Source organism: Deinococcus sp. YIM 77859, from assembly GCF_000745175.1.
GTDB lineage: Bacteria > Deinococcota > Deinococci > Deinococcales > Deinococcaceae > Deinococcus.
Genome location: NZ_JQNI01000002.1, coordinates 760,264 through 817,456, shown reverse-complemented (window position 1 = coordinate 817,456; position 57,193 = coordinate 760,264). Strand labels below are relative to the sequence as shown.

49 protein-coding genes (1 of these 49 cut by a window edge) are annotated in these 57,193 nt (G+C 66.7%); 17 read left to right on the top strand and 32 right to left on the bottom strand.

Annotated elements, in window-relative coordinates:
- A protein-coding gene (gene tsaD, locus EI73_RS04090; protein ID WP_034384510.1) for a tRNA (adenosine(37)-N6)-threonylcarbamoyltransferase complex transferase subunit TsaD crosses the window boundary here: on the top strand, positions 1–981 show its 3' portion. It extends 21 nt beyond the left edge of the window; the window shows 981 of its 1,002 coding nt (coding positions 22–1,002); its start codon lies off the left edge, out of view; the stop codon is at positions 979–981.
- Between the two features lie 121 nt (positions 982–1,102).
- On the top strand, positions 1,103–3,712 hold the full coding sequence (gene secA, locus EI73_RS04085) for a preprotein translocase subunit SecA (protein WP_034384508.1): 2,610 nt from the start codon (positions 1,103–1,105) through the stop codon (positions 3,710–3,712).
- Here secA and EI73_RS04080 read toward each other — a convergent pair.
- On the bottom strand, positions 3,709–4,221 hold the full coding sequence (locus tag EI73_RS04080) for a Na+/H+ antiporter subunit E (RefSeq protein ID WP_034387699.1): 513 nt from the start codon (positions 4,219–4,221) through the stop codon (positions 3,709–3,711). The genes secA and EI73_RS04080 overlap by 4 nt on opposite strands.
- Before the next feature lie 186 nt (positions 4,222–4,407).
- Here EI73_RS04080 and EI73_RS04075 point away from each other — a divergent pair, with 186 nt between their 5' ends.
- From EI73_RS04075 to EI73_RS04065, 3 genes are all read left to right on the top strand, one after another.
- Complete coding sequence (locus EI73_RS04075) at positions 4,408–5,640, top strand: ABC transporter ATP-binding protein (RefSeq protein WP_034384506.1); 1,233 nt, start codon at positions 4,408–4,410, stop codon at positions 5,638–5,640.
- Positions 5,641–5,814: 174 nt separating this feature from the next.
- On the top strand, positions 5,815–6,573 hold the full coding sequence (locus EI73_RS04070) for an ABC transporter substrate-binding protein (protein WP_034384504.1): 759 nt from the start codon (positions 5,815–5,817) through the stop codon (positions 6,571–6,573).
- Positions 6,574–6,692: 119 nt separating this feature from the next.
- Positions 6,693–7,484 carry an amino acid ABC transporter permease gene (locus EI73_RS04065; protein WP_034384503.1) on the top strand — a complete coding sequence of 264 codons (792 nt, stop codon included), beginning with the start codon at positions 6,693–6,695 and terminating at the stop codon, positions 7,482–7,484.
- Positions 7,485–7,551: 67 nt separating this feature from the next.
- Here the strand turns inward: EI73_RS04065 and EI73_RS04060 are convergent, their stop codons facing one another.
- Together EI73_RS04060 and EI73_RS04055 are read right to left on the bottom strand one after the other, a co-directional pair.
- On the bottom strand, positions 7,552–9,723 hold the full coding sequence (locus tag EI73_RS04060) for a TRAP transporter permease (protein WP_197050739.1): 2,172 nt from the start codon (positions 9,721–9,723) through the stop codon (positions 7,552–7,554).
- 84 nt (positions 9,724–9,807) lie between these two features.
- Entirely contained in the window at positions 9,808–10,761 is a 954-nt protein-coding gene (locus tag EI73_RS04055) for a TAXI family TRAP transporter solute-binding subunit (RefSeq protein ID WP_034384499.1), read from the bottom strand.
- A gap of 130 nt (positions 10,762–10,891) precedes the next feature.
- Between EI73_RS04055 and EI73_RS04050 the strand changes: the two genes are divergently transcribed.
- A complete protein-coding gene (locus EI73_RS04050) occupies positions 10,892–11,629 on the top strand; it encodes an amino acid ABC transporter ATP-binding protein (RefSeq protein WP_034384497.1) in 738 nt (245 codons plus the stop codon).
- Positions 11,630–12,059: 430 nt separating this feature from the next.
- Here the strand turns inward: EI73_RS04050 and EI73_RS04045 are convergent, their stop codons facing one another.
- The 5 genes from EI73_RS04045 to EI73_RS04025 all read right to left on the bottom strand — a co-directional run bounded on the left by EI73_RS04045 (position 12,060) and on the right by EI73_RS04025 (position 19,932).
- Entirely contained in the window at positions 12,060–13,298 is a 1,239-nt protein-coding gene (locus EI73_RS04045; protein ID WP_034384496.1) for an MFS transporter, read from the bottom strand.
- A gap of 55 nt (positions 13,299–13,353) precedes the next feature.
- Positions 13,354–14,985, bottom strand: coding sequence for a chloride channel protein (locus EI73_RS04040; protein WP_034384495.1), 1,632 nt, complete (start codon positions 14,983–14,985; stop codon positions 13,354–13,356).
- 96 nt (positions 14,986–15,081) lie between these two features.
- Positions 15,082–16,536 (bottom strand): alpha-amylase family glycosyl hydrolase, encoded by a 1,455-nt coding sequence (locus EI73_RS04035; RefSeq protein WP_034384494.1) that lies wholly within the window; start codon positions 16,534–16,536, stop codon positions 15,082–15,084.
- Positions 16,537–16,563: 27 nt separating this feature from the next.
- The gene (locus tag EI73_RS04030; RefSeq protein WP_034384493.1) at positions 16,564–19,044 is read right to left on the bottom strand and encodes a phosphoenolpyruvate carboxylase; all 2,481 of its coding nucleotides are present in this window, start codon (positions 19,042–19,044) and stop codon (positions 16,564–16,566) included.
- 90 nt (positions 19,045–19,134) lie between these two features.
- The gene (locus EI73_RS04025; RefSeq protein ID WP_034384491.1) at positions 19,135–19,932 is read right to left on the bottom strand and encodes a TIGR00282 family metallophosphoesterase; all 798 of its coding nucleotides are present in this window, start codon (positions 19,930–19,932) and stop codon (positions 19,135–19,137) included.
- A gap of 140 nt (positions 19,933–20,072) precedes the next feature.
- On the opposite strand from EI73_RS04025, the gene EI73_RS04020 reads away from it, so the two are divergent.
- The gene (locus EI73_RS04020; RefSeq protein WP_051935406.1) at positions 20,073–20,741 is read left to right on the top strand and encodes an HD-GYP domain-containing protein; all 669 of its coding nucleotides are present in this window, start codon (positions 20,073–20,075) and stop codon (positions 20,739–20,741) included.
- A gap of 22 nt (positions 20,742–20,763) precedes the next feature.
- Here the strand turns inward: EI73_RS04020 and EI73_RS04015 are convergent, their stop codons facing one another.
- A complete protein-coding gene (locus tag EI73_RS04015; RefSeq protein WP_034384490.1) occupies positions 20,764–21,381 on the bottom strand; it encodes a hypothetical protein in 618 nt (205 codons plus the stop codon).
- A 123-nt stretch (positions 21,382–21,504) separates the two neighbouring features.
- Between EI73_RS04015 and EI73_RS04010 the strand changes: the two genes are divergently transcribed.
- Positions 21,505–22,599, top strand: coding sequence for an N-acetylmuramoyl-L-alanine amidase (locus EI73_RS04010; RefSeq protein ID WP_034384489.1), 1,095 nt, complete (start codon positions 21,505–21,507; stop codon positions 22,597–22,599).
- Between the two features lie 29 nt (positions 22,600–22,628).
- On the opposite strand, the gene EI73_RS04005 is transcribed toward EI73_RS04010, so the two are convergent.
- From EI73_RS04005 to EI73_RS03975, 7 genes are all read right to left on the bottom strand, one after another.
- Entirely contained in the window at positions 22,629–23,201 is a 573-nt protein-coding gene (locus EI73_RS04005; protein ID WP_034384487.1) for a cob(I)yrinic acid a,c-diamide adenosyltransferase, read from the bottom strand.
- Positions 23,202–23,251: 50 nt separating this feature from the next.
- The gene (gene malQ, locus EI73_RS04000; RefSeq protein WP_034384485.1) at positions 23,252–24,784 is read right to left on the bottom strand and encodes a 4-alpha-glucanotransferase; all 1,533 of its coding nucleotides are present in this window, start codon (positions 24,782–24,784) and stop codon (positions 23,252–23,254) included.
- Between the two features lie 137 nt (positions 24,785–24,921).
- Positions 24,922–25,392 carry a transcription elongation factor GreA gene (greA, locus tag EI73_RS03995; RefSeq protein ID WP_034384483.1) on the bottom strand — a complete coding sequence of 157 codons (471 nt, stop codon included), beginning with the start codon at positions 25,390–25,392 and terminating at the stop codon, positions 24,922–24,924.
- A gap of 9 nt (positions 25,393–25,401) precedes the next feature.
- Positions 25,402–26,289 carry a pantoate--beta-alanine ligase gene (gene panC / locus EI73_RS03990; RefSeq protein ID WP_231557345.1) on the bottom strand — a complete coding sequence of 296 codons (888 nt, stop codon included), beginning with the start codon at positions 26,287–26,289 and terminating at the stop codon, positions 25,402–25,404.
- A 5-nt stretch (positions 26,290–26,294) separates the two neighbouring features.
- Positions 26,295–26,663, bottom strand: a complete 369-nt coding sequence (locus EI73_RS03985) for a phage holin family protein (RefSeq protein WP_034384481.1) — start codon at positions 26,661–26,663, stop codon at positions 26,295–26,297.
- Between the two features lie 60 nt (positions 26,664–26,723).
- Positions 26,724–28,328, bottom strand: coding sequence for an alpha-amylase family glycosyl hydrolase (locus EI73_RS03980; protein ID WP_034387693.1), 1,605 nt, complete (start codon positions 28,326–28,328; stop codon positions 26,724–26,726).
- Between the two features lie 144 nt (positions 28,329–28,472).
- Positions 28,473–29,078: a septum site-determining protein MinC gene (locus EI73_RS03975; protein WP_034384479.1), complete on the bottom strand. Its 606-nt coding sequence runs from the start codon at positions 29,076–29,078 to the stop codon at positions 28,473–28,475.
- 95 nt (positions 29,079–29,173) lie between these two features.
- On the opposite strand from EI73_RS03975, the gene EI73_RS03970 reads away from it, so the two are divergent.
- The 4 genes from EI73_RS03970 to EI73_RS03955 all read left to right on the top strand — a co-directional run bounded on the left by EI73_RS03970 (position 29,174) and on the right by EI73_RS03955 (position 34,667).
- Positions 29,174–29,560 (top strand): S1 RNA-binding domain-containing protein, encoded by a 387-nt coding sequence (locus EI73_RS03970; RefSeq protein WP_034384478.1) that lies wholly within the window; start codon positions 29,174–29,176, stop codon positions 29,558–29,560.
- 139 nt (positions 29,561–29,699) lie between these two features.
- A complete protein-coding gene (locus EI73_RS03965; protein ID WP_034384476.1) occupies positions 29,700–31,373 on the top strand; it encodes an FAD-binding dehydrogenase in 1,674 nt (557 codons plus the stop codon).
- 43 nt (positions 31,374–31,416) lie between these two features.
- Complete coding sequence (locus tag EI73_RS03960; protein WP_034387691.1) at positions 31,417–32,658, top strand: S1C family serine protease; 1,242 nt, start codon at positions 31,417–31,419, stop codon at positions 32,656–32,658.
- A gap of 212 nt (positions 32,659–32,870) precedes the next feature.
- A complete protein-coding gene (locus EI73_RS03955) occupies positions 32,871–34,667 on the top strand; it encodes a carbon starvation protein A (RefSeq protein ID WP_034384474.1) in 1,797 nt (598 codons plus the stop codon).
- A 68-nt stretch (positions 34,668–34,735) separates the two neighbouring features.
- Here the strand turns inward: EI73_RS03955 and EI73_RS03950 are convergent, their stop codons facing one another.
- The 4 genes from EI73_RS03950 to EI73_RS03935 all read right to left on the bottom strand — a co-directional run bounded on the left by EI73_RS03950 (position 34,736) and on the right by EI73_RS03935 (position 36,819).
- Entirely contained in the window at positions 34,736–34,993 is a 258-nt protein-coding gene (locus tag EI73_RS03950; RefSeq protein WP_034387688.1) for a hypothetical protein, read from the bottom strand.
- Between the two features lie 49 nt (positions 34,994–35,042).
- The gene (locus EI73_RS03945; protein ID WP_034384472.1) at positions 35,043–35,846 is read right to left on the bottom strand and encodes a [LysW]-aminoadipate kinase; all 804 of its coding nucleotides are present in this window, start codon (positions 35,844–35,846) and stop codon (positions 35,043–35,045) included.
- Between the two features lie 90 nt (positions 35,847–35,936).
- Positions 35,937–36,236, bottom strand: coding sequence for a GNAT family N-acetyltransferase (locus tag EI73_RS03940; RefSeq protein WP_034384471.1), 300 nt, complete (start codon positions 36,234–36,236; stop codon positions 35,937–35,939).
- A 172-nt stretch (positions 36,237–36,408) separates the two neighbouring features.
- The gene (locus EI73_RS03935; protein WP_034384469.1) at positions 36,409–36,819 is read right to left on the bottom strand and encodes a DinB family protein; all 411 of its coding nucleotides are present in this window, start codon (positions 36,817–36,819) and stop codon (positions 36,409–36,411) included.
- A gap of 134 nt (positions 36,820–36,953) precedes the next feature.
- On the opposite strand from EI73_RS03935, the gene EI73_RS03930 reads away from it, so the two are divergent.
- Positions 36,954–37,397 (top strand): response regulator, encoded by a 444-nt coding sequence (locus EI73_RS03930; RefSeq protein ID WP_034384468.1) that lies wholly within the window; start codon positions 36,954–36,956, stop codon positions 37,395–37,397.
- A gap of 7 nt (positions 37,398–37,404) precedes the next feature.
- Here EI73_RS03930 and argC read toward each other — a convergent pair whose 3' ends face one another.
- The 4 genes from argC to purB form a co-directional block, all read right to left on the bottom strand.
- Complete coding sequence (gene argC, locus EI73_RS03925; protein WP_081908953.1) at positions 37,405–38,454, bottom strand: N-acetyl-gamma-glutamyl-phosphate reductase; 1,050 nt, start codon at positions 38,452–38,454, stop codon at positions 37,405–37,407.
- Between the two features lie 129 nt (positions 38,455–38,583).
- A complete protein-coding gene (locus EI73_RS03920) occupies positions 38,584–40,614 on the bottom strand; it encodes a beta-N-acetylhexosaminidase (RefSeq protein WP_034384466.1) in 2,031 nt (676 codons plus the stop codon).
- Between the two features lie 36 nt (positions 40,615–40,650).
- Positions 40,651–41,874 (bottom strand): ABC transporter substrate-binding protein, encoded by a 1,224-nt coding sequence (locus EI73_RS03915; RefSeq protein WP_034384465.1) that lies wholly within the window; start codon positions 41,872–41,874, stop codon positions 40,651–40,653.
- Between the two features lie 81 nt (positions 41,875–41,955).
- The gene (purB, locus tag EI73_RS03910; RefSeq protein ID WP_034387682.1) at positions 41,956–43,263 is read right to left on the bottom strand and encodes an adenylosuccinate lyase; all 1,308 of its coding nucleotides are present in this window, start codon (positions 43,261–43,263) and stop codon (positions 41,956–41,958) included.
- Between the two features lie 157 nt (positions 43,264–43,420).
- Between purB and EI73_RS03905 the strand changes: the two genes are divergently transcribed.
- Positions 43,421–44,212, top strand: coding sequence for an inositol monophosphatase family protein (locus EI73_RS03905; RefSeq protein WP_034384464.1), 792 nt, complete (start codon positions 43,421–43,423; stop codon positions 44,210–44,212).
- 107 nt (positions 44,213–44,319) lie between these two features.
- Here EI73_RS03905 and EI73_RS03900 read toward each other — a convergent pair whose 3' ends face one another.
- Complete coding sequence (locus tag EI73_RS03900) at positions 44,320–44,991, bottom strand: HAD family hydrolase (protein ID WP_034384462.1); 672 nt, start codon at positions 44,989–44,991, stop codon at positions 44,320–44,322.
- Between the two features lie 100 nt (positions 44,992–45,091).
- Between EI73_RS03900 and EI73_RS03895 the strand changes: the two genes are divergently transcribed.
- Positions 45,092–45,892 carry an SDR family NAD(P)-dependent oxidoreductase gene (locus EI73_RS03895; protein WP_034384461.1) on the top strand — a complete coding sequence of 267 codons (801 nt, stop codon included), beginning with the start codon at positions 45,092–45,094 and terminating at the stop codon, positions 45,890–45,892.
- A gap of 63 nt (positions 45,893–45,955) precedes the next feature.
- Here EI73_RS03895 and EI73_RS03890 read toward each other — a convergent pair whose 3' ends face one another.
- The 7 genes from EI73_RS03890 to EI73_RS03860 form a co-directional block, all read right to left on the bottom strand.
- Positions 45,956–46,393, bottom strand: a complete 438-nt coding sequence (locus tag EI73_RS03890; protein WP_034384458.1) for a disulfide bond formation protein B — start codon at positions 46,391–46,393, stop codon at positions 45,956–45,958.
- Complete coding sequence (locus EI73_RS03885; RefSeq protein ID WP_034384456.1) at positions 46,380–47,111, bottom strand: thioredoxin domain-containing protein; 732 nt, start codon at positions 47,109–47,111, stop codon at positions 46,380–46,382. Before EI73_RS03885 ends, EI73_RS03890 begins: the two co-directional genes overlap by 14 nt.
- A gap of 63 nt (positions 47,112–47,174) precedes the next feature.
- Entirely contained in the window at positions 47,175–47,801 is a 627-nt protein-coding gene (locus tag EI73_RS03880; protein ID WP_231557280.1) for a hypothetical protein, read from the bottom strand.
- On the bottom strand, positions 47,798–50,788 hold the full coding sequence (gene uvrA, locus EI73_RS03875; RefSeq protein WP_034384454.1) for an excinuclease ABC subunit UvrA: 2,991 nt from the start codon (positions 50,786–50,788) through the stop codon (positions 47,798–47,800). Before uvrA ends, EI73_RS03880 begins: the two co-directional genes overlap by 4 nt.
- Before the next feature lie 156 nt (positions 50,789–50,944).
- Complete coding sequence (gene galK / locus EI73_RS03870) at positions 50,945–52,003, bottom strand: galactokinase (RefSeq protein WP_034384453.1); 1,059 nt, start codon at positions 52,001–52,003, stop codon at positions 50,945–50,947.
- Entirely contained in the window at positions 51,990–53,120 is a 1,131-nt protein-coding gene (gene galT, locus EI73_RS03865; protein ID WP_034384451.1) for a galactose-1-phosphate uridylyltransferase, read from the bottom strand. The genes galK and galT overlap by 14 nt, the downstream gene beginning before the upstream one ends.
- A 110-nt stretch (positions 53,121–53,230) precedes the next feature.
- Complete coding sequence (locus EI73_RS03860; RefSeq protein ID WP_034384449.1) at positions 53,231–54,343, bottom strand: BMP family protein; 1,113 nt, start codon at positions 54,341–54,343, stop codon at positions 53,231–53,233.
- Positions 54,344–54,602: 259 nt separating this feature from the next.
- Between EI73_RS03860 and ligA the strand changes: the two genes are divergently transcribed.
- Both ligA and EI73_RS03850 read left to right on the top strand, forming a co-directional pair.
- On the top strand, positions 54,603–56,669 hold the full coding sequence (ligA, locus tag EI73_RS03855) for an NAD-dependent DNA ligase LigA (protein WP_034384447.1): 2,067 nt from the start codon (positions 54,603–54,605) through the stop codon (positions 56,667–56,669).
- A 128-nt stretch (positions 56,670–56,797) separates the two neighbouring features.
- Complete coding sequence (locus EI73_RS03850; protein WP_034384445.1) at positions 56,798–57,139, top strand: Asp23/Gls24 family envelope stress response protein; 342 nt, start codon at positions 56,798–56,800, stop codon at positions 57,137–57,139.
- Positions 57,140–57,193 lie beyond the last annotated feature (54 nt).

Here is a 57,193-nt window from a genome sequence, read left to right as displayed (position 1 = left end):
CTCGGCATCGACACCTCCTGCGACGATACCGGTGTGGGCGTGGTCGAACTCGTGCCGGACGGGTCGGTGCGGGTTCGGGCAAACCGCGTCTGGTCACAAACGGTCCACGCGCAGTACGGCGGTGTGCTTCCCGAACTGGCCAGCCGCGAGCATGTGGAACGCATCGACGCGGTGACTGGGGACGCCCTCTCGGAGGCCGGCTTGACCGTGGCCGACATCGGCGCGGTGGCGGCCACCTCGGGTCCTGGTCTGGTCGGCGCGCTCCTGGTCGGCCTGATGTACGGCAAGGGCCTCGCGCAGGCGCTGGACGTGCCCTTCTACGCCGCTCACCACCTCGAGGGCCACATCTTCGCGGCGGCGAGCGAGGCGGACCTCCAGCCTCCCTACCTCGCCCTCGTCGTGAGCGGCGGCCACACGCACCTCTTTGACGTGCCCCGTGAGGGCGAGTACGTGCTGGTGGGCGCGACGCGCGACGACGCGGCAGGCGAGGCGTTCGACAAGATCGCCCGGCTCGCGGGTCTAGGCTATCCCGGTGGACCGGCGATCAGCGCGGCGGCGCAGCGCGGCGATCCAGATGCCGTCCCCTTCAAGGAGCCCTTGCAGGGGCAAAAGGGTTTTGACTTCTCCTTCAGCGGGCTGAAAACGGCGGCGCTCCTCGCGCACCGAGCGGGGGCAAAGCCCGAAGACCTCGCGGCGGGCTTCGAGCGGGCGGCGGTGCGCTTTCTGGTGGGGACGACGTTGCGGGCCGCTCGGGCCTACGGGCGGGACACTGTGGTGGTGTCGGGCGGCGTGGCGGCAAACCGGGCGCTGCGAGAAGCGTTTGCGGCGAGCCCGGTGCGCGCGGTGTTTCCCGGCAAGGGCCTGAACACCGACAACGGGGCGATGATCGCGCTGGCTGGGGCTGCCGCCATCCGCGCGGGAAGAGCGCCAAGCCCCCTCAGTGAGGGGGCGGTCGCCTACGCGCCGCTCGCCAACGCCTGAGCCTGCGGCCGCCAGAGGGCCCTCGCGTGACTGCTTTGCGTCTTCCTCGCTCAACTTTCTTACAAGTGTCTTACTGAAATCTGGCGAGGAGCGATGAGCCTGCGCGCTATACTCATGTGTCATGTTCCGTGTCCTGAACAAAGTGTTTGATACCAACCAGCGCGACGTGCAGCGCATCATCAAGACGGTGGTGCAGCCCGTCAACGCGCTGGAAGAAGAGACGATGAAAATCGAGAATCTCGCCGAAGCCTTTATGGCCCTGCGCCAGCGGGTGCAGGAGGGCGGCGAGTCGCTCGATGATGTACTCGTGCCCGCCTTTGCCCTCATCCGGGAGGCGGGCCGGCGCGCTATCGGCAAGCGGCACTACGACGTGCAGCTGATCGGTGGAACGGCCCTCCACCAAGGCCGCATCGCAGAGATGCGCACCGGCGAGGGCAAGACGCTCGTGGCCACGCTCGCCCTGGCTCTTAATGCGCTGGCGGGCAAGGGGGCGCACCTCGTCACCGTGAACGACTACCTCGCCCGCGTCGGCGCCGAAGAGATGGGCCTGCTGTACCGCACGCTCGGGCTCTCCGTCGGCCTGATTACCCGCGAGATGCAGCCCCAGCAGCGTCAGGCGGCCTATGCCTGCGACATCACCTACGTCACGAACAGTGAGCTGGGCTTTGACTACCTGCGTGACAACATGGCTCAAAGCCGTGAGCAGTTGGTGCTGCGCGCTGACCATCCCCTCCACTACGCGATTGTGGACGAGGTGGACTCCATCCTTATCGATGAGGCCCGCACGCCGCTGATTATCTCGGGCGCGGCGGAAAAGGCGACCGACCTCTACTACGTGTACGCCAAGCTGGTGAGGCGCCTGCAACGCGGCGAACCTGCCGAGCCCGGCAAGCGAACGGAACCGACAGGCGACTACACCATCGACGAAAAGGCCAAGCAGGTCCACCTCACCGAAGCGGGCATCGCCAAGATCGAGCGCCTGCTCTCGCTGGGCGACCTCTACAGCCCCGAAAACATGGACAAGGCGCACATGATCACCCAGGCGATCCGCGCCAAGGAGCTGTACCACCGCGAAAAGGACTACATCGTGAACGCGGAGGGCGAGGTCGTCATCATCGACGAGTTCACCGGCCGCTCCATGCCGGGTCGCCGCTACGGAGAAGGGCTGCACCAGGCGATCGAGGCCAAGGAAGGCGTCAAAATCGAGAACGAGAACCAGACCCTGGCCACGATCACCTACCAGAATTTCTTCCGTCTATACGACAAGTTCGCCGGGATGACCGGTACCGCCAAGACCGAAGAGAAGGAGTTCCTCGACATCTACGGCTCCGACGTGCTGGTGATCCCCACCAACAAGCCGGTGATTCGTAAGGATTATGACGACCTGGTGTACCGCACGCGCCTGGGCAAGTACCGCGCCGTCGTGGAGGAGGTCAAGGAGGTGCACGCGACCGGGCGTCCCATCCTGATCGGCACGGCCAGCATCGACACCAGCGAGCAGCTCAGCGCTCTTTTGGCCGAGGCGGGGATCAAGCACTCCGTCCTCAATGCCAAGTACGAGGCCCAGGAGGCCAGCATCATCGCGCAGGCAGGACGCTCGGGAACAGTCACCATCGCCACGAACATGGCGGGGCGCGGTACCGACATCATGCTGGGCGGTAACGCGGAATACCTGATCGGCGAGGCGATCGAGCGGCACTTCGGCATCAGCCGCTTTGCGCCGGAGGCAGAAGCCTTTGTGAAGGCGATCAGCCGCGAGGACCCCGAAGCAGAGCGGCTGGGGCTGCAGATCCCGGGCATGACGGGGCAGTTTATCCGTGAGGCGCAGAAGTTCCACGCCGAGACGGTGGCGGACCGTGCTCGGGTTCGTGAACTGGGCGGGCTGCACATCATCGGTACCGAGCGCCACGAGTCGCGCCGCATCGACAACCAGCTGCGGGGCCGTGCGGGCCGTCAGGGGGACCCTGGTTCCAGCCGCTTCTACGTGTCCTTTGAGGACGACCTGATGCGCCTGTTTGCGAGTGACCGCGTGGTGGCGATGATGGACCGCCTGGGAATGGACGACACCCAGCCCATCGAGGCGAAGATGGTCACCGGGGCGATTGAACGGGCGCAGGCTCGGGTAGAAGACCGCAACTTCAGCATTCGCAAGCAGCTGCTGGAGTTCGATAACGTGATGAGTAAGCAGCGCGATACGATCTACGCCCAGCGCCGAGAGGTGCTGCTGGGCGCCGACGAGGACGTCGAGGAATCCACCGAGGGCATGATCGCGGACTTCACGGAGATGCAGCTGGCCTACTACGCGCCCATCGACCAGGCGCCCGAGAGCTGGGACCTGGAAACGCTGCGCACGAACATGCTGGACGCCATCCCCCAGCTGGAAACGTACGACTTCGAGGCGTTGCGAACGATGACGCCAGCAGACGCGCACGCTCACCTGCTCAGCGCGGTCGCGGACGTCTTTGATGCCCGCAAGGCCGAACTTGGCCCCACCATGCTCAATAGCCTGAGCCGCTACGTGCTGCTGCAGGTTGTCGACCAGCACTGGAAGGAGCATCTGCACGGGATGGACGTGCTGCGTCAGGGCATCGGGCTGCGCGGCTACGGCCAGCGTGACCCCTTCACGGAGTACAAGTTCGAGGCGACGAACATGTTTAACGACATGATCGACAACCTCAAGGGCGAGGTGACGAAGTTTATCTTCCGCATGCAGTTCGGACAGGTCGCCTAACCCCGGTTCTCCGGGAGGTCCTGGGGCTGAAAGACCCGCAGGAGTCGCCGTTCGACCTCCCAGATGCTGCTGCGGGCGGACCGCACATCGGCCATCCCGGCGGCGTGGACGTACATCGTTTGCCGGTCAGGGGAAAAGCCGAGGGCCACTGTTCCCGGCATCAGCCCGGTGATGGAGGCGAGCAGGGTGAGGGCCGTGTCTCCCTCCAGCTGCAGGCGGACGCTGATGATCATGGGGTTGAGGTTCGGCCGGGGCCGGAGGGCCTGGAAAGCCATGGAGACGTTGGCGCGGATGAGTTCGCGCACAAAGTACCCGCTGAGGTCGATCAGGCCAAGAACGCTGCGGACGTACCGGGTGGTTCCCAGCGCCCGGTGAAAGAGGGCGAGCGGCAAGAAGCCTACGAGGTACCCTAGGGCCAGGGTGCGCAGGCTCACCTCTCCGAGAAAGAGCGCCCATACCAGCGCAAGGCACAGGTGAAATCCGGCACTTCTAAGGGGCGAGAGGGGCATGTCCTCCAGGGTAGGGGAGAGCCGGGCGCACGCGCTCTTCATGATGGCGGTGCCGGGGCCGTGATAAACTTCTCGCGTCAGCTCAGCGTCAGCGTTCACCCAAGTCATTGGTTCTCGGACCCCGGTCACCCGATTGCCCGCAGGGCACGTTCGCGGGTGAGAGATGGGGCGAAAGGTAGGCAGCTCATGGCGGAAGTCACGTTGGAACACGTCAACAAGCGGTACGGCACCAAGCACCACGCGGTGAAGGATTTCAACCTGACCATCGCGGACCGCGAATTCATGGTGTTCGTGGGGCCCTCGGGGTGTGGCAAGAGCACCACGCTGCGGATGATTGCGGGGCTCGAAGACATCACGGACGGCATCCTGAAAATCGATGGCCGCGTGGTGAATGACGTGCCCCCCAAGGACCGCGATATCGCGATGGTCTTTCAGAACTACGCGCTGTACCCGCACATGAATGTCTACGAGAACATGGCGTTTGGGCTGAAGCTGCGCAAGACGCCCAAGGCCGAGATCGACCAGCGGGTGCGTGAGGCGGCGCGGATCCTGCAGATCGAGCACCTGCTGGGCCGCAAGCCCAAGGAGCTCTCCGGGGGTCAGCGCCAGCGGGTGGCGATGGGCCGCGCCATCGTGCGTGAACCAAAGGTCTTTTTGATGGACGAGCCCCTCTCCAACCTCGACGCCAAGCTGCGGGTGGAGATGCGCTCGCAGATCAGCCAGCTGCACCGCCGCCTGGGGGCGACCATCATCTACGTCACCCACGACCAGGTGGAGGCGATGACGCTTGGAGACCGCATCGTGGTGATGCGTGACGGCGTAATTATGCAGGTCGACACGCCCATGAACCTCTATGACTTCCCGCAGAACAAGTTCGTGGCGGGCTTTATCGGCAGCCCCTCCATGAATTTCCTTCAGGCCCGAGTGCAGCAGGGCGAGTTCGTGGTGGGGGAGAGCCGGGTTGCCCCGATGGGCCGCCTCGCCCAAAGCCTGCGGGCCTACGAGGGCAAGGACGTCATTTTGGGGATTCGCCCCGAGCATATCGGCGTGGTGGGCTACAGTGACCTTCCGCAGGGCGTGAACCGGCTGCGGGGCAAGATCGTGGTGGTCGAGCCGCTCGGTGCCCAGACAGACCTCATCATCGACGTGGCCGGTCAGCATGTCACCGCCAAGGTGGAAGGGCACGCCCCCCTGCAGGCTGGCGATGAGATCGAGCTGCTGATTGACCAGACGCGCCTGCATGCCTTTGACGCGGCCACGGAGGAGGCCATTGACCGTGGCCAGCCCGCCGGGAAGCGTGGGCAGGCCGATACCCCCGGCTTGGGCTACGAGTACCCCGCTTCGGGGACTGCGGCTCCGGCGAGTACCCCCGTGCAGACCGCACCTGACGCCGTGACCGTCATCTCCGCCGACGACTGAAGCTCTGCCTCTTTGCCGCGCGCCGCTTTCTTCCGGGAGGCGGCGCGTGTGCCGTTTCCTGTTCTCAGAGAGATCACCTTTACCCGTCAGCGGTAGGGACGGTAGAGTAACCCGTCACTTCAATCCTGCCGGTTCCCCAGCCGGGGCCGGTGTCTGAGACGACGGAGGAGCCCCATGCTCAAGAAGACCCTGCTGACCCTGACCGCCCTGACCCTGCTTGCCAGTGCGGCTGAAGGGCGCTCCTGGGATGAGATCAAGCGCAGCGGCACCATCAAAATTGCCACTGAGGGGGCTTTTCCGCCCTTTAACTACTACCGGGGCAAGACCCTCACCGGCTTTGAGGTGGATCTTGCCAATGCCCTCGCCAAGCAGCTTGGCCTGAAGGTCCAGTGGGTGACGCAGCCTTTTGACAACCTGCTGATCGGCCTGAACCAGGACCGCTATGACTTCGTGATCGCCAGCCACGGCATCACGCCCGAGCGGGCGCGCGCGGTCGACTTCACCAACCCCCACTACTGCACCGGTGGCGCAATCGTCACCAAGCCCGGCGGCCCCCTGACAGCGGCTGCGCTCAGGGGCAAGTCCGTCGGCGTGCAGGTCGGCACCACCTATCTGGAGAACGTCCGCAAGGTGCCCGGCGTGGGGGACGTCAAGACCTACCCCAAAGACACCGATGCGCAGGCCGCTCTGCTGGCTGGTCGGGTGGATGCCTGGGTGGGAGACAAGTTCACCGGGTTGGACGTGGTCAAGGCGCAACAAGGCAAGCTGGTGCAGGGTGACCTGCTGTTCAAAGAGCGCATCGGCATGGCGGTGAAAAAGGGGAACAGCAGTCTCCTCAAGGAACTGAATGCGGCGCTGGCCAAGGCCATGAGTGACGGAACCTACGCCAAACTCAGTCGGCAGTACTTCGGTCAGGACGTGCGCTGCCGCTGAGTCGGGTCATTGAACGCGCCGGGGAGGCCCGCTATGCCCCGGCGCGTATCTGTGCCATTATCTTGCCCAATGCAAAACGAGTGTAGCTCACGGTTCATGGTCCTCTTCCGGAGGCGCGCATGACCCTCCCACCCGCTGCGCCCCGGCAGCCGCTGGGTGGCCTGGCCCTGCTGGGCTGGCTGCTCGGCGCTGCCGTCGCGTTCTTCCTGCTGTTTTTTGGGGTGACGGCCGTCTTGCGGCAGATGCCCGAGCCCATCGGTTCCCGCGCTGACCTCTTTGTGGAGGGGGCCAGGATGACCCTTCAGCTGACGCTCGTGAGCGGTCTGATGGGTCTGCTGGTGGGCATCGTCGCGGGCATCATGCGAACGAGTGCGGTATGGGTGGTCCGCGCTCCGGCCAGCCTCTTTATCTGGCTGATTCGCGGCACCCCGCTGCTGGTGCAGATCCTCTTCGTGTATAACGCCCTGCCGCCCCTCTTGCGGGCGGTTGGGCTGGACATTGAGCTCAATGAGTTCTGGTCGGCCGTGATTGCGCTGGCCCTGAATGTCGGTGCGTACAACGCCGAGGTGATTCGTGCGGGCATCCTCGCCATTCCGCGTGGACAGACCGAAGCCGCCCGTTCCCTCGGTCTCAGCGGTGCCCAGACCATGCGGACAGTGGTGCTGCCGCAGGCACTGCGCATCGTGGTGCCACCCCTGGTCAATAACCTCGTTGCCCTGCTCAAGGATTCTTCGCTCGCCTCCTCCATCGCCCTGCTTGAACTCACGTTGGCCGGGTCGCGTGTCTCCAGCGAGACTTTCCAGCCCATCCCCGTGCTGACCACCGTCGCCGCGGTGTACCTCGCGCTGACCACCGTGATGACACTCTTTACGGACCAGCTTGAAAAACGGGTCAAAATCGCGACCCGGTAGACCGCCAGCAGTCAGCAAAAATAGGCCCCCAGCCCGCTTGGCTGGGGGTCTTGCGGGTCGGGGGCCGTTACGCGGCCACGACCGCCGGCGGCTCATTTCGGCTGCCCGCCTTCTGCCAGAAGTACACCAGGGCGATCAGGCCGAGGGCGGCGAGGTTCCACAGGATGTGTGTGGGAATGATCAGGATAAAGGACGCGACCAGCAGCAGCAGCGTCTGGAGGATGGTCGTGCGGCGGTGAAGGAAGCGCAGGGTGGCTGCGCTAAAGGCGACCAGGCCGATAAAGGCGAAGATGACCATCGGGATGGCCTCCGTCCAGGGCACGCCGCCCAGGCGGTTACCGGCGATCAGGAGCAGCGACGGGTTGAAAAACATCATGTAGGCCAGCAGGGCGGTTCGCAATTCGTACTGGAACGCCTGTACCCCCGTAGCAACCGGATTCCCCCCAGAGATGGCGGCGGCAGCAAAGGCCGCAAGCGCGACGGGCGGGGTGGAGTCCGCCATGATGCCGAAGTAGAAGACGAACATATGAACAGGGAGCATTTGGGCGGGGTTGGTGGTGTCTAGCCCGGCAATGCGGGCGATGATGGGCACGATCAGCGCGCTCATCAGGATGTAGTTGGCGGTGGTGGGCAGGCCCATTCCCAGAATGAGGGCGATCAGCTGCGCCATCAGGAGGACGACCAGCATCGCGCCAAAGGTCGCGACGGCAGTGGCGTTCACGCCGGGCAGTAGACCCGCGACACCTGCCAGCAAGGACCGGAATCCCTCGCTGACCAGTTGTACGATGTCCGCGAGCCCGAAGCCCAGCCCGGTGATGGTCACGATCCCCACGATGATCCCGGCAGCGGCGGTGGCGATGGCGATGCCGATCATGCTCCTGGCTCCCGCTTCCAGCGCCTCCACCAGCATCCGCCCCCCGTCGAGCAGACCGCGGCCGATGGTGCGCCCGTCGCGGCTGGCCCGCCACGCCTCCTGTATGAACATCATGACGATCATCAGGTAGATCGTGTTCAGGGCGATCCGCTCGGGAATCGCTTCCGGGTTGACGGTCAAGGTACCGATCAGGTAGCCCAGCGGAATGAGGTAGTACCACCCGGCGAGCAGCGTCTGCCGCACACGCGGCAACTCGTGGCGGGGGAGCCCCCGCAGCCCCAGCTTCAGCGCCTCGATGTGCGTGACCACCAGCAGTGCCCCGTAACACAGAAACGCGGGAATGGCGGCCGCCAGGATGAGCGAACGGTACTCGATGTTGAGGTTTTGCGCCATGATAAAGGCGGCTGCGCCCATCACCGGGGGCATCAGTTGCCCGTTGGAACTGCTCGCGACCTCGATGGCCCCGGCCTTTTCCGCAGAGTAACCCACCCGCTTCATGGTGCCGATGGTGATGTTGCCGCCCGTCACCACGTTGCTGACCGCCGAGCCGCTGATGATGCCGTTCAGCGCGCTGGAGAGCACGCTGGCCTTGGCCGGGCCGCCCCGAAAGCCTCCCAGCAGCCCCTGAGCGACCTTCATGAACCACTCGCCCGCGCCCAGTTTGTCAAACACCGCCCCGAACAGCACGAACAGAAAGACGATCTGGGCGCTCACACCAATGGCCGTGCCGAAGATGCCCTCGGTGTTGGCATAGAGCTGTCCCACCACCTGCGGCCAGGTTTGCCCCGCGTGCAGCTGAAGTTGCGGCCCCAGATCGCCACGAATCAGACCGCGCGGTCCGGTGAGGGCGTACAGGATAAATACGCCGGCCACAATGGGCATGGCGATGCCGATGGTGCGCCACGCGGCGAGCAGCAGCAGCACGATCATCGCGCTGCCCATCCACACGTCTATCCCGTTCAGGACGCCCCCCTGCACACCCGCGATGCTGGGGTACCGCACGATCAGGTACACGGCCGAGCCGACGGCGAGCGTGCCCAGCAGCCAGTCATACCAGGGCACGCGCCCCTGCGGCTGCCCTGGCGTTTTGCGAAAGGGAAACACCAGGTACGCCAGCGCAAAGGCAAAAGCCAGGTGCGCAGCGCGCAGCAGCAGCAGGTCAAGCGTCCCGACCTGCGCGGCATAGAGCTGAAAGGCGCACCACGCCAGCGCCACCACGCTGACGAGCAGCTTCTGCCAGCCGAAGAGCTTGCGTCCTCCTGTTTCGGCGGCCTCGACCATCTCGAGCGCCCGCCGCTCGCCCTCGGTCATCCCGCTCTGGTCCAGAGCCGGGTCACTGGAAACAGGTCTGGTCGGATCACTCATATCTTCCTCATTTCCTCTCCGAAAAAAGGAGCCAGCCGCCTTGTTTCACGCGGGCTGGCCCCTTGGCGTTGGCCTCTGGGCCGCTTACTTGACGTTCAGGCCCTTTTCCCGGAAGAACTTCACGGCGCCGGGGTGCAGGGGAGCAGGCAGACCCTTGACGGCCTTGTCGTAGGTGAAGGCGCTCAGGCTGGGGTGCAGCGCCTTCAGGGCCGTCTCGTTGCCGAAGGCAGCCTTCATCGCCTTGTAGACAGCGTCTTCCGGCACGGCGGTGGTGGTCACCAGGGTGGCCTGCACCGCGACGCTGGGAATGGTCGCGCCCACGCCCTTGTAGCTGCGGGCAGGAATGTTGTGGCGGACATAGAAGGGGTACTTCTTGATGAGGCTGGCCGCCTGGTTGCCGCTGACGGGCACCAGCTTCACGTCCACCGTCTGCGCGATCTGGCTGATGGCGCTGGCCCCCACCCCCACCGTATAGAAGAGGGCATCGGCGCGCTTATCCTGCATCAGGGTGATGCCCTGCGCGGGCGACACGCGCAGCGCCTGCCCCAGGTCGTCAAAGCCCAGGCCATAGGCTTCCAGCACCTGCTTGGCGGTCTGCTCGGTCCCCGATCCGAGGTCGCCGATCACGACACGCTTGCCCTTGAGGTCGGCGATGGTGTTGATGCCCGCGTCCTTGCGCGCGACCACGTGGAGCACTTCCGGGTACAGCACCGCCATGGTCCGCAGCTTGTTGTTGGCCTTGCCCTGGAAAGCCGGGAGGCCAGTCCCCTTGTAGGCGTAGTACACGATGTCGTTTTGGGCGATAGCGGCGTCAAGTTCGCCGCTGGCAAGCGCGTTCACGTTAAAGACGCTGCCGCCCGTCGAGCGCGCGTTAGCCCGCACGCCCGCCCCGGCATCGTTGATCATCTTCGCCATGCCGGTCGCGACCGGGAAATACACCCCGGTGGTGCTGCCCGAACCGATCGTGAGAAACGTGGTGCCCTGCGCGAGGGCGAGAGCCGCGGTACCCAACAGCAAAACAGCAGTGATGCGCTTCATGAAGACTCCTTCTTCTTACGAGGTTGCTTAGACGGTCGCTGTAGCCTAAAAATTCTACCACAGGCCGCTGTGGAGCCGTTTCCATACACCCGCGAGGGTTCCCGCCCCGCCAGCGTGTACACTTCGCCCCATGTCAGAACCAATCATCGTGGCGCGGGACGTGCACAAGCACTTCGGGAGCTTTCATGCGCTGCGGGGGGTGAGCCTAACGGTGCAGCCGGGCGAAGTGGTGGTGATCATCGGCCCCTCGGGCAGCGGCAAAAGCACCTTTATTCGCACCCTCAACGCCCTCGATCCCCACGATCAGGGCAGCATCACCATCGACGGCATCCCCCTCGACGGCAAGGGGCACCTCGACGAGATCCGCCGCGAGGTCGGCATGGTCTTCCAGTCCTTTAATCTCTTTCCGCACCTGACGGTGCTCGAAAACATCACCCTGGCCCCCACCCGGGTGCGCAAGCAGAGCCGCGCCGAGGCCGAGGGGCGGGCACTCGAGCTGCTGCGGCGGGTGGGGATCGAGGAACAGGCCCACAAGTACCCGGCGCAGCTCTCGGGGGGGCAGCAGCAGCGGGTGGCGATTGCGCGGGCGCTGGCGATGGATCCCAAGGTGATGCTGTTTGACGAGCCGACCAGTGCCCTGGACCCGGAGATGATCAAGGAGGTGCTGGACGTGATGAAGGAGCTGGCACGGTCGGGGATGACGATGCTGGTGGTGACGCACGAGATGGGGTTTGCGCGGGAGGTGGCGGACCGGATTTTGTTTTTTGATCGCGGGCAGATTGTGGAGGACACGACGCCCGAAGCCTTTTACACCCACCCCCAGCACGAACGCGCCCAGGCCTTTCTCAGCAAGATCCTCGGCCACTGAGGCCCCTCTCCCAGGCTGGAGCCTCCAACCCATGGGACGCCGTTCAGCCGTCCGGAGAGCATTCCTGCCGTGTTCGTCGAGGCCTGGAACGACCGCGACCCCGACCGGCTGGCATCTATCCTCGACGAGGACGCAGAATTCGTGAACGTGGTCGGCCGCTGGTGGCACGTCCGGCACGACTACGGGCTGACGCGCATCTTCTCTCCGTCCACCCTCCGGCTGCTGACCGCGAGGGTCAAGTGGCTGGCGGAGGAGATCGCCGTTGTCCATGCCCGCATGAGCCTGAACCCGGCAGAACATCTGTACGTTCGTGGTTCACGGGGGCCCGGACGGCTGGCGCTGCGCTTCCGCGCACAACACCGATGTCGTGCCGACCATGGGGACGAAGGTGGTGGACGAGGAGGGCCGCCGTGTGGGAGAGTAACTGCCCTCACGCGTCCCGCCGCAGCTTTCCGCACTGCCACCACGCGGCGGCGAACAGGGCGGCACTGAGCAGGAACACAGCCCGGTAGCCAGCGGCGTCGGCCAACAGGCCGCCCAGGACAGGAGCGAAGAGGGCCATGCCCACCAGGGTGTTGAGGGTGCCGATGTAGCGGCTGCGAGCTTCGGGCGGCGCGAGGTTGAGCAGGTGGTTGGTGTGGCCCAGGTTGAACCCCTGTAGGGCTACGCTGGAGAGGATGAACACCAGCAGGTAGGCCCAGGGGCTCAGGCCCGCGGTGCCGACGGCAAGGGCGACCAGTGGGGCGAGACCCGCAAAAAAGGCCGCGTAGCGGATGATGCGCCTTGAGCCCTTGCGCTCGGCCACGCGCTGCCACACCACGTTGGAGAGGGGCGCTGCTCCAGTGAGCGCCATGACAAAGGTGCCCAAGGTGGCGGCCGGGTAGTTCAGCTCACGCAGGGCATACACCGCGTAAAACGGCTCGCACATGCTCGCAAAGGCGAGGAGCAGGCGCACGACCAAAAAGGCCCGGAAGTACCGGTCTTGCAGTGTTTGGGGAATGGCCCGCAGCTCGTCCCGAAAGTTGCCGGGCGGCAGGGGGGGATCCGGGGGCTCGCTGACGCGTCCGAAGACGCCGTAGCCCACCGTGTAGGCAACGGTTCCCAGCAGGAAAATCAGGGCGTAGTTGAGGGGGAAGTCGAGGTCCGAGCCCAGAATCCCGCGCACGACCAGGCCGGCTCCAAACGCCAAAAGGCCCCCGTACAGGTTCCGCAGGCCAAAGAAACGGGCACGGCGTTCCGGGGGCACGGTCTTGCTCACCACTTCCAGAAAGGGCAGCCCCGCCACGCCGGACGCGAGCGCATTGAGCAGCATCGCGAGCACGAAAAGGGCCAGGCACAGCGTGGGCTGCCCGGCCAGCGTGGCGGCGACCACCACCATCGCCAGATAGGTCAGCATGCGCACCAACGCGGCGGAACGGTAGACCGGCAGCTTGTACGGAAGAGAGCGCACCCGCGCCGCCACCAGCAGCTGGGGCAGCATCCACCCGCCCGCCGCGATACCCGGCAGCAGCCCGATCACCGCATTGGGAGCTCCCAAGCGTGCTGCGAAGCCCGTGATCACGACGGAGACGCTCAGGAAGCCGTCTCCCAGAAACACCAGCCAGCCGTTGAGGATTCCCAGGCGTTCACTCGGTGTCCAGGTGGGGCGGGAGGAACGGGCGGCAGTCACGCGGGCATTATGCGCAGCGTGGCCTGAGCCTGTTCGGGATGGCGAGACAGCGGCTCTACGATCCGGGCAGCCTCAGCACACCCTCCAGGGCAGCGTAGGCCTCCGGGCGGGCCAGAAAGACGAGTTCATCCTCGGCGGTGAGGCGGGTTTCAGGACGGGGGACGCGAACCGTGCCGTCCCGAACGAGCCCCACCACCTCCACGCCGGGGGGGAGAGCCAGAACCGACACGCGGGCCCCCTGCCAACTGGGCGGCACCGCTCGGCGATACAGTTCCTGCTCGGAGGTGAGGGGAACAGGGCCCCCCTCGCTGTCGGGCAAGGGTGCGTGCAGGGGGCTTGCGGGGGAAGCCTGGCGGCGCGGCACAAAGCGCACGCCTTCGGGCAGCAACGGGACACCGACCCGCGCGCCGCTGGTGGCCCGCGACCGGGCCTGACCGGGCAGCAGACTCGACTCCCCACTGACAAGGTGGGCCAAGCCGGCGGTGAGCAGGGCGGCGGGCAACAGCGCGTCACCGCCCCAGGTCACGGCCAGCAGCGCTGCTGCCACCGGAACGTTGAGTGTCACCGTCAGAAACGCGACGGCGCCCACCAGGGTGGCGACCGCTGGATCCGTGCCCAGCAGGGTGCCCAGGCCGACCCCCAGGAGTCCCCCCACACCCACAGAGGGCAGAACGCCGCCGCCAAAGGCCAGCCGTGCACCCAGCGCGAGCAGCACCCAGCGCCACGCGCCGCTCCCCAGGCTTTCTGGCCCCAAAAACCCCGCGAGCCCCAGTTGCACCCAGCCTGCCCCGTCCCCCAGCACGGCGGGCGTGCTCCACAGCGCCGCCGCCGCCGTCAGCAGGCCAAATGCGCCGCCCAGCAGCGGACGCCAGGGGCCGGTTGTCCAGCTCGCGGGGATGACCCGGCAGGCCAGCAGCGAAGCCCACCCCACCCCGGTCACCCCCAGGGCCACCCCCAGGAAGGCTGGAAGCTGCGCCAGAGCGGGCACCTGCAAGGCTTCTACGCTAAAGAGCGGCGTGAACCCGAAAGCGGCGCCGTACACGGCGTACCCCGCCACAGCGGCCAACACGCAGGGCATCAGCACCTCGAACTCGAACTCAAAGCGGCGGTACAACACCTCGGCAATCAGGACGGCGGCAGCCAGGGGCGCGTGCAGCACGGCACCCAGGGCAGCTGCTGACCCGGCCAGCGTGAGCGTGCGCGTCTCCACTGCGTCGAGCCGGGTTGCCTGGCGCAGCAACCGCGTGCCCAGTTGGCCCACGAGCGTAAAGGGGGCGTCCCGGCCCACCAGCAAGCCTGCCGCGTGGCCCAGCAGGGTGCCCGCCAGGGTGCGCAGTTGCCGCCCTACCCCCGGCCACTGTCCCCGCGCGTGGTAGCCGCGCACCAGTTGGGTCAGGGGGTCACCCGCCTCGCCCGGCACCAGCCAGACATACGCTGCCCCCACGAGCGGCAGGGCCAGCAGGCCCCAGGGCACCGCTGTGCCGAAGGCCATCAGCAGTCCGCCCTCGCCGGGTGTGCCGGGCGGTGCATAGCCCACCACCTGCGCGGCCAGTTCGAGCAGCACGTCCAGCGCGAGGCGCAGCGGCAGACACAAGCCGCCCACGAGCACGCCCAGCAGCACGCTCAGCACCACCAGGCGTCCGGTTTCCAAGCGGATCAAGACGGCGCGCGGCAGGGGAGAACGCATCGGGAAGTATGGTAGCAGGGAGGACCAAGGGAGAAGGGGCTAGGCCTGCCGGACAAGCCCAGCGCGTCCGAGGAGGTTTTGCCGCTTGCCCCCGCTCTAACGCTTCACCCGGAGCTCAAACGCCGCTGCGTCCTCTCCCGGCAGGCTGAGGTGCAGCCAACCGCCGCTCACGCTGAGCTTGGCGTCCTGACCTCCAAACAGGCTGGCGGTGACGGTCTGGGTGTCTCCCTGCAAGCCCAGGCTCTTCAGGCGAAGGCTGTACGTTTTTCGCGTCTTGCCGTTATGCCAGGCGACAAGGACGCGTTCAGCCCCGTGCTCACGGGTCAACAGCAGGAGGTCATCTGCCAGCGGGGTGGGCACGGGCAGGAGCTTTTGCGTCCCCACGCTGAGGGCGCGGCTGGCCTTGCGGGCAGCGATCGCGTTTCGCGCCGCCTCAAAGACCTGCCGCTCCGCCGGGGTCCACTCGTTCTCGAAGCGCATGTCGCGGCGGTTGTCGGGGTCCTCGCCGCCCCGCATGGCGATCTCGGTGCCCTGCCAGATCACCGGCACCCCCCGGAGGGTCATCAGAGCGCGCAGGCCGTAGCGGGTCCGGGCTTGAGCCTGGTCAGCAAAGAGCGAGCCCTGTGCGAAGCGGGGAACGTCGTGGTTGTCCAAAAACAGCGCCACCTCGCCTGGCCGGGGCAACTCGTCCTGGCGCGAGAGCACGTTCACGACTCGGCTCAGGCTTTGGCCGCCCATGATGCTCTGGCGCATCGCCTCCTGAAGGCTGAAGTGAAACAGGCTGTCAAAGCCCGCTCGCTGCCACTCGGCCACCGTGCCGGTGTCGGCCCCGTACCATTCGCCCAGAGTCCAGGTGCCCGCCGCGCGGTCCCGAGCGAGCAGGTCCTGTACAAAGGGCTGCTCCACGTGTTTGATCGCGTCGTACCGGAAGCCGTCTACGCCCCGCGCGCGCCAGAAGTCCGCGTTGCCCAGGAGGAGCGTGCGTACCTCGGGGTGCGACTGCTTCAGGTCGGGCAAGCCGGCAAGCGGGCAATTCACGTCCTTGTCGCGTGCCTCGCTGCACTCCGCCTGCCCGTTAAACCACGCCGGACGTTTCTGAACGGCTTCTGCCGCGTAGCCGTAGTGGTTGATCACCTGGTCGAGGACCACGCGCATGCCCGCTCCATGCGCCGCTTTCACAAAGGTCTCGAACTCCGCGAGCGTTCCGAAGTGTGGGTCGACCTCCCGGAAGTCGGCGGGCCAGTACCCGTGGTAGGGCGCGGTGCCGAAGCTGTTTGTCGCCTGTTGCCGGTAGATGGGCGTCAGCCATACCGCTGTTGCTCCCAGCGCCTGAAGGTAGGGGAGCTTTGCCGTCAGGCCCGCGAGGTCCCCACCGTGCCAGGCCCGCGGGTCCGAACGGTCTACGCCAGCGTTGTTTGCCGCATTGCCGTCCGCAAACCGGTCAGGCATCACCTGGTAGATCACCTGCCCTTCAAAGGACGGCCGAAGCGGGGAGGTCTGCGCGCTGGCCAGCGAGGCAAGCAGCGCGGCACAGAGAGGAAAGCGGCGCATAGGAACATGCTAAGGGGAGAAGGCGCCTTACCCCGTGTTCCGAACCCCGGCGGCGATCCCCTGGAGGCTGAGCAGCAGGGGCCGCTCATAGCGGTCGAGGCCGCCTTCCTCGCTGCGGGCACGGCGCAGGAGCTCAGCTTGAATGCGGTGGATGGGATCGATGTACGGATTGCGCAGCCCGATGCTCTCGCGCAGCCTGGGTTCGTTGGCCAGCAGCTCGCCGCCCACAGCCTCCTGTACTCGCCGGACCGTCTCGTGGTAGGCGTCTGCCAACTTCCGCGCGAGGCGCGACGGCTCCGCCAGGCGCAGGTACTCGGCAAAGATCAGAAAGTCACTCTTGGCGAGGCTCATCTGGGCGTTGTCGAGCACCGTGCGGAAAAAGGGCCACTGGGCGTACATCTGCCGGGCGAGGTCCGGGCCGATCTCGCGCAGCCCTTCGGCCAGGCCGTACCAGCCGGGCAGGTTGGCGCGGTTTTGCGTCCAACTCATCACCCAGGGGATCGCGCGCAGGTTGGAGAGGGTGGGCGCACCGGAGCGGCGCACCGGTCGGGAGGCGATGTTGAGCCGAGCGATCTCGTGAATGGGCGTGACCGCCTCAAAAAAGGGCAGAAACTCGGGGTCATTCACCAGGGCGCGGTAGGCCCGTGCGCTGGCGTGGGCGGCGCGGGCCAGCGCTTCCGTCCACTCCGCCGGAGGGTTTTGGGCGGGGCGGGCAGCGGCCAGGAGCAGGCCGTACAGCGCCTGTTCCAGGTTGCGCCGCGCCAAGACGGGATGGCTGTATTTGTCCGCCAGCGCCTCCCCCTGCTCGGTGATGCGAATGCCCGCGTCGATCGTTCCGGCGGGTTGTCCCAGGATCGCGCGTGAGGCCGGGCCGCCACCACGCCCAATGGAGGTCCCCCGACCATGGAAAAAGCGCCAGCGAACGCCCGCGCGGCGGCACACGTCACTGATGGTGCGTTGTGCCTCGTGCAGCGCCCAGTTGGCCGCCAAGAAGCCTGCGTCCTTGTTGGAGTCGCTGTAGCCCAGCATAATCTCCTGCACGTCTTCACCCAACACCCGGCGGTACTCGGGGAGAGCGAGCAGTTCCCACACGATCTGCGGAGCGCGGGTGAGGTCGTCGAGCGTCTCGAACAGCGGCACCGGCAACACCCTAAAGCCCACCTCGCGGGCCAGCAGGAGGGGTTCAAGCACGTCGCTGACGCTCTCGCTCATGCTGATGATGTACCGGCCAAAGGCGCGCGCGCCGACCAGGCGGGTGGCGGCCTGCACCTCGCGGATGGGCCCAATCGCCCGCTCGAGCTCCTCGGGGAGCGCTTCCCCAGCAGGCCACAGGGGGCGGCGCGAGCGGAGTTCGCGGGTCAGCACCTCCTGTTTGGCGTGCTCGGGGAGGTTCAGGTAGTTGGGTTCTCCCCCGGCCTCTGCGAGCAGGCGCGCGACCGCTGCTCCCACCTGTGCGCTGTGCTCGCGGATATCTAGGCTCACCAAATGCTGGCCGAACACCCGCGCGACGGTGAGGAGCGGCGTGAGCAGCAGGTCGGCACTGCGGTGCTGCCCATCTTCCTCCAGCCGGGCCCTCAGCGCTTCTAGGCGGGGCAAAAGGTCAACCGGCTCGCCATCCCGCACCGCGCCATACAGCGCGCGCAGCTCCGTGCGGTACGAGGTCTGGTCCGGCGGGTCCAGGTTCTCCTGGCTGAGGTCCGTGTACGCCTGCCGCACCGCCGCGAGCAGCAGGTCGCGCGCCCGTTCGCGGTGGAGCGTGAGGGCCTCGCGGGTGGCTTCTGGCGTCACAAAGGGATTGCCGTCCCGGTCCCCGCCCATCCACGAGGAGAAAGAAAGGGGCAAAACGGCGCTTGTTGCGCGCCCGTACACCCGCTGAAAGGCCCGGCGCAGGTCCCGCTGCAATTCGGGCAGCGCCTGGGCAATGGAGGCGACGTAGTGGAGCCCGCCCTTGACCTCGTCCAGCACGGTGGGTTTCAGGCGGCGCAGCTCCGGCGTTCCCCACAGCGCCTCGACGTGGGCGGCGACCCGCTCCAGCGCTTCCCCCTCCAGGTGGGGGAGATCCCGCGCGATCTCCACCAGATGACTGCGAACGGTGCGGCGGCGCATCTCCGTGGGGTGGGCGGTAAAGGTCAGCCCCAGGTTCAACCGCGCGAGCAGGGCTTCTGCCTCCTCAGCGCTCACGCCCTGCTCACGCAGTTCCGTGAGGGCCTCTTCTAGGCTCTGGGGCCGCACGCCCTGGCGGCTCGAGAGCACCCGCACCCGCTCATGCTCCTCGGCCAGGTTCACGAGCTGGAAGTACCAGGTAAAGGCGCGCACCAGGTTTCCGGCTGTCCGCGCGTCGAGGCTGGCGAGCAGCTCGCGCAGTTCGGTGTCGTTGCCCCCGGCGCGCACCTCGCGCACCAGAGCACGCGTGCGCTCCACCAGGTCGAAGAACGCCTCGCCCTCCTGTTCCTTGAGCACCTGCCCCAGCGTGCGCCCCAGGACGTTCACGTCACTCCTGATATTCATGTGCCGCTCCCATGCGAGGCAGCATAGACGGCGGCGGAACACAGCCGGTGGCAGGTGTGAGGACAACTTCGCGCGGGGGTTTGGCCTCCTCTACTCCTCTCCCGCTTCGGTGAGGTGCACCCGCTCAATGCGCAGGGTGCGGTTGTCCGAGAGTTCCAGGGCGACGCCGTTGAGCTCTGCCGGACCCCCTGCCACGCTGAAGCGGTGGGGCCGCTCGGTCAGGAATTTCTGAATCGGGCCCTGCGGGTCGGCCCCAATCACGCTACGGGACGGCCCGGTCAAGCCCGCGTCCGTTTGAAACCCTGTTCCCCGGGGCAGGAGGCGCGTGTCGGCGGTTGGCACGTGGGTATGGGTGCCGATCACCGCGGCGACCCGCCCGTCGAGGTACCAGGCGAGCGCGGCTTTTTCGCTGGTCGCCTCCGCATGCAGGTCTACGAACACGTGGCCGAGGTCGGGCCGCTGAAGGAGTTCATCCATGGCGAGAAAGGGGTTGGCGACCGGCTCCATAAAGACCCGGCCCAGGAGGTTGACCACCGTCAGACGTTCTTGTTCCCCGGAGGCGCCCAGCACCTCAAAGGTGCGCCAGCCCACGCCCGGCGTTCCGGGGTCGCTGGTGTTCAGCGGCCGCACGATGGGGTAGCTCGCCTCGTCCAGCAGAAGCGAGTACACGTCCTTGTGGTGCCAGGCGTGGTTTCCCAGGGTGATGCAGTCGGCCCCCGCCCGCAGGATCGCTTCGGCGGCTTCACGGTGGAGGCCAAAGCCTCCGGCGGCGTTCTCACCATTCACGATCACGAAGTCAAACCGGGGACGCAGGGTCGGGAGGTGGGTTCCCAGGATTCGGCGGCCCGGTTGCCCGTAGACGTCGCCCACAAACAGCACGCGCAGCATGACGTCACCTTAGCGTGACGCAGAAGCCCTTCATCACGCCCCCCTCACAGGGGAAGCTTTAGGCTAAGCCTGTATGGTTGCCCTGCCTCACCTCCGCGACCGCCGCCCCGGCGTTGGCCCAGGTCCGCAGCGGAGGGTTCGTGCTTGAGCAGCTGGGCGACCGAGCGAGGGCCACTGCCCTGCCCCTGGTTCCGCGCTGCGCCGTTCTGGACACGGCCATTCACCTGCTGTGCCTGTGGCAGGAGGACGGACAAGAGGGCCATCCGCGGCGGACCATGGCCCGCGCCGAACAGTTGGCACGGGCGCTGAGGCTTCCTGCCCGCCGGGTGCGCGCAGTGCGTTGGGGAGCGGCGCTGCACGACATCGGCAAGGAGCAGGTGCCGCCAGCGATTCTCCAGAAACCCGGGCCGCTTGATCCCCTAGAACAGCAGACGATCCGCCAGCACCCCGACTGGGGGGTAGCGCGGCTTGCCGGACTGCCCTGGCTGCCGCAGGAGACGCTGCACGCGGTGCGGCACCACCACGAGCGTTGGGACGGCCAGGGGTACCCGCTGGGCCTGTACGGGTCCGCCATTCCCCTGAGTGCGCGCATCGTCGCCCTGGCAGATGTGTACGACGCCCTGACGAATCGCCGGGTGTACAAGGCGGCCTGGACGACCGAACAGGCGGCCCTCTACCTGCTTGCGGAGGTTGGGCGGCAGTTTGACCCGGAGCTCACCCGACTCTTTGTGGGGCACGTGCTGGGCTTTCCGCATCTGCTCGCCTGGACCCGTACGCGGGAGGTCGATGGATTCCGGCCCCAGCCGTAGCCTCTAGGAAAGCGCCAAAGGCTCACTCCAGATAGGGTGCGAACCGGCGCAGGGTGGAGGCGTCGGGGTTGGGCTGGACACGCAGCAGGCGGTTGCCACTAAAGGTCAGCAGCAGGGTGGGCACCGGGGCGGCCTGGGCGGTGAGGCGAGCCTGTCCGCTCAGCAGGGCCTGGGCCGTGCGGGTGTCCAAGGTCAGCGTTTGCGCGCTGAGGGCAGGAGCCGCGGCCTTGACGCTGCCCCGCGCCGTGACAAAGCCGGTCTTCAGATGCAGCACCAACTGGTCCGCCGTGAGCTGTTTGAGCCGTGCGTCCGTGTAGGTGACGCCACCCGACGCCGTGAGGGTCCCCCGCTGAAGGTCATACGTGACGTTCGGGGCGCGCAGCGTGCCGCCCTGGCGGGTGGTCAGCGTCGCTGCCTTGGCGCTGAGGCGTTCGCCGGGTTGGAGTTCCAGGTGTCCGGCGGTCAGTTTCAGACCGCTGCGGGCATCGCTGACGGTGCCCCCCTGGGGGAAGTGGGTCGCGCCCGTTTCCAGATTGAGATTCTGTGGTCCGCGCGGCGTGACATTCAGCCCACCAAAGGTGACCGCGCTGCCGGTGCCCAGCGTCAGCGCGGCCAGCAGGGAAAGAAGAGGACGCTGCATGGACCCAGGCTAGCGCCCCGCCCCTGAGCGGTGTGAGCGAACGCGTCAGCTCCGGTTCAGAAGGAGCCCGGTTTCGGCGCGGCTGTGGTTCTTTCTGCGCCCGCTGGCGGTACACTCGCCCCAGTGAAGCGTCTCCTTCTTCTCCTGCTCCTCGCGGCGTCCACAGTGTTCGCCGCGCCCCGCGTGGGGACCCATGAGGGCTACACGCGGGTGGTCTTCGACCTGCCCCGCGCCACCACCGCCCAGACCAAGGTCACCGGGCAGAGCGTCACCGTCAAACTGGGCCTGACCCTCCCCGCCGCGCAGGGCAAATTGAATGCGCCCGGGGTGACTGCCTACGCCGTAGCGGGCGGCACGGTGACCGTCACTCTGGCAAAGGGGTACACCCGGGCTCAGGTGAGTGTGCTGCCGCCGCGGGACGGTCAGGGTGCCCGCCTGGTGATCGACGTGCCCGCCCGTTCCTCTGCCGGGGTCGCCGCTGCCCCCGCCCGACCGACGGCGGTGACACGCCCGGCAAGCACGACCAAGGTCACGCGGCCCCGTGTGGTGCTGGACCCCGGACACGGCGGCAACGACCCGGGAATGCAAAGCCGCTGGGTCCAGGAGGAGCAGATTACGCTCGACGTGGCCCTACGGGTGCGCGACGAACTGCGCCGGCATGGTGTGGATGTGGTGATGACGCGCGAGACGGACCGCCACCTCCATCCGAACAAAGCCGCTGACCTCGACGCCCGCTCCAGGCTCGCCAGCAACGCGAACACCAGCGCCTTTGTCAGCATTCACGTGAATGCCTCGGTGAACCCGGCCGCGCACGGCATCGAGACCTACTACTTCGGACAGCCGCTGGGCGGGCAAAACCGCAGCCTCGCCATCGCGGAAAACGGTGGCGGCAGCATCGGTCAGGAACTGACCCGGCAGGCAGCCAGCAGCGCCCAGAACCTGCTCGGTGACCTTCTTGCCCAGGCCAAGCTCGCCTTTTCCCGCCAGCTCGCTCAAAAGGTCCAGTCCCGCCTCATCGCTGCGACCGGGGCCTATGACCGTGGCGTCCAGACCGACGCCTTTTACGTGATTCGTAATCCCACCACGCCTGCCATTCTGATCGAGATCGGCTTTGGTTCCAGCCCCGTAGAGGGCCCCCGCCTCGCCCAGCCGGCCTACCGCGACCGAATCGCGCACGCCATCGCCCGGGCCATCCTGGACTTTTTGAACATGAAGTGAGCTACCCGTAGACCGCGCAAGGGAGCTGCCTAGCGCCGCTTTTTCACGGTCCACGCCTGCTCGCTGATGCCCGCTGCCTGGTTGGCCGCGCGCGCCATCACAAACAGCAGGTCGGAGACGCGGTTGAGGTACACCTGAACCTGGGGATTGATCGCCTCCTCCTGGGCAAGGCGAATCACCTCCCGCTCGGCACGGCGAGCAACGGTACGGGCCACGTGCAGGGCCGCAGCTGTTGGCGTGCCGCCGGGATGCACAAACCCCGTAAAGGGCGGAGCCTGATCCTGATAGCGGTCGATCATCGCCTCCAAAAAGGAGACGTCCTCCGCGTCAATGCGGCTGAGATTTTTCGCGTACGGGCTCTCCTGCCGGGTCGCGAGGTCTGCGCCCAGGTCGAACAGCGCATTCTGGAGGTACTCCAGGTCCGCGTCCAAGACGGCGTTCGGCGGCTCGCTGTGCCCGTTGTGGGCCCGTGCCAGCCCCAGGACGCTGTTGAGTTCATCCACTGTGCCGTAGGCTTCGACCCGCGCGTGCCCCTTGCTGACCCGGTCGGCGCCGTAGAGACCGGTGGTGCCTTGGTCACCCGTTCTGGTATAGAGCTTCATGGCAGACAGGGTAGAGGGTGATGGCCCGCACTGGGCCCACAAGGTCGAGCCTACCCGCCGCGACCCACCTCCTGCCCCGGGAGTCGACCTGTCTTCTCCGTGAGCTCGCGCAGTTGCAGGGCGAGTTCCGGACGCAGCTGCGTCGCGTCAAATCGCCAGGTCCAGTTGTGGGGGCCGCTGGTGCCGGGCAGGTTCATGCGGCTTTCGCTGCCCAGGTTCAGCACGTCCTGCAGGGGCACGACGGCGAGATTGGGGCGACTGGCGAACGCGAGCTGGGTGAGCTGCCAGGCGAATGTCTCCTCGCTGGGCTGCGTCTGGGTGTAGGCGCGAAAATTCTGCCGCTCCTGCTCGTCCGCATTCTGCCACCAGCCGCGCGAGGTGTCGTTGTCGTGGGTGCCGGTGTATACGACCTGGTTTGCCCGCAGGTTGTGCGGCAAAAAGGCATTCACGCTGAAGTCGCCGCCGCCAAAGGCGAATTGCAGCACGGCCATGCCGGGCAGCGCGAAGTCGTCGCGCAGCTGCTCGACGTCGGGCGTCACCACACCCAGGTCCTCCGCGATGATCGGCATGTCGCCCAGGGCTTCCTGGACCGCCTTGAGAAGCGCGTGGCCGGGGGCCGGCACCCACTGGCCATGCACGGCGGTCTCGGCGGGATAAGGAATCTCCCAGTAGGCGGCAAAGCCCCGGAAGTGGTCGACGCGAATCAGATCGTACAGCTTCAGGCTGCCCCGGAACCGCCAGGTCCACCAACGGAAGCCGTCGCGCTCCATCACGTCCCAGCGGTAGAGCGGATTGCCCCACAGTTGCCCCGTCTCGCTGAAGTAGTCGGGCGGCACGCCCGCGACCACGGTCGGTTGGCCCTGCTCGTCGAAATGAAATTGCTCGCGGTTTGCCCAGGCGTCGCTGGAATCCAGCGCCACGAAGATGGGGATGTCTCCGATGATCTGAATTCCTCGCTCGCGGGCATACGCGCGGAGCGCTCGCCACTGCCGAAAAAACAGGAACTGGATGAACTTCACCCGCTCGATGGCCGGAGCAAGCTGTTCGCGGGCTCGGGCGAGCGCCTCCGGCTCGCGGTCACGGGTGGCCGGCTCCCAGGCATTCCAAGGGAGCCCCCCGTGGACGTCCTTGAGGGCCATGAACAGGGCGTAGTCGTCCAGCCACGCGGCTTCTTCTGCCGCAAAGGCCTCGAACTCGGCCCGCAGCTCGGGATGCGCCCCAGAGACGAAGTGGGCATGCGCGCGCGTGAGCATCTGGGTGCGCCACACGTACTGCATTCCGAAGTCCACCCGAGCGGGGCTGAAGTCGGGCATCCCCGCAAAGTCGCTCGCCTGGAGTAGCCCTTCCTCATGCAGTGTCGTCAGATCGATGAGGTAGGGGTTTCCGGCAAAGGCACTGAACGCCTGGTACGGGCTGTCCCCGTACCCGGTCGGGCCAAGCGGCAACACCTGCCAGTACGTCTGTCCGGCCTGCGCCAGCCAGTCCACGAACTGCCGCGCGGACGCGCCCAGCTCCCCGATCCCGTAGGGCCCCGGGAGGCTGGTGGGATGCAGCAGGATACCGCTCGAACGCTTGATGGTCATGGGATTCCTCCAGGGGGAATGGGTGTTGGAAGTGATTCCAGAAAAGGAGCATGCGGGGCGAGGCGGGAGGTGCTAGGAAAACGGCGCTTCAGCCTTGGCTTTGTTTTCCCTCGCTCCTGCGGCCTCACCCTGCGCCCTTACTCGTACTTGACTTCCAGCACTTCGAAGGTTGCTGGCCCTTTGGGCAGCGGCACGGTGACCGTTTCCCCCGCACGTTTGCCGCTGAGGGCCTGGCCGATTGGGCTGGCGTCACTGATCTTGCCCCGGAGGACGTCGACCTCGTAGGTGCCGACAAGCTCGAACTGCCGCTCGTTGCCCTTTTCGTCACGAACGCGGACCTTGGCGCCCAGACCGATGCCGCCCGAGGCGTCCTCCTCGATGATTTGGGCGCGTTCAAGCTGGTCTTCGAGCTCAAGGATGCGCGCCTCGTTCTCGCTCTGCTGCATCCGCGCCTCGTCGTACGCTGCGCTTTCGCGCAGGTCGCCGTCCGCAATCGCCGAGCCCATGTACTCGCTGATCTGCTCGCGCCGGGTGGTCTTGAGGTATTCCAGGGTTTCCCGCAACTTTTCGTAACCCCGCCGGGTCATGGGGATGCGTGCTTTTGTCATAGCGGCCAATTATAGGCCACCCGTGCCGCTGAGCGCTTCTGCTTCGTCCAGCCCCGAGGGGAGGGGTTCAAAGAGCGGCAGATTGTCGATGAGCCGCACGCCGAACATCCGGGCTGCGATCAGCACGCGGGCCAAAGGGTCCAGTTCCACCCGCTCGCGTTCCCTGAGGTCACGGTCCACGATCGCCAGGTAATCGAGCTGCACCTCCGGTTCTGTTTGCAACACGGCGAGCCCGGCCTGCCGCAAACGAGCGGCGTCACGTTCGCCCGCTTCGGCTGCCGCCTGCACGGCCCGCAGCGCGCGGGAAAGGACAGCGGCCCGCTCCCGCTGCTCCGGCGTCAGGTAGCTGTTGCGGCTGCTGAGGGCCAGCCCCGAGACTTCGCGTACCGTCGGCACGCCCACAATCTCGACCGGTACATTCAGGTCGCGCACCATCTGCCGCACCACCGCGAGCTGCTGCCAGTCCTTTTCTCCGAAGTATGCTCGCTCGGGCCGGACGATATTCAGGAGCTTGAGCACCACCGTCGCCACACCGGCAAAGTGGCCCGGACGCGCGCTTCCCTCCAGCGGCTCCGACGCGCCGCCGACCGCTACGGTGGTCGCGTAGCCCGGCGGGTACATCGTGTCGACGTCGGGATGAAACAGCAGGGCCGCCCCCGCTGCCCCCGCGACCGTGAGGTCACGCTGCAGGTCGCGCGGGTAGCGGCTGAGATCCTCGTTCACACCAAACTGCTTCGGGTTGACGAAGACGCTCACGACCACGGTGTCACACTCCGAGCGAGCTCGGCGGATCAAAGCCCCATGCCCCTCGTGCAGGTACCCCATGGTGGGGACAAATCCCACGCGGCCCTTGTCTGTCAGTGCCTCCCGCAGCGCCTGCGGGGTCTTGACCACCAGCGGCGTCAATCGCGGCCCCCGTCCAGCCCCAGCGCGTTCACGAGGCCGTCCAGCACCCAGCTCACCACCGTCAGAATCAGTGCGCCCACAATGGCCGCGCCCAAGCCCGCCACGTCCAGGGCCGTGACGCTCGCCACCAGCCACAGCACCACGCCATTGACCACCAGGGTAAAGAGCCCCAGCGTCAACAGGTTGAGCGGGAGACTCAGGAGGAGCAGAACGGGGCGAATAAGCGCATTGACCACCCCCAGCACCAGCGCCGCAAGCAGGATGCTCACCGCGTCCGCACCAGGCGCAAAGGTGACCCCCGCGTACAGCCGCGTCACAAGGTACAGGGCCAGCGCGTTCACCAGCAGCCGAATCAGAAAGCCCATACGCTGAGCATACGGCGCTGGGTGGCGGGGCGCAGGGATTTCCCCGAGCCGAGCTGACGGCTACGGTGCCCGCACGATTCGCGCCTCATGGGGGCGCAGGGGGAGGCCGCTTACCGGAAGATCGTTTCGGCTGCTGAGTAGGGTTTCGCCCGCGGCCACGTCGCCCACGTCCCGCGTCTCCCCGCTGAAGTTGAGCAGCACGGTGAGCCGCTCGTTCCCCAGCGTGCGCTCAAAGGCAAACACATCCGGGTGCCCCGCCTCCAGCGAGCGGTAGTCGCCGCCGACCAGGGCCGGGTGGTCGCGCCGCAGCCGCGTCAGGGCGCGGAAGTAGTTCAGGTCGCTGTGCGGATCACCCTCCTGCACCTGCACATTCACGCGGTCGGCATCCGCCGCGAGGGGCAGCCACGGAGTCACGCCCGGCAGGGTGAAGCCTGCGCCTTCGCTGCTGTCCCACTGCATCGGCGTGCGCTCGGGGTCGCGGCTGGCGGCGGGCACGTCAGGCTGCTGGAGCCCCGCCGGGTCCACCATCTTTTCAAAGGGAATCGGGACATTTTCCATGCCGATCTCATCCCCGTAGTAGACGGTCGGCGTGCCGCGCAGGGTGAGCAGCAGGGTCTGGGCCACCCGGTACTGGGCGGCGCCCACGCGGGTCTTGAAACGCGGCTGGTCATGATTCCCCAGCACCCAGTTGGGCCAGGTGTGCACCGCCCGGCACGCGGCGTCGTAGGCATCGGCAAAGGTGCGGATCTCGCCCGCGTCCCAGGGCATCAGAATGAGGTGGAAGTTAAAAGGCAGGTGCACCAGCGGCGCGTCCTGTGTGCCCGCGTAGGGGAGGAGCCGCTCGACCGGCAGGTAGATCTCGCCGACCATCATGCGGTCTTCGAACTCGTCCAGCACCTGCCGCAGCTCGCGGATGTAGGTGAACGTCTCCGGCTGGTCTTGGGTATAGAGATGCAGGAGCTGCGCGTGCTCGATCTGACCGGGGCGCCAGTCGGGGTTGGGGGGCTCGTCGCGGAACTCGGCGTCTTCGGCAAGCAGCCAGATCACGTCCACCCGAAAGCCGTCGACCCCCCGGCGCATCCAGAAGCGCAGCACCTCCGCCATCGCGGCGCGTACCTCGGGGTGACGCCAGTTCAGGTCCGGCTGCCCCGGCAGGAACTGGTGGAGGTAATACTGGCCGCTTTTCTCGTCGAGTGTCCAGGCCGGGCCACCGAAGTGTGACTTCCAGTTGTTGGGCGGCCCGCCGTCCGGCGCTGGATCGCGCCACACGTACCAGTCACGTTTCGGGCTGTCTTTGCCCTGTCTGGCCTCCTGAAACCAGGGGTGATCCGAGGACGTGTGGTTGGGCACGTAGTCGAGCATCACCTTCAGCCCCAGCCGGTGCGCCTCGGCAACCAGCGCGTCAAAGTCGGAGAGGGTTCCGAAGAGCGGATCGATATCGCAGTAATCCGCCACGTCGTACCCGAAGTCGCGCATAGGACTGGTAAAGATGGGGGAAAGCCACACCGCCTCCACCCCCAGCGAGGCCACGTACGGCAGCCGCGCCAGGATGCCCCGCAGGTCACCCACGCCGTCGCCGGAGGCGTCCTGAAAGGACCGGGGGTAGATCTGGTAGATGATCCCGCGTTGCCACCACTTCAGCTCACCGCTCAGGGACTGGGTCATGCCCAGAAGCGTAGCAGGAAAAGGGGCCATCTGAAACGATTCAGTCGCCGGTCGGTGGCCCGGCTGAACGCTGCTTGCCCCCACCCTCAAGGAGGGGCTTGCGCGTCTTGTTTGGTCGGGCGCTCGCTCTGGGCCGCCCCCGGCTTACCGGTGCGGCTCGATCACAATGATGCCGCTCTGGAGACGAGCGAGTTCCGCCTCGTGTGGCCCCTCCAGCTTCCGCATGGTGCTGAGGCTGCTGCCTTCGGGGGCGCGGGCCACGGCGTCCCCGATGCGAATCTGAGTGCTCGCAATAGGCCGCGCCCAAACGATGGCATCGGCATTCCCGCCGTAGCCCGCATGGACGACGCCGCGCAGCGCGCCCATCACGATCACGTCGCCCCCCGCAACGACTTCTGCGCCGGGGTTCACGTCCCCCAGAATCACCACGCTGCCCCGGTACTCGCCCCGAAAGCCCGCGCGTACACCGTGCGGGAGAATCACCGTGCGGGCGCTGCCCTCCTCGCCTCCTGCCGCTGGGCCGGTCACCGTGACGCGCGGGGCACGAATCCGCCCGGGTGTGCCGCCTGCGGCTCGCACCGCCGCGAGGGCCGCTTCCAGCGCGGCGGGGTCCGCGTCGCCCTGCACCTCCAGCGTGACGCTGGCGTGGAGCAGTTCGGTGCGAGCCGCCAGGGCCTGCGCCACACTCTCGGCGGTGTCGCCCGGTTCGAGAAGGAGATTCATGCCGCCGAGCGTCCCGCGAAGCTTCATCCTCGTCATCTTAGCGGACGCTTGGTGATCTCATGAGTGTGCAGGGGCCGGACCGTGGTATAGAATGTGACTTATGCAGATTCAGGAGGGCACCCTTGGTGCAGCTTGATCCCGGCGCGGTCGTCACTGGCCGCGTGACGCGCGTGACCGACTTCGGTGCGTTTATCCAGTTTGAGAACGGCGAGACCGGCCTGGTTCACATCTCGCAGATCGCGCACTCCTTCGTGCGGAACATCCACGACCACGTCCGCGAGGGCGAGACGGTGGAAGTCAAAGTGCTGGGCCGCGACGAGCGGGGCCGCCTCGACCTTTCCATCAAGGAGTTGCTGGACGAACCCGAGGAGTTGCCGCGCCCCCGAGCCATAGGCCGCCAGAGCCCTCAGTTTGAGGCCAAGCTGCGTTCTTTTATGCGGGACGCCAAGGAGCGAACAGGCGGCGGTAGCGGCAAGAAGGGCCCCGCCAGCACGAAGCGCAAGAAGTAAGGCATTTCCGGGGAGGTCCGCCCCACTCTCGCCGTGCTGAACGGGCTGGCGAGGGTTGCCCGCAACGCTGAGCCCAGAGCCCTGCCCCCCTAGGTGGGGCTCTTTGTTGTGGCCTGTCTTTTTCCCGTACTGTACCCCCATGTCCAACCTCAAACAAAGCCGCCCGGAGGCGGATGTGATCGTCGTGGGGGCCGGTTTGGCGGGGCTTGTGGCGACCGCAGAGCTGGCGGACGCGGGCAAGCGGGTGCTGCTTCTTGACCAAGAGGGCGAGCAGAATCTGGGCGGGCAGGCCTACTGGTCCTTTGGCGGCCTGTTCTTTGTGGATAGCCCTGAACAGCGTCGCCTGGGGATCCGCGACTCTCGTGAGCTCGCTGGACGCGACTGGAGCACGGCGGCTTGCTTTGACCGCCCGGAGGACCACTGGCCCCGGAAGTGGGCAGAAGCGTACCTGGACTTCGCCGCTGGCGAAAAGCGTGCCTGGCTGCACCGCCTGGGGCTGCGCTGGTTTCCCGCGGTGGGCTGGGCCGAGCGCGGTGGGGCGGGAGCCGGACTTCCCGGCAACAGCGTGCCGCGCTTTCACATCACCTGGGGAACGGGACCGGGGGTGCTGGAGCCCTTTGTGCGGCGGGTGCGCGAGCATGCGGCGGCGGGGCGCGTACAGTTGCGGTTTCGGCACCGCGTGCGCGGGCTGAACATCACGGGCGGAGCGGTTCATGGCGTCTACGGGGACATTCTCGAACCGTCTGAGGTGGCCCGCGGCGAGGCGAGTTCGCGCGTTGTGGTGGGTGACTTCTCGCTTCATGCCGGGGCTGTGCTGGTGACCTCGGGTGGCATCGGCGGGAATCATGACCTGGTGCGCCGCTACTGGCCGGCGGAGCGGCTGGGCCCCCCGCCTGCTGAAATGGTGTCGGGCGTCCCGAAGCATGTGGACGGCCTGCTGCAACAGCAGGTGTGGGCGGCCGGGGCGAACCTCATCAACCCAGACCGCATGTGGCACTACACCGAGGGCCTGCGCAACTGGAACCCCATCTGGCCCAACCACGGCATTCGTATCCTGCCGGGGCCGAGCAGCCTGTGGCTTGACCCCACCGGGCGGCGGTTGCCCTTTCCACACATTCCCGGCGGCAGCTCCCTGGATACCTTGCAGCACATCACCACCCACGGCTACCCCCACACCTGGTTCCTGCTCAACCGCGCGATGATCAAGCGTGAGTTCGCCCTGTCGGGCAGCGAGCAAAACCCCGATCTGACCGGCAAAAACCTGCGGCTGACCCTCAGGCGTGCCGGCAAGGCCGTGCAGGCCCCCGTGCAGGCGTTTATGGACCACGGGGCCGATTTTGTCGTGCGGGACAATTTGCGCGACCTGGTCAGCGGCATGAACGCGCTGACCGGCCAGGAGCTCGTGGACTACCGCACGGTCGAACGGGAGGTCCGCGACCGTGACCTTCAGACCTCGAATGTTGCAGGAAAGGACGCGCAGCTCGCCATCGCTCGGGGGGCGCGCCAGTTCCTGAGTGAGCGCCTCATCCGGGTGGCCAAGCCCGCGCCCATCCTGGATCCCGCGGGGGGGCCCCTGATCGCCGTGCGGCTCAATCTCCTCACCCGCAAGTCGCTCGGTGGGCTAGAAACAGATCTCCAGGGCCGTGTCCTGCGCCCCGGCAGCGAAGTGTTTTCCGGCCTGTACGCGGCGGGAGAGGTGGCGGGCTTCGGGGGCGGCGGAATGCACGGGTACCGAGCGCTGGAGGGCACCTTCCTGGGTGGCTGCCTCTTCAGTGGACGGGTGGCGGGACGCGCGATTGCCGCGGCACTTTGATTGTTTTAACCGCCGCGTAACCGAGCTGCGCCACACTGCGCCCATGAAGAGGAACCTCTCTTTGCTGGCCCTTGGTGGTGCGCTTGCGCTGGGCACGTTTGTGGGTTTCGAGGTGTCGGAGCGGTCGAGCGCGCAGGTGACGAGTACGCCGCCCGTGGCGACGACCCCTGCCACCCCTGCCGCCTCCCCGGCTTTTGATTCGGGACGTGCTCGCACCGAGTCGGAGGCAAATACCGTTCAGGTCGTCAAGGCCCGCGAAGGTGGCCTCGTGTACATCAGCGTCACCGAGAGCGCCGAGAACAGTCCTCAGGCGCAGCTGCGGCGACAGCTTCAGGAACAGTTTGGGTTCACCCTCCCCGACGACGGCTCGGGCGAGGTGCAGCAGGGCACCGGCAGCGGGTTTTTCGTGAATGCCCAGGGGGACATCCTCACCAATAACCACGTGGTCGAGGGTGCCAGCGAGATCACCATTCGCCTGCACGGCAACAAGCAGACGTACAAAGCCCGGGTGATCGGCCGCGCCCCTGACTTCGATCTGGCCCTGATCCGCGCCGAGGGGCTTCCCCGCGACGCGATCGAGCCCATCCCGCTGGGCGACTCTTCACAGCTTGACGTGGGCCTCAAGGCGATTGCGATGGGTGCGCCCTTTGGGCTGGACTTCAGTGTGTCGGAAGGCATTATCAGCAGCCTGGAACGTGAGGTGCCGGTTGGGGCCAAGGGGGTCTATCAGAACGTGATCCAAACGGACGCGGCGATCAACCCTGGTAACAGCGGCGGTCCTCTCCTCAATAGCGCCGGTCAGGTCATCGGCGTGAACACCCAGATTCTCACCGGTGGTATCGGCCAGAGTGCGGGCGTCGGCTTCGCCATTCCCATCAACACCGTCAAGCGCCTGCTGCCGCAGTTGCAGCGGGGCGGGGAGGTCAAGACGCCCACCCTGGGGATTCAGTTTGCGGATCTGAGTGCTCTTCCCCAGGACCAACGCCAGAAGCTGCACCTTCCCGCGACGGGCCTCCTGGTGCAGCAGGTCTATCTGGGAAGCCCGGCCGCACGCGCCGGCCTCCGGGGCGGCACCGTTCGCGACCCGGAAACCGGACTCGTCACCGGGGGCGACATCATCACGGCGGTGGACGGGCAGCCGGTCACCGACGCGAACGAGCTGCCCCGCGCGGTGATCGGCAAGCAGATCGGGGAAACCCTGCGCCTCACCGTGGAGCGAGGCGGACAGACCCGTGAGGTGACGGTCAACCTTCAGGCGTTCACGCTTCCCAACAACCAGCAGTAGAAGGCCGGTCAGCAGCCGGGTGCCCCTTGTCGGCGCCCGGCCGCTGGCTTGTGCAGGAGCGCGCGCGCGAGTGTCCAGCCCATCCGACCGGCTGCTTGTTAGGACTGGAATCTGGAGTATAGTTCGCCCTGCTCCCGCTGGGAAAAGCCGTCCCTCTGCGCGCCGTCCACCCACGGACGTGGCCGGAGGGGGACAAAAGGAGGCCAGTCAACTTGAATTCCGTCACCATTGTGATCGCTGCTGCCTGCATTCTGGCCATCGCCTACCGGCTGTACGGCACCTTTCTGACGGCGAAGGTGCTGGGAATGCCGCAGGAGCCGACGCCCGCCCATGCCCTGGAGGACGGCAAAGACTACGTTCCTACCAGCCGCTGGGTGACCTTCGGCCACCACTTTGCGGCCATCGCGGCGGCCGGACCGCTGGTAGGACCAGTGCTGGCCGCGCAGTTTGGCTACCTGCCGGGGTTGGTGTGGCTGCTGATCGGCGCGGTGATCGGCGGCGCTGTTCACGACACCGTGGTGCTGTTTGCCAGCATGCGGCAACGAGGCGAAAGCCTCTCCGAGATCGCCAAACGCAAACTCGGTCCGGTGGCGGGCTTCTGCACGGGGCTCGCCATGCTCTTTATCATCACCATCACCATGGCGGGGCTCTCGATGGTGGTGCTGCACGCGCTGGAACGCAACCCCTGGAGCACCTTTACGGTGGGAGCCACCATTCCCATCGCGCTCCTGGTGGGCGTGCTCATCAAGCAGACCGGAAACCTGAAGCTCGCCAGCGCCCTGGGCCTGCTGCTGATGTTGGCGGCGATCCTGGTGGGGCCATCCCTCAAAGACACCCCCTTGGGGCAGGCCCTCACCCTCGACCGTCAGACGCTGGCCATCATCCTGCCGGTCTATGCTTTCTTCGCCTCGGCGCTGCCCGTGTGGCTGCTGCTCGCGCCCCGTGACTACCTCAGCAGCTTCATGAAGATCGGCGTGTTTATCGCGCTGATCGCGGGCGTGTTCCTCGTTCACCCCGCCCTTCAGTTCCCGGCCTTCACCGAGTTTATTCATGGCGGGGGGCCGGTGATCGCCGGGCCGGTGTGGCCCTTTGTGAGCATCACCATCGCGTGCGGGGCCATCAGTGGCTTCCATGCCTTTATCAGCGCGGGCACCACGCCCAAGATGCTCGACCGCTGGAGCGACGTGAAGCCGGTCGCCTTCGGGGCCATGCTCGTCGAGTGCATGGTCGCCGTGCTCGCCCTGATCGCTGCCACCAGCCTGCACCCCGCCGACTACTTCGCCATCAACGCCACGCCGGAGAAGTTTCAGCAGCTTGGCATGACCGTGCAGGCCCTGCCGCAGCTCAGCCAGGAGGTCGGCCTGGACCTCGCAGGCCGCACGGGCGGCGCCATCAGCCTTGCGGCGGGCATGACGTACATCTTCAAGAACGTCCCCTTCTTCCAGCACCTCGCGGCGTACTTCTTCCAGTTCATCATCATGTTCGAGGCGGTGTTCATCCTGACCGCCATCGACGCGGGCACGCGGGTGGCCCGTTACCTCATTCAGGACTTCTTCGGGGACGTGTACCGGCCCCTCAAGCGGCTCGACTGGCTGCCGGGCGTGATCTTTGCCAGCGTTCTCGCCTGCTTTTTCTGGGGCTTTCTGCTGTACAGCGGCAACATTTCCTCGATCTGGGCCCTCTTTGGCGTGAGCAACCAGCTGATGGCCTCGATCGGCCTGATCATCGGCGCGACCGTCATCCTGCGGCTGCACCAGCGGGCCAAGCGCTGGTACATGCTGACCTGCCTGCTGCCGCTCGCGTACCTGTACGTGACCGTGAACGTGGCGGGCGTGTGGATGATCCGCAACGTGTACCTCGCGCCGGGTGCCGGGCACAGCGTCCTCAACGCGGTCCTCTCCATCACCATGCTCGTGCTGGGGGCTGTCATCCTCCTGATCGCCATGCACGACTGGTGGAAGACCCTCCGCCGGCCCCAGATGACGCTCGCTCCCAGTGCGGCCGACTGATCCGCTCCCTGGGCGGTCTCTCCGGTGTTCCCGGTGTCCCGGTGGGGCCGCTCTTGCTTGCTTCGCCGCTAGCCGAACAGCGGCCCCAGGTCCGTCAGCACGCCCGTCGGCTGCACGTCACAGAACTCGTACCCTCCGAACACCTCGAGAAACGTAGCTGGGGAGAGCAGGCGTGTCTGCCGACTGGGACCGGTGACCTGCACGTCCTCCCCGCGTGCCGTCAGGTGGTACACGCCGGTTCTGCGGCCCTGCTGGGTACAGACGGTCACGGCGAACTCGCGCCCGCCGCGCTTGGTCAGGAAGGAAAGCAGCTCGGCGGGCGTCATCCGGTGGGGAGGATAGAGCAAAGGGGCCGAGCCGGGAGAGTGCCCCTTTTTAGCTCACCACAGTTCCCGCGCCACCAAGCGCCGCGCTGACCGGCTTCCCCGCGCGGGCGTCTCCGAAGATGACGCGCTTAACGCCGCCTTGCACGGCCTCGGCGGCCCCCAGCACCTTCTTTTTCATGCGGTCTTGGGCCACGTCCAGGTAGCGTTCCACGTCGTGGGCAGGAATGCTGGGAATGAGGCTCCCCTCGTCGGGGTAATTCCGCAGCAGACCGGGCACGTTGGAGAGCAGCAGCAGCGCGTCGGCCCCCAAGGCGACGGCCAGGGCGGCGGCGGCGCGGTCCCCGTCCACATTGATCGCCACGCCCTCGTAGCTCGCGGCGGGGGGCGTCAGGACAGGGAGGTAGCCCGCGCCCAACAACAGCTTCACCAGGTCCACATTCACCCGCTCGACGGTGCCGGTATGGTCACCGCGCAGCACCTTGACCTTGCCGTTCTCGACCACACGCACACTGTCCTTGTGTTTGCCCTCGAAGATGCGCCCGTCCAGCCCGGATAGGCCGACCGCGTTCACGCCCAGGCGTTGAAAACGCTCGACCAGTCCCTTGTTCACCTTGCCGCAGTACACCATCTCAAAGATCTCCAGCGTCTTGCGGTCGGTGAAGCGCGACGTGTACCCGCTCGGGCTGGTCACGAAGCGCGGCGGGTGACCCAGCGCCTCGGCCACCCGGTTCGTCTCGCCGCTGCCCCCGTGCACGAGGACGAACCGCTGCCCCTCCTGCCACAGCGCGGCGAGGTCGGCACAAACCGCGTCGTAGTCAATTCCGGCGCTTCCGCCCACCTTCACGACAATCATGGGCTGAAGGTAGCACGCGCCAACTTAAACGCACAAATGCTTTACATGCGTTAAGATTAAATCGGTCGCAGCCGTTGAGGTTGGACGTGATCAGCCCAGTTCTTCCTCGCGGACCAGGTCAGCGTACTCCGGATGTCTCTGGATATAGGCCGCGACGAAGCGGCAGACGGGCACCACCCGCAGCCCCCGCGCACGGGCGTCATCGAGCGCGGCTTGGACCAGTTGCGAGGCTAGACCCTCGCCCTCGTGGCCCTCCGCAACCTCAGTATGCGTCAAGATGAGGGTGTCGCCTTCCGGCTGGTACTCGGCGAGTCCCACCCGCTGTCCGTTCAGCGCGATCTCGTAGCGGCGCTCAGCCTCATTGTTGGTAACCCGTACGTTTTGGTTCATGCCTCAGGGTAGAGCCCGGCTGTTCGGTACGGTGCATCTCTTAAGAGAGTGGCAGCGAGCGCCCCCGTCGGCCCCGGTCACCAGACCTCCGGGAAGCGCGCCCTCGCGGGTGTGTTCCTCGCCGGTGGGCTCTGGGGCACCGCGCTCCCTTACCCGCACAGGATGGGGGCCCTCACTGCGGCCACTCACCCAGCACGCGGCGCAGCAGGGCCACCTGGCCCCAGTGGTAGGCGCTGTGGGCCGCGAGGTCGGTCAGCACGTCCCGCGCGCGGGGGGAAGGCTGTTCGGCCAGGGCACGCGCCTCGGCCAGACCCAGGCGCAGGTCGGTCAAGAGGGCGTCAAAGGCCGCCGCATTCACCACGCCCGGCCAGATATCCAGCTCTTCCGGCCAGGTTTCTGTCCTGCCCGAGGCCAGGTCGAGGCTGGCCCGCTGCGTCACTGCGAGGTGGGCGAGCAGCTCCGCGAGCGTATAGGGCACATTCGGCACTGTTCGGGCCGCCCGCTCAAAGGTGAGGCCGTCCAGCAACGTTTCAGGAGCAGGAAAAATCGCGCCGCCCCCCAGGGCCGATTGCAGGATGTTCATGGGGCCCAGCCTAACGGCCCCCGTGAAAACGGCCAAGAGAGATTCAAGGGACCGTTGCCGCCGTGTGAAGCCGCGCAAGACGCATCCGCCACGTCACTGCGCGACACTGCAGGCAGCACGACGGGAGCTTGCCCATGATGATGTCCAATCCCACGCCGATCGAAATTCTGCTTGTCGAGGACAGTGAACCCGACATCATTCTGACCGAGGAAGCGTTTGCCGCTGCGGGCCTGACCAACAAGCTCCATGTCGTTCGCGACGGCGTCGAGGCGCTGGCGTTTTTGCGCCGTCAAGAAGGATACGAGGACGCGCCGCGTCCAGACGTCATTCTCTTGGATATCAATATGCCGCGCATGAACGGTCTGGAGGTGCTTGCCGAACTCAAGCGCGACCCGCAGCTCATGACCATCCCGGTGATTGTTCTGACCACCAGCCAGGCTGACGAGGACATCCTGCGCTCCTACCAGGCCCATGCCGCGAGTTACGTGGTCAAGCCCATAGATTTCGAGCACTTCTATCAGGCGGTGCACTCTCTGGGCCGCTACATGTTGAGCGTGGTGCGCCTGCCGCCCCCCTGAGTGGCGTTCAGGCCGGGTGAAGCCCCGCGAACTCCAGCCCACAGGTTTCCGGCCAGCCGTGCGCGATGTTCAGGCACTGCAGGGCATGCCCCGCCGTCCCCTTGACGAGGTTGTCAATCGCGCTGATGAGCACCACGCGGCCGGTATCCAGGTCCATTTCAAAGCCGAGGTCACAGTAGTTGGTGCCGTCAAGGAGCATGGGGTCGGGATAGCGGTGGACCCCCCGCGCGACCTTGACGATACGGATAAAGGGTTCCTGGGCGTACACCTCGCGGTAGGCAGCCCACACGTCGCGGTCACTGTAGCCGTCGGGAATCCAGGCCTGGATGGTCGTGAGGATGCCCCGCACCCGCGGGGTGCTGATCGCCGTGAGATGCAGGGGAAAGCGGCCCGGCAGCTCCTGCTGCGCCTCCGCCGTATGGCGGTGACCGACAGGCTTGTAGACCCGCAGGCTGCCAGCCCGCTCCGGGTGGTGGCTGGCCTCGGTGGGACTCGCCCCCGCCGCGCTCGACCCGACCAGCCCGGTGGCGATGATGTCCTTGGGCAGCAGCACCCCGAGCTTGAGCAGCGGGTAAAGGGGCAGGATCACGCTCGTCGCGAAGCAGCCCGCGCAGGCAATGCGAGTGGCGCCACGCAGCTCCTCGCGGTGCAGTTCGGGATTGCCGTACACCCAGTCGTTCAGCTTTTCCGGCGCGGGATGGTCCTCGCCGTAGGTGGCGCGGTACACCTCGGGGTCCTTGAGGCGGAAGTCGGCGGACAGGTCCACGATCACGCGCGCCTTGCCCTCGAACTCGGCCAAGCGCTTGGCGGCGCTTCCGTGTGGCAGGGCCAGCACCAGGATATCGGCCTCCTCCAGCTCCGCCGACCGCCGGAACTTCAACCCTGTGCGGCCCCGGAGGTTGGGGTGAACGAGCGACACCGGTTGCCCGGCGCTGCGCTCGCTGGTCACCTGGGTCACGTTCAGGTAAGGGTGCCCCAGTGCCAGCCGCAGGAACTCCCCGCCCGCGTACCCGGAGCCGCCCACAATGGCGACGGAAAGTCGGTCAGAACCAGTCATGTGGTCCAGTACATCACAAATTGTAGGAGTGGGGTCGTAGAAGTTTACATTTGATAAGACTTGGAGGGATTGACTTATGGTGTGGCAGACGAAGACCCGGGGCAGGATGGCTTGCGCATGGTGCTAGAGTCACCCTCCGATCAAGGTCAGGCCAATCAGGGTCGGGTTCGCGCCCTTGCCCTCGCTGACCAGCGAGACACTCTGAATCACCACGCCGGGTTTGGGGTTCGCCCACTCCAGGACGGGCACGTTCACGTCTAGCCCTTCGCGCGTCTGGCCGACCCAGCCGGGCGCGGGAATCATGCTGAGGTTCTCGGCGTTCGCGGCGGTTTCGGTCCAGGCGCGCAGGTGCCGCCCGTACTCCAGCGGGACATTGAGGAGGCTCCCGTCCGCGTACCGGACCTCCAGGCGGCCTACGGCCTCGCGGTGGTTGCCCGGCCAGCCGGTGGTGAGGAGCAGCGCGAGTGCGCTGGCCTTGCGGCCCAGTTCCACCGTCACGCGCTCGGGCAGGTCGCGCACTGCGGCCCGGTTTCCGCGCAGCATCACCGCGCCGCTCACGTCGAAACGGTACGCGCCGATCCGCACGTTCTTCCCGGCGGGGAGGTTGCGCAGGTCGGTGTCCGGTCCCTTCTGAATCCAGCCCTTCTCATCGTTGTCGGTGAGTTTGCGCGTCACCAGCGGCGCGAGGTTGACCAGGCTGCCCGCCGTCTGCCCGTAGGCCCCCGGTGCGTAGAGATCACGGTAGACGGCGTCCGCGTTCGTCACGGCCTTCCCCGCCGGGTTCCAGAAGCTCGCCCCCCCGCGTACCAGCGCCACGCCCTGCTCGGCCATACCGTCCCATACGCTGGGATTGCCGAAGTACCCGCTCCAGCGCGTCTGGATCATGCCCACAGCGCCCGACTTCAGGGCCGTCCGCGCGAGGCCCTCCGGATTGCCCGCCTTGAACCCGGACGCCCCCAGCACTGGGAAGCCCAGCGCCCGAATGCGGCTCAGGGTGTTCGTCTCCGTGTCCGCCGTGTAGTTCCAGTACGCGACCTGAATGTCCTTGGGGAGTTTGGCGGGCAGGCTGCCGATCAGCGCGTCACTAAAGGCCACGTCATGCCAGATCATCGTCCCGACGTTCCGTGCCCGCAGGAAGGCATAGAGCTTGAGCGTGTCGTCCACGAAGAGCTTCTCGAAGCCCACCGCTTTTCCGTTCTCCCGCGCGGGGAAGCGGTCGCGGTTCCTCACCTCGTCGTGTCCGATATGGATCACCTTGGGTTGGAAGACCTCTACCGCCTCGCGCAGCACCGGGAAGATCACGCGCTCGTACGTCTGGGGGTTCAGTGTGTCGTAGGCATAGGGGTTTTGCGAGTCGGGGTCCTGCATCAGGTCGCGGTTCTTGCCGCCACCAAACATCCAGCCCACGTGGCCCAGCGTCTCGATCAGCGGGATGACCTCCAACCCGTGCTCGCGCGCGAGTTTTGCCACCCGCGCCGCCTCCGCCTTCGTCGCGCCGCCGGGGTGGGCCCAGCCGCCCGCCCGCGCCGCGTCCCACTGCACGTAGTTGCTCATCACCAACACGGCGTTGTACTTGAGCTGCGCCAGGAGCGGGATCAGGCGGTCATTGACCGGTTGGCTGTTCGAGTCGAGGTACAGCATCGCCACCCGTTGCCGCAGGGCCGGGGCATCCTGAATGCGGGCGAAGCGCAGGCCCCCCGGCGTGAGCAGTTGGCGCAGTGTCTGCGCGCCGTAGTACGCGCCCCTGGCGTCCGCGCCCATCACGTAGGCGCCCGTGCCGTCCACCCACAGGGCGTAGCCCTCCGGCGTTTCGGTATATAGGCCCGCCGCCCTCGCCTTCGCGGCCAGCTCGGCGTCGGCTCGCGTGCCGATCACGATGGGCGTCTTGCCCCCGTCCGGCAACTTCGCGCCCAGCCGCGTCTGCCACTCCTCGCGCAGATCCCGGGCGGCCCAGCCCAGCTCGGGAACACTCCCGGTGAGCTGGACGCCCAGCCCGGACAGCGGCAGCACGCCCGCCGGGAACGCCGCCTTCTGAGGCTGGGGCACGAGGTCGGCGCGTGGGGCACTGACTCGCGCATCGGGAATGGGCGTCACGGCAAGGGGCGTGGCGAGGGCGGGGGAGAGGAGGAAGGCGGCAGAGAGGAGGAGAGGTAGGCGCATGGGGGACCTCGTGGGGAGAGGGAGCCTATGCTCCCTTTACAGGCTCGCGTTCCACGCCTTGACGATGTCGTCCAGCGCCTGCTTGGCGCTCTTTTGCCCGGCCATCGCCGCCTCGATGTTGTCCTTGAAGACCTTGTTCAGCCGGCTGGCGTCGGGGTAGACGAGCGTCAGGTCCTTGGCCTTTTTGAGCTCGGTGGAGCTGACAAGTTTCCCCTGGTCAATCGCGTTTTGCCCGCCCTGCTTGAAGAACTTGTCGGTGCTGGCCTTGACCGTGCTGGGGAAGGTCGTCTTGGTGACCTTGCTGAACTGGAGCTGATTGGCGTCGTTGGTGAGAAAGAGGACGAGTTTTTGTGCCAGCGCCTTGTCCCGCACTCCCTTGGGCACCGTAAAGCCCATCAGCGGCGTGTGGATCACGTTTCCGGCGATGTTGATGGGGTAGGGCGCGACCTTGGTCACGTCGTAGATCGCCTTGTTGTCGTTCGCGACGCGCAGGATGAACTGCGGACCGGTGATCAGCATGCCCAGCTTTCCCGCGGAATAGAGTTCCGTCGCCGCGACAAAGCCCCGGCGCATGGTGTCTTCAGGAATGTAGCCCTTCTGGTAGAGGTCTACGTAGGTCTGCAGCAGCTTCACGTGCTCGGGGCTGTTAAAGACGGCCTTGCCGTTCTTCAGGACGGGGAGGCCCGCCTCCTGGAACAGGAACAGCATGTTGATGTTGTTGATGTTGGGCATGAAGCCGTACAGGCCGGTTTTGTCCTTGATCTGCTTGGCCGCCGCGATCAGGGTCTGAATGGTGCGCGGAGGATTGTTGGGATCCAAGCCCGCCCGGCGGAAGATCTCGGTGTTGTACGCCACGACCTTGGGGGCCCAGTACCACGGCAGGCCCATCACCTTGCCGTCAAAGGTGAAGGTGTTCAAAGGAGAAGCGAAGTACAGCTTTTTCTGGGCGGCGCTGAGGCTCAGGGGTTCAAGCGCCCCCTGGTCGACCATCTTCACGACCATGTCGCTTGAGAGGTTCACGGCAGCGGGCGGGCGGCCCGCCGCAATCGCGGCAAGCAGCTTCTGTTCGATGGCGGACGCGGGCACGTCCACCCACTTCAGCTCCACGTTTGGGTTTTCCTTCTCGAACTGCGCGACCAGGCGGTTCATCTCGTCGTTAAAGAGGGGCGCGAGCGCTATCGTCCAAAACTCCAGCTGCGTCTTCTGGGCAGAGGCGCTGCCGAGGGACAGCAGGGCGGCAGTCAGGAGGAATTTCTTCATGGGAACTCCTTGAGGCGAGGTTGAAGTGTGGGCAAACTGTAGCGTGTCGGTCGCGGTATTGGCTGAGAACCTGACCGGCCTTTACAGCCCGAACCGAGCGTAGATGTCGTCCACGTGGCGCAGGTACCAGCGCAGGTCGAACGCCGCGTCCAGTTCTGCCTCGCTGAGGGGATTTTCTGGGTCTGCTCGTAGCAGGTCGCGCAGACCTTCGCCTGTCTCCCAACTCCTCAGGGCATGGCGCTGCACGAGGTCATAGGCCTGTTCGCGGCTCATGCCTTTTTCGTCGATCAAGGCGTGCAGGACGCGCTGGCTAAAGACCAGGCCGCCGAGGTCGTTGAGGTTGCGCAGCATTCGTTCGGGAAAAACCACGAGGTCACGCAGCACGCCCGTGAGGCGGCGTGTGGCGTAGCTCGCCGCACTCGTGGCGTCGGGCAGGATCACCCGCTCGGCGCTGGAATGGCTGATGTCGCGCTCGTGCCACAGCGCCACATTCTCCAGGCCCGTCACCAGAAAACCGCGCAGCAGCCGGCTCAACCCCGTCACATTTTCGGTCAGGATGGGGTTTTTCTTGTGCGGCATGGAGGAGCTGCCCGTCTGCCCCTTTCCGAAGGGCTCCATCGCCTCGCGCACCTCGCTGCGCTGGAGGTGGCGGATTTCCACCGCGATTCTTTCCAGCGTCGTGCCCAGGATGGCGAGGGCAGAAAGCACCTCCGCGTGCCGGTCGCGCGCGAGCGTCTGGTTGGTGACGGGCGCGGGTTGCCAGCCCCAGGCGGCGGCCACCTCCTCCTCAATGCGGGGGGAGACGTGCGCATAGGTGCCCACCGAGCCGGACAACATCACCACCCGGACGCGTTCGCGGGCAGCGTGCAGGCGCTCTAGGTCGCGGTCCAGGGTCGCCATCCAGTTCAGGAACTTCAGGCCAAAGGTCATCGGCTCGGCGTGGATGCCGTGGGTGCGGCCCACGGTGGGCGTGTGCTTGTGGGCCACCGCCTGAGCACGGCAGACCTCGCGCAACGTCCGCACGTCCTCCTGAATGATCTTCAGGGCCTCATCGAGGAGCAGGTTCTGGGCGGTGTCCACCACATCCGTACTCGTCAGGCCGTGGTGGATGAAACGCGCCTCTTCACCGTAGCGTTCGGTGAGCGCGCGGGTAAAGGCGACGATGTCGTGCCGGGTGACGGCCTCGATCTGGGCGACCCTATGGGCGAAGGCATCGTCAAGGGGGTCGGCGGCGGCCCGTTCGGCCAGGACGTCAAAGGCGGTGCGGGGCACCTCGCCGTGGCGCGACTGCGCCTCCAGCGCGGCCAGTTCTACCTTGAGCCACGCGCGGTACCGGCTGGCCTCGCTCCACAGCGCCTTCATCTCGGGGGTCAGGTAACGGTCGATCACGGCGGGCAGCCTACCACCCGGGGCAAACATAGAGGCGCGTGAGGGGGATTCACCAGCTCGGCTTGGTCGAAGGCCTCGCGGACGACGAGCGGGCAGCGGCAGAGGTGCGGGCCAGGCAGGACGCCCTCTGAAGCCTAGGCCGCTCTACACTCCCCCTATGCTTGACGTTCAGCAGGCCCTGAGCGTGGCGGTGGAAGCCGCCCGGACCGCCGGGGCGATTCACCTCGCGTATGTGGGCAAGGTTCTTCAGGTTCGCCGCAAGTCCACCTTCAGTGACCTCGTGACCGAGGTGGACGCGCTCGCGGAGGCCGCCATCCGCGAGGTGATCGCCCGCGCCTTTCCCGACCACGCGATTCTGGGCGAGGAGGAGGGCCTGGGGAGCGGCCCCGCCGACACCCCTTGCCGCTGGATTGTGGACCCCTTGGACGGCACCGTGAACTACGCGCACGGCTTTCCGGTCTACGGCGCCTCGGTCGCCCTGGAGGTGGAGGCCCAGCGGGTGGTCGGTGCGGTGTTCGACCCCAGCCGTCAGGAACTCTTCACGGCTACGCGTGGTGGGGGTGCCTTTCTCAACGGGGAACCCATCCGTGTGAGTGCAGTGCCCTCCCTCACCACCCCCGCCCTGGTGTCCACCGGCTTCCCCTATGACAAGAGTGGTGGGCGAAACCTCGCGCTGGTGCAGCGACTCTTGCAGCGGGGTGTGCCCATCCGCCGTCCTGGGGCTGCCGCGCTCGACCTCTGCAACGTCGCCTGCGGACGGATGGACGCCTACTGGGAGATCGGCCTCAAGCCCTGGGACAGCGCTGCGGGCAGCCTGATCGTGGAGGAGGCGGGCGGCACCGTCACGGACGCATGGGGCCGCCCTGACCCCTACGCCGAGATGATCGTTGCGACGAATGGCCCCCTACACCCCGAACTGCTGGCTCTCCTGCGGGAGGAGCACGGCTGAATCTGGGTGGCCTCGCGTCCATCGTCTTTCCGCTTGGGCGTGAGGAGTGGTAGGCCTGTGCGTCGCGCTTGGCTTTGGGCTTCTGCGTGAGCCGCGCGAGAACGGGGTTAGGCAGAGGCCTTTTCAAGCGCCTCCAGCAGCGCCTGCGGGTCGTCCAGCGTCGGCCCGTGTTCCTCTAGCCCCGTGTTGCCGCCGCAGCGCAGCAGGACATAGGGTACCCCGGCCTTGCGCGCGGCCTCGGCATCGTAGGGCGTGTCACCGACCATCAAGGCCGCTTCGGCAGGCAGGCCCAGTTTCTTCAGGCCTGCCTGAATCAGGTCGGGGGCCGGCTTGCTGCTCTCCACCTCGCTGCTGCTCACGCGGTCGAGGTTCAGGTCCTCGAGGTGGGCCCGCTTCAGCAGCCCATCCACGATGTCCGCCTCGCCGCTCGTCGCCAGGACCACCCGCAGGCCGCGTGCCTGTAAGCCTTCCACCAGGGCGCGGGCTCCTCGTGTGGCCTGCAACTGCGGGATCCTGGGCTTGAAGTGGTTCAGCCAACCGCGGGTCAGGCGTTTTCCTCGCTCACTCTCACCGTCTTCACCGGTGAGCCGGGGAACAAGCTGGTCACCCCCCATGCCGATCAGGGGGCGCACCTCCTCAAAGGTGCGGGTGAAGCCCTCCTCACGCAGCGCCTCCAGCCAGGCATAGGCGTGGGCATCATTCGAGTCGACAAGCGTGCCGTCCACGTCGAGAAGCACGCCACGCAGACGATCAGGGCTGAGCAGTTCTTCCGCAATCACCGCTCCAGGGTAGCGGCCAGGGAGCCGATGCCCCCTGCCTGGGCCTTGAGCAGGCCTTTATGGGGCGCAGCGAGAGGGCTCATCCAGCGCACACTAAAGTATGACGCGCAAGACCAGAGGCCAGGCGGCTCGCGGGCCGAACAGCACTGCCGGTACAGCCCCGCCCGGCGTCGTCGTGGTGACGGGTGCGGCCCGCGGCATCGGGCGGGCGATCGCCGAGCTCTATGCCGAGCGCGGCCATGCGGTGCTCAGCGTGGACCAGAACCTTCCGCCCGTCCTGCCCGGGCAGGGGCGGGTCAAGGCCGATGTGAGTTCCGCCGCTGGTCGCGAGCGTATCCTGCGGGCCGCACGCGACCTGGGCGGTGTGAGCGTTCTGGTGAATAACGCCGCCTACCAGGACGCACGCGGTGGGGTGCTGGAGGTCAGCGAACGCGGTTGGAGCCGAACGCTGGCCGTCAACCTCACCGCGCCGCTGCTGCTGACTCGCGCCCTGGTCGAGCTGATCCCGCCGGGCGGCGCCGTGGTCAATATCGCCAGTGTGCAGGGCCTGTTCGCCGAGCAGGGCAACGTGGCCTACAACGCGAGCAAGGGCGGCCTTGTGAACCTCACCCGTGCGATGGCCCTTGACCTTGCCCCGCGCGGCATCCGCGTCAATGCCGTCGCGCCGGGTGCCATCGCCACCGAGGCGGTCTTGACGGCGATCGCGGAGAGCCAAAACCCGGACCAGACCCGCCGCGACTACGAGGACCTCCACGCCCTGCGCCGCCTGGGCGAGCCCCGCGAGGTCGCGCAGGCGGTCTACTTTCTGGGCAGCCCGGAAGCCAGTTTTGTGACGGGTGCGATCGTGCCCGTAGACGGCGGCATGACGGCGAGTTTTATGATGGCCGGAAGACCGGTGTAGGGAAGCGGTCAGCATTCAGCCAACAGGACCGCCAACGCTGGCGGCCGCTGGTCTTGCTGTTCCCTACATCGGCCGTTCCCGACGCCAGCTCAGCAGCCCGATGATCAGCGTGAACGCGACCATGCTCAGGACAGGAATGGTGATGACCGTGTTGAGCGGCGCGAGGCTCCCGGTTCCCCAGATGGGCCAGGGAATGCCGCAGGAACTGGCGGGGTCGACGGTGCAGGCCCGCAGCGTGGGCACAAGGCCCCAGGTTTCGAGGTTCTGGTACAGGGCCACCAGCCAGCCGATCCCGGCCAGCGGCAGAACGTAGCTCCGCACGGCCAGGTCACCCCGCAGAGCTGCTCCCCCCAGGATGATGGCCAGCGGGTACATCATGACGCGCTGGTACCAACACAGGACGCAGGGGCGAAAGCCGCGCGCCTCGCTGAAGTACAGGCTGCCCAGGGTGGCGACCAGAGCGACCACCCAGGCCAGGTACAGGCGGTTATCGCGGGTCATCGGCCTCCTGAAGAGCCGCGTCGATGGCGGCGCTGATGTCCGCCAGCGCGTAGCTGCTGTTTCCAGACGCGTCCCGGACCTCTTTGCCGTTCACGTACACCGTGGGGGTGTGGTTCACACCGGCACGCTCGGCCTGCTGCTCGCCGGCCTCCACCTGTGCGGCGGTCTCGTCGTTGTCGAGGCAGGTGGCGAACCTCGCCTGGTTCAGGCCCTCGACGTTGGTCGCCAGTTCCTTGAGGCGTTCCTTGGTGGCCCACACGGTGCGCTCGTCACCCTGCGCCCGGAACAGGATGGCCTTGAAGGCGTTGAAGGCGCTGTTGCCCCCCTGGGCATACACACACCTCGCCGCCTGGGCGGCCAATTTGCTGTCATCCACGCTGAGCCCTACCGTCTCGGCCAGGAATGGCCAGACGAGCGAGTACACCTTCGCCTTGCCGCTGTCGACGTACTTCGTCGACAGCTCCGGCGCGATCTCTTCTTCAAAGCGCTTGCAGACCGGGCACTTGAAATCTTCGACGATCACCACGCTGACGGGCGCATCTTCCTGCCCGGCGTAGGGCAGCGAGGCCAGATCAAAGGTGACGGTCTGATCTGTGCCCGCAGCCCCGCTGCTTTGGCCCCGCACGGCGAAAATGGCAAGGGCGATCAGCACCGCGGCGATAAGGGTGCCGATCACCAGCACCGTACGGTTCTGGTTGCTTCCCTGAAGTCTGGTCACGCCTCCAAGTGTAACGCCCCTCTCAGAACAGGGGGCGGGCGAATGACCCGGAAGGGAAAAGGTTCAGGGCTGAGGGCCGGACGTCTTCTGGGCCCGCGGCTGGGCAGGAGGTGTCTCGTTCGCCTGGTGTTCCGGCGTGGCCACCGCAGCGGCCCGAGCTGCGCGTCTGCGGGCGCGGTACCGCCACGCCACCCCGCTCAGCTGCCGCACGAAGCTGAATGCGACGCCCACCAGCATCGCGGTCAGGGCCGTGCGCTGAAAAGCCGCGTTCGCAGGCAACGTCAAGCCCGGGTCGAGCTTGGTCCCGAAGCGGGCCAGGGCCAGCAGCGGCAGCGCGAACATCGCGGCGGCAAAGGGCAACACAAAGGCTCCCCCCGAATGCTTGACCAGCAGCAGCGCCAGCAGCGCCCCGCCCACCAGCGGCACAATCACCGTCCACTCCGCCGCCCCGCCCCCAGCTGCGAAAAAGGGCAGCCCTCCCAGAAGCGCCGCGGTATACCCGAACCACCCACCGAACTCGTCAGCCAGGACGCTCAGCAGCACCCAGGCAAAGAGCAGCGGACGCCACTCGGGCAGCGTCCACAGCAGATAGGCCAGCAGGCCAAGCACCGCCCAGCCGCCCAGCAGCCGCAACAGCGTCCAAAGGGGTGAGGCGTGCTCTGCTGGGCGGGAGGAGGCCGCATGGGTCACGCGCCCACCGCCTTTTTGGTTCGGGCTTTGCGCTCGGGGGCCGCCGGTTCGCTGCCGGCGGGGACGATGCCCGGCACCCGCCGCAGGTATTCACCGGTGTGGCTCGTGGGGTGGGCGGCAAGCTGCTCGGGCGTGCCGGTCGCGACAACTGTGCCGCCCCGCATCCCGCCTTCCGGCCCCAAGTCGATGATGTGGTCGGCGCACTTCATCACATCGAGATTATGCTCGATGATCACCAGGGTGTTGCCGCCCTCGACCAACCGCCCCAGCACCTCCAACAGTTTCCGCACGTCCTCGAAGTGCAGTCCCGTTGTGGGCTCGTCGAGAATGTAGATCGTCTTGCCGGTCGCCCGCTTGCTGAGTTCGGAAGCCAGCTTGATGCGCTGCGCCTCGCCGCCCGAGAGCGTGGTGGAGGGTTGCCCGATTTTCATATACCCCAGCCCCACGTCACACAGCAGCCCCATCTTGCGCTCGATGGCGGGGATATTCTCAAAAAAGGTCCGGGCGTCCTCCACCGTCATCTCCAGCACTTCGCTGATGTTTTTGCCGTTGTACCGAACTTCCAGCGTCTCGCGGTTGTACCGAGCCCCCTTACACACCTCGCAGGGCACGTAGATGTCCGGCAGGAAGTTCATCTCGATCTTCATCACGCCGTCGCCCTTGCAGTGCTCGCAGCGCCCGCCCTTGACGTTGAAGGAAAACCGCCCCGCCTGGTAGCCGCGCCGCCGCGCTTCCGGCGTGCGGGTAAAGAGGTCACGGATCTCGGTGAACACTCCGGTATACGTGGCCGGATTGGAGCGCGGCGTACGGCCGATGGGGCTTTGGTCGATCTCGATCACCTTGTCGAGGTACTCCATGCCCTCGATGCGGTCAAAGCGTCCCGGGTTGGTCTTCGCCCCATTCAGCTCACGGGCGAGGGTCGCGTGCAGGATGCCGTGGATCAGCGTCGACTTGCCCGACCCGCTCGGCCCGGTCACGACCGTCATGGTGCCCAGTGGAATCTCGATGTCGACGTCCTTGAGGTTGTGCTCGCGGGCCCCGAACACCTTGAGCTTCCGGCCATTTCCGCGCCGCCTCACCTGCGGCACCTCGATGTTCAGCTCGCCGCGCAGGTACCGTCCCGTCAGGCTCGCCGGGTTCTCCTTGACCTGCTCCGGCGTCCCAACCGCCACCACCTCGCCGCCGTGCACCCCCGCGCCCGGCCCCATGTCGACCAGGTAGTCGGCCTCCAGCATGGTTTCCTCGTCGTGCTCGACGACAAGCAGGGTATTCCCGAGGTCTCGCAGGTTCTTGAGCGTGCCGATCAGCCGCCCGTTGTCCTTGGGGTGCAGCCCGATGGAGGGCTCGTCGAGCACATACAGCACGCCCGTCAGGCCCGAACCCACCTGCGTGGCGAGGCGAATGCGCTGCGCCTCCCCGCCCGAGAGGGTGTTTGCGCTGCGGTCCAGGCTGAGGTAATCCAGCCCCACGTCCACCAAGAACTTCAGCCGAGTGCGGATGGCCCGGAAGATGGGGGCCGCGACCGCCGAGCCAAAGGCGTTCAGGCCGTACTCGTAGTGCCTTGGTGGGTGTGCCCGCGCGGTGCCGCCCAGGTGTTTGTGCAGGTGCCCCGCGGTGGTGGCGTGGTCGAGCGTGCCTTCCTGAAGTTCCCGGAAAAAGGCGTCCGCCTCCAGCACGCTCATCCCGCTCGCCTGGGCGATGTTGAGGCCGCCCACCCGCACCGCGAGAATCTCCGGCTTGTAGCGCGTGCCGCCGCAGGTGGGGCAGGGCCGAAGTTCCATCAGTTCCTCCAGCTTTTCGCGCATGAAGTCGGATTCCGTGTCCGCGTAGCGCCGCTCGAGGTTGGGGATGACGCCCTCAAACTCGGTCATGAAGCGCATCGTTTCCTTGCCGCCCCGGCGGTAGATCACCTCAAAGGGCTCGCCTGGCCCGTACAGCACGGCCTTTTTGACCTCTTCCGGCAGGTCGCGCCAGGTCGTTTTCAGGTCGAACCCCAGGTGCTCTGCGAGCGCCTTGAGCTTGTCCCAGTAGGCCACGCCCGCGCCCGTTCCCTTCTTGGTCCAGGGCAGGATTGCCCCCTCCGCGATGCTGAGTTTCTCGTCCACCACCAGTTCCGGCGCGAACTCCTGCTTGTGGCCCAGGCCCGCGCAGTCGGGGCAGGCGCCGTAGGGGCTGTTAAAGGAGAAGGAACGCGGCTCCAACTCCTCCAACACGCTGCCGTGCTCGGGGCAGGCGAACTTCTCCGAGTACAGTTCTTCTCCGCCCGAGTCCGGCATCAGCACCCTCAAGAGGCCCTCACCCCGCCGCAGGCCCAGTTCTACGCTCTCCGCGATGCGGGTGCGGTCAGACTCGCGCAGGGTCACGCGGTCGATCACAACATCCACGTCGTGCTTTTCGAACTTCTCCAGCTTGAGCTTCTCGGCCTCCTCCAGCTCGTAGAGGGTGCCGTCTACCCGTACGCGCGCAAAGCCCTCCCGCCGCAGTTCCCCGAAGAGTTTGCGGTATTCGCCCTTGCGCCCACGCACGACGGGCGCAAGCAGAATCGCCCGCGCGTCGGCGAACTGCGCCAGCAGCCGGCCTGTGATCTCGCTGGGCGACTGCCGCTCGATCTTGCGCCCACAGATCGGGCAGTACGGCGTGCCCACGCGGGCATACAGAAGCCGCAGGTAGTCGTGAATCTCAGTGACGGTGCCCACCGTACTTCTCGGGTTATGGCTGGTCGTCTTCTGATCGATGGAGATGGCGGGCGACAGGCCCTCGATGGCCTCCACGTCCGGCTTTTCCATCAGGCCCAGGAACTGCCGGGCGTAGGCGCTGAGGGACTCGACGTAGCGCCGCTGCCCCTCGGCATAGATGGTGTCAAAGGCCAGGGTGCTCTTGCCGCTCCCCGACACGCCGGTAATCACCACAAACCGGTTGCGCGGCAGCTCGACCGTGACGTTTTTGAGGTTGTGTTCCCGCGCCCCGCGTACAATCAGGTTCTGCAAGACAGATGCTCCTTGGAGGTGGCAGTCACAGCGCCCGAAGAGCCGCGCTGACCGCCGCGAGATGTTACGCCAAGTGCGTAAGGGCAGGCTTGCCCTTCGCCCAGAAACGGAGCATTCTAACACCCACGGGGCCTGCTGCGGAACACTTTGGGCGAGCTATCCCGGCACCACTCGGCGGCCCGGCCCGCTGTACCGGGCGAGCGTAGCAGCCGCGACGGCCCTGGCCTGTCCCTCCCGCACAAGCGCCACCACGGCTCCGCCGAAGCCCGCGCCGGTCACCCGAGCGCCAAACACGTCTGGATGGGCCTGCAGCAGGCTCACCAACTCGTCCACCCTGGGATGAGAGACCGCGTAGTCGTCGCGCAGGCTGGTGTGCGAAGCGTTCATCAGCTCGCCGAACCGCTGTGCCGTCACGCCGGGCTGCACGGCTTCCTGTACCCGCTTGTTCTCGGTCACCACGTGTCGCGCTCGCTCGCGCAGCGGTGAGGGCAGCGCCTCCACCGCCGCCGGGTCCGTCACGTCCCGCAGTTCGTGCACGCCTAGCCGCCGGGCGGCTTCCTCCACCTGGGCACGGCGCTCGTTGTACCCAGACTCGGCCAGCTTGCGCGGCACACCCGAGTCGATCACAAGCACCTCCGCCCCCGCTGGAAGGGGCAGGGTGCGGCGCTCCAGGCTGCGGGTGTCCAGAAACAGCATATGGGCCGGGTCCGCGAAGCTGCTCGCCATCTGGTCCATGATTCCTGACTGCACGCCCACGAACTCGTGTTCGACCCGCTGCGCCAAGAGGGCAATCTGCTCGTCGTCGGCGTGCAGCACCCCCAGCGCGCGCAGAGCCCGCAGGGTGGCCACCTCCAGGGCCGCGCTGCTCGATAAGCCCGCGCCCATCGGCACGTCGCTTGTGACGAACACGTCCAGGCCCTCCCGCGCGCCGCCCAGCGCCAGCGCGCCCGCCACGTACCGCGCGAAGCCGCTCGGGGCATTCTCGCCCACCGGGAAGCTCGCCTGCTCGTCAAGGTCGGCGCTGTAGACCCGGTGTTCCCCGGTGCCGTTGCGTGCCAGCGTGGCGGTGGTCTGCTGGGGAATGGCCGTGGGCAGCACCAGCCCACCCTGGTAGTCGGTGTGTTCACCCAGCAGGTTGACCCGGCCTGGGGCGGACGCGGTCGCCTCCGGCGCGTGGCCGAAGACGGTCTCGAAGCTCTGCTCAGCGCTCTTCACGGGCGGCCTCCAGATTCACGGTCCGGAGTTCGGCGGCGGCCGCCTCCGGGAACTTGTCGTTGGCGAACTCTCCGGCGCCCTGTTCGGTTCCGGCGAGGTACTTCATCCGGCCCGGTGCGCGCAGGTACGGGTAGATCTCGAGATGCAGCGGAAATTCGGGGTGAGGTTCGCCGCCCACCGGTGCCTGATGCAGGGTGAGCAGGTACGGCATCCGCACACCAAACAGAGCGTCTTGGCGCAGCAGCGCGTCCTTGAGCACCCGGGCGAAGGCGGCCCGTTCCTCCCCGCTGAGGTCTGCGAGCAGGCTGACCGGGCGAGCAGGCAGCACCCAGGTTTCGTAGGTATAGCGGGCAAAGGGCGGCACCACGCTCAGGGCCAGGGCCTCGTCCCGCAGCACCCGCAGCCCCGCGGAACGTTCGCTCTCCACGAAGTCGGCCAGCCAGGGGCGGCCTGTCTCCGCTTGGTGCTGCTGGGCTGCGGCAAGCATGCGGGCCTGCACGGGTGGAACGTGGTCGTAGGCGTAGATCTGCCCGTGTGGATGATGCAGCGTCACGCCAACCTCCACCCCGCGGTTTTCGAAGCACAGCACGCTCCGAATCACGCCGGTGGCCGCGAGCCGGGCGGTGCGGTCGGCCCACACGTCGATGAGAAGGTGCATCTGCGCGTCACTCAGGTCCGCCAGGCGGCCCCGCGCGTCCTGGCTAAAGACCACCACCTCGCACCTCCCGATGCCGGCGCGGCTGATCGTGCCGGAAACGGGGGGCGGCACGGGCGCCGTCAGCGTCAGGCTGGGAAAGCGGTTTTCGAACACCGCGATGTCGTACTCGCCGCGCGGCAGCTCGGTGGGGTGCTGGGGGTCGTGCGTGGGCGCGAGCGGGTTGTACTCGGGGGGCGGGAGAAAGGTGCGGCCCAGGCGGTGCGCGGCGTACATCACCCATTCGGCGCGCAGGGGGTGCCAGCGCAGCACCGGACGGGCGTCGAGGGGTTGGGCCTCTGGGCTGGGAATCTCCGACGTGACCTCAACCGGCCGCAGGCCGTACAGCGTGAGGGCCCGCCCGTCGGGTTTGGTGAAGTCTGCGGCGTAGCCGGTGGAAAGATGCTCGGAAGGATCAGGCATATACGCTCCGGAAGTTGCTCTGCCCATCATCATGCCTGCTGGGCCGGGCGCGGGTCGCGGTTGAAACAAGAAAGGCGACCCGTTGGGGCCGCCTTGCCTCGAAGTTCGGGTTATTGGGTGGGCACCTTGATCTTGCCGCTGATGATCTGGTTCTTGATGGCCTCGACCCGGGCGATCTGGCTGCTGGGAATGAGGGCGCGGTTGTACTGGTCCATCGCGTAGCCCACGCCGCCCTCCTTCAGGCCAAAGCGGCGCTCGCCCCCCTTGAACTTGTTGTCCCGGACGTCCTTGATCAGGGCGTACACGGCGTTGTCCACGCGCTTGACCATGGAGGTCAGGCCGTGGTTGAGGGTGGCGGGGTTCTTGTCGAAGTCCCCGAGGTAGTTCTGGTTGCTGTCCACGCCGATAAAGAACATCGGACGGGTGTTGCCCGCGCAGGCCTTTTGATAGGCCGCACTCTTGGGCACCTTGGCGAAGTTGTTGCTCTTAAAGGTCACGCCCTTGGGCAGGTTGGCCGCCTTGAGGCACTGGGTCTGCTTGACGTAGTCGATGACGCCGTTTCCGCTGCCGCCCGCCGCCGCGAAGATGATGTCTGCACCCTTGGCGCGCATGGAGGCCGCGATTTCCTTGGCCTTGCCGGGGTTGTTCCAGGCGTCCGGCGTGGTTCCCACGTACTGGGCGATCACGGTCGCCTTGGGGTTGGCGGCCTTGACGCCCGCGGTGTAGCCCGCCTGGAACTTGTGGATCAGCGGCACGTCCATGCCACCGACAAAGCCCACCACGCCGGTGGAGGAGTTCAGGCCCGCCAGGTAGCCCACCAGGTAGCTGCCCTGTTCCTCGTTGAACACCAGGCTGGCGACATTCTTGGCGGGGCTGACGTCGTCCACCAGACCAAAGGCCAGGTCGGGGTTCTCCTTGGCGACCTGCGTGATGGAGGCGTTGTTGGCAAAGCCCACGCCGATGGTGAGGTCAAAGCCCTCGTTGGCAAAGGACCGGATGCCCTGCACCGTCTGGCTGGGGTCGGTGGGTTCAAAGTCCTTGACCTGCACGCCAAGCTGCTTGGCCGCGCGCTGGGTGCCCTCATAGGCGCTTTGGTTGAAGCTCTTGTCGAACTTGCCGCCCGCGTCAAAGGCGATTCCGACGCGAATGGCCCCCTGCGCGGCGGCCAGGGTGGCCGAGGTGGCCACAGCGGTGGCGAGGGCGAACGTCACAACTTTCTTCATGTCTTCCTCCGGTGGAGTGGCAGTGCTGTTGCGCTGAATTCGGGGAGCGTGAAAACCCAGGACAGAGTATACGGAAATCGCCAGGTGTCTAGACCCCTGCACCATGATTCCCGGCTGATGTGGATGAGAAAGGTACCGGGGGAACCCTCCACACTTCCTTCACGCAACCTTGATCATAGCGGCGACCGGTGACCCGAAGCTGACGTGCCGCCCTCATTCCGCTCGTGCCTGAAGCAAGGGGCGGTGCTACGCTGCGGGCATGAGTCAGTCCGCTTCCAGCGACCCAGCCGCCGAGGCCACGCAGGCGCAGTACCGGGCCCTGCGTGCCGAGGTCGAGCGCCACGCCCGTGCCTACTACGAGCTTGATGCCCCCGAGATTCCCGACGACGTCTATGACCGAATGGTGCGTGAGTTGCGCCGCCTCGAGGAGGCGCACCCGGAATGGGTGGGGGAGGACACGCCCACGCAGCGGGTAGGAGGTGCGCCCAGCGCCGCCTTTCAGCCGGTGGAGCATCCCACGCCCATGACCAGCCTCGACAACGTCTTTTCCGATGAGGAGCTTGCCGAGTGGCAGGAGAAGCTGGCACGGGCGCTGAACCTGCCCCCCGACCACGACGGCTTTACCTACACGGGCGAACTGAAGATCGACGGCCTGAGCGTGAACCTCTACTACGTGGACGGGGCGCTTCAGTGGGCGGCCACGCGCGGCAACGGCCGCGTTGGAGAACTCGTCACCGAACAGGTTCTCACCATTCCCGGGATTCCCCGCACGCTGCCTGGCCTGAGGGGCGAACTGGAGGTGCGCGGCGAAGTGTACCTCAGCCGCTCGGACTTTGCCGCCTACAACGCCCGCGCCGAGGAACTGGGCCTTCCCCTGCTGAAAAACCCCCGCAATGGGGCCGCTGGGGCGCTGCGCCAAAAGGACCCCGAGGTCACGCGCCGCCGCAACCTGAAAGCCCTCTTCTACGCCCTGGGCAAGCGCGACGGCGTGCGGCTCGGCGGCCAGCCGGTGCGCACCCAGGCCGAAGTGCTCGCCTGGCTGGCCGCGCAGGGCTTTCCAACCAGCCCCTACAGCGAGACCCTGAGCGGGCTGCGGGCCGCTGCCGACTACCACCGCCGCATGACGGAACAGCGCGCAAACTTCGAGTTCGACGCGGACGGCACCGTCCTCAAACTGGATTCCCTGGCGCTGCAGGCCGAGGCGGGGCTGACCAGCCGTGCTCCCCGTTGGGCCATCGCCTACAAGTTTCCGGTCGAGGAGGTGGAGACGGTGCTGGAGCGCATCACGGTGAACGTGGGCCGTACCGGCAAGCTCGCGCCCCTTGCGCACCTCTCGCCCCGCCTGATCGAGGGCAGCACCGTCAGCAAGGCCACCCTGCACAACGAGGACTACATTCGTGACCTCGACCTGCGCATCGGTGACACGGTGGTTGTTCGTAAGGCGGGCGGAGTGATTCCGCAGATCCTGCGGGTGGTCCTCGAAAAGCGCCCGCCGGACGCGGTGCCCTACGCCTTCCCCACCCATTGTCCGGAGTGTGGCCACGAGGCGGTTCGCGCCGAGGGGGACGCCAACACCTACTGCCCCAACCCTGCCTGTCCCGCCCAGCAGTTCGAGCGGCTCCGCCACTTTGTGAGCCGGGGCGCGATGGACGTGCGCGGGATCGGCGAGAAACTGATCGAGCAACTGCTGACCGCCGAACTGGTTCGCGACGCCGCCGACCTCTACACCCTCAGCGCCGAGCAGCTCGCGGCCTTGGAGCGCAGCGGCGAGAAAAAGGCCGCGAACATCCTCGCGCAGCTCGAGGCCAGCAAGACCCGGCCCCTGTGGCGGCTCGTCAACGCGCTGGGGATCCCGCACGTCGGAGAGCGCAACGCGCAGGCGCTTGCCCAGACATTTGGCACGCTCGACGCCCTCCTGTGCGCGACGCCAGGGAGCCTCGAAGCGGTGCCTGGCCTGGGGAAGACCATCGCGGGGAGCGTCACCGCCGCCCTCGCTGACCCCAGCATGCGGGACCTGATCCGCCGCCTGCGCGAACGTGGCCTGAACCCCGTGGAGGAGACGGCCCCCCGCGGCGACGCCCTCGCCGGGCTTACGTTTGTGCTGACCGGCAGCCTCTCGCGCCCCCGTGACGAGATCAAGGCCCGTCTGGAAGCTGCCGGAGCGCGCGTCACCAGCAGCGTCACCAAAAAGACGAGCTACGTCGTCGCGGGCGAGGACGCGGGCAGCAAGCTCGACCGGGCGCGGGAGTTGGGGCTTCCTGTTCTCGATGAGGCCGGGCTGGAGGCGCTCCTTGCCGAGCGGGGGGAGGGTGAGGCGCAGCGCTAGCCTGTGCTGGCGGCTTTAGGGGCGCTTTTTTCATCCAACACGGCCGACGAGCACTTGCGGCCAAGCCAGCCCGCTACACTGTCTCCCACTGCGGGCCCAGCGAGGTGGCCCTCCCGGAGGCGAGAACCATGGATGTGGAGATCAGCAAGAGCGTCCTGACGGACATTACCGCCACGACGCTGGAAGGCATCGAGGGCATCGAGGTGGCAGCGGCCCCCCTGAAGGTGGGGGAGGTGCTGCGTCAGCAGGGCGGGCCGCGCCGTCCCCGCGCGCTGAAGGTGACGCGCGAGGGGCAGACCGTCAGTATCGAGGTCGGCTTGAATGTGGAGTACGGGCGCAGCCTGGTGCAGCTCGCCCAACAGGCGCAGCGGGCAGTGTGCGAGAACGTCGAGCTGATGACCGGTCTGAAGGTCAAGGCCGTGAATGTGACCGTGCTCGGCGTGGTTCTGCCGAAGGGAGCGGCCAGTTGACCCGGCGCGCGTTTCACCTTGGTGGGGTGATCTCCTCGCTCCGTTCGGTCAAGG

Excerpts from the sequence above, each read along its gene's own strand:
- secA (WP_034384508.1), top strand. The coding sequence starts at position 1,103 with ATGTTCCGTGTCCTGAACAAAGTGTTTGATACCAACCAGCGCGACGTG.
- EI73_RS04080 (WP_034387699.1), bottom strand. The coding sequence starts at position 4,221 with ATGCCCCTCTCGCCCCTTAGAAGTGCCGGATTTCACCTGTGCCTTGCG.
- EI73_RS04075 (WP_034384506.1), top strand. The coding sequence starts at position 4,408 with ATGGCGGAAGTCACGTTGGAACACGTCAACAAGCGGTACGGCACCAAG.
- EI73_RS04070 (WP_034384504.1), top strand. The coding sequence starts at position 5,815 with ATGCTCAAGAAGACCCTGCTGACCCTGACCGCCCTGACCCTGCTTGCC.
- EI73_RS04065 (WP_034384503.1), top strand. The coding sequence starts at position 6,693 with ATGACCCTCCCACCCGCTGCGCCCCGGCAGCCGCTGGGTGGCCTGGCC.
- EI73_RS04060 (WP_197050739.1), bottom strand. The coding sequence starts at position 9,723 with ATGAGTGATCCGACCAGACCTGTTTCCAGTGACCCGGCTCTGGACCAG.
- EI73_RS04055 (WP_034384499.1), bottom strand. The coding sequence starts at position 10,761 with ATGAAGCGCATCACTGCTGTTTTGCTGTTGGGTACCGCGGCTCTCGCC.
- EI73_RS04050 (WP_034384497.1), top strand. The coding sequence starts at position 10,892 with ATGTCAGAACCAATCATCGTGGCGCGGGACGTGCACAAGCACTTCGGG.
- EI73_RS04040 (WP_034384495.1), bottom strand. The coding sequence starts at position 14,985 with ATGCGTTCTCCCCTGCCGCGCGCCGTCTTGATCCGCTTGGAAACCGGA.
- EI73_RS04035 (WP_034384494.1), bottom strand. The coding sequence starts at position 16,536 with ATGCGCCGCTTTCCTCTCTGTGCCGCGCTGCTTGCCTCGCTGGCCAGC.
- EI73_RS04030 (WP_034384493.1), bottom strand. The coding sequence starts at position 19,044 with ATGAATATCAGGAGTGACGTGAACGTCCTGGGGCGCACGCTGGGGCAG.
- EI73_RS04025 (WP_034384491.1), bottom strand. The coding sequence starts at position 19,932 with ATGCTGCGCGTGCTGTTTGTGGGCGACGTCTACGGGCAACCGGGCCGC.
- EI73_RS04015 (WP_034384490.1), bottom strand. The coding sequence starts at position 21,381 with ATGCAGCGTCCTCTTCTTTCCCTGCTGGCCGCGCTGACGCTGGGCACC.
- EI73_RS04005 (WP_034384487.1), bottom strand. The coding sequence starts at position 23,201 with ATGAAGCTCTATACCAGAACGGGTGACCAAGGCACCACCGGTCTCTAC.
- malQ (WP_034384485.1), bottom strand. The coding sequence starts at position 24,784 with ATGACCATCAAGCGTTCGAGCGGTATCCTGCTGCATCCCACCAGCCTC.
- greA (WP_034384483.1), bottom strand. The coding sequence starts at position 25,392 with ATGACAAAAGCACGCATCCCCATGACCCGGCGGGGTTACGAAAAGTTG.
- EI73_RS03985 (WP_034384481.1), bottom strand. The coding sequence starts at position 26,663 with ATGGGCTTTCTGATTCGGCTGCTGGTGAACGCGCTGGCCCTGTACCTT.
- EI73_RS03980 (WP_034387693.1), bottom strand. The coding sequence starts at position 28,328 with ATGACCCAGTCCCTGAGCGGTGAGCTGAAGTGGTGGCAACGCGGGATC.
- EI73_RS03975 (WP_034384479.1), bottom strand. The coding sequence starts at position 29,078 with ATGAAGCTTCGCGGGACGCTCGGCGGCATGAATCTCCTTCTCGAACCG.
- EI73_RS03965 (WP_034384476.1), top strand. The coding sequence starts at position 29,700 with ATGTCCAACCTCAAACAAAGCCGCCCGGAGGCGGATGTGATCGTCGTG.
- EI73_RS03960 (WP_034387691.1), top strand. The coding sequence starts at position 31,417 with ATGAAGAGGAACCTCTCTTTGCTGGCCCTTGGTGGTGCGCTTGCGCTG.
- EI73_RS03950 (WP_034387688.1), bottom strand. The coding sequence starts at position 34,993 with ATGACGCCCGCCGAGCTGCTTTCCTTCCTGACCAAGCGCGGCGGGCGC.
- EI73_RS03945 (WP_034384472.1), bottom strand. The coding sequence starts at position 35,846 with ATGATTGTCGTGAAGGTGGGCGGAAGCGCCGGAATTGACTACGACGCG.
- EI73_RS03940 (WP_034384471.1), bottom strand. The coding sequence starts at position 36,236 with ATGAACCAAAACGTACGGGTTACCAACAATGAGGCTGAGCGCCGCTAC.
- EI73_RS03935 (WP_034384469.1), bottom strand. The coding sequence starts at position 36,819 with ATGAACATCCTGCAATCGGCCCTGGGGGGCGGCGCGATTTTTCCTGCT.
- EI73_RS03930 (WP_034384468.1), top strand. The coding sequence starts at position 36,954 with ATGATGATGTCCAATCCCACGCCGATCGAAATTCTGCTTGTCGAGGAC.
- argC (WP_081908953.1), bottom strand. The coding sequence starts at position 38,454 with ATGACTGGTTCTGACCGACTTTCCGTCGCCATTGTGGGCGGCTCCGGG.
- EI73_RS03920 (WP_034384466.1), bottom strand. The coding sequence starts at position 40,614 with ATGCGCCTACCTCTCCTCCTCTCTGCCGCCTTCCTCCTCTCCCCCGCC.
- EI73_RS03915 (WP_034384465.1), bottom strand. The coding sequence starts at position 41,874 with ATGAAGAAATTCCTCCTGACTGCCGCCCTGCTGTCCCTCGGCAGCGCC.
- EI73_RS03905 (WP_034384464.1), top strand. The coding sequence starts at position 43,421 with ATGCTTGACGTTCAGCAGGCCCTGAGCGTGGCGGTGGAAGCCGCCCGG.
- EI73_RS03895 (WP_034384461.1), top strand. The coding sequence starts at position 45,092 with ATGACGCGCAAGACCAGAGGCCAGGCGGCTCGCGGGCCGAACAGCACT.
- EI73_RS03890 (WP_034384458.1), bottom strand. The coding sequence starts at position 46,393 with ATGACCCGCGATAACCGCCTGTACCTGGCCTGGGTGGTCGCTCTGGTC.
- galT (WP_034384451.1), bottom strand. The coding sequence starts at position 53,120 with ATGCCTGATCCTTCCGAGCATCTTTCCACCGGCTACGCCGCAGACTTC.
- EI73_RS03860 (WP_034384449.1), bottom strand. The coding sequence starts at position 54,343 with ATGAAGAAAGTTGTGACGTTCGCCCTCGCCACCGCTGTGGCCACCTCG.
- ligA (WP_034384447.1), top strand. The coding sequence starts at position 54,603 with ATGAGTCAGTCCGCTTCCAGCGACCCAGCCGCCGAGGCCACGCAGGCG.
- EI73_RS03850 (WP_034384445.1), top strand. The coding sequence starts at position 56,798 with ATGGATGTGGAGATCAGCAAGAGCGTCCTGACGGACATTACCGCCACG.